Origin of the sequence: Rossellomorea sp. LjRoot5 (assembly GCF_964253455.1) — a bacterium.
Taxonomy (GTDB): domain Bacteria; phylum Bacillota; class Bacilli; order Bacillales; family Bacillaceae_B; genus Rossellomorea.
On sequence record NZ_CAXUQN020000001.1, the window covers coordinates 2066856 to 2124526 of the forward strand.

The 57671-nt window shown below is 41.4% G+C and carries 51 protein-coding genes, 1 pseudogene and 2 riboswitches (2 of these 54 cut by a window edge); of the genes and pseudogenes, 29 read left to right on the forward strand and 23 right to left on the reverse strand.

Translation table 11 applies throughout. The features are described 5' to 3' along the window. Positions 1-902, forward strand: partial view of a cation:proton antiporter gene (locus ACSQ2E_RS10660; protein WP_435990506.1) — the 3' portion only. The gene continues 673 nt to the left of window position 1, outside the view; the window shows 902 of its 1575 coding nt (coding positions 674-1575); its start codon lies beyond the left edge, outside the window; it ends in the stop codon at positions 900-902. A 152-nt stretch (positions 903-1054) separates the two neighbouring features. Here ACSQ2E_RS10660 and ACSQ2E_RS10665 read toward each other — a convergent pair whose 3' ends face one another. The 3 genes from ACSQ2E_RS10665 to ACSQ2E_RS10675 form a co-directional block, all read right to left on the reverse strand. Further along, a complete protein-coding gene (locus ACSQ2E_RS10665; RefSeq protein WP_435990507.1) occupies positions 1055-2350 on the reverse strand; it encodes an aldehyde dehydrogenase in 1296 nt (431 codons plus the stop codon). Between the two features lie 286 nt (positions 2351-2636). Continuing rightward, on the reverse strand, positions 2637-3779 hold the full coding sequence (locus tag ACSQ2E_RS10670) for a toxic anion resistance protein (RefSeq protein WP_435990508.1): 1143 nt from the start codon (positions 3777-3779) through the stop codon (positions 2637-2639). Positions 3780-3793: 14 nt separating this feature from the next. Then, complete coding sequence (locus ACSQ2E_RS10675) at positions 3794-4423, reverse strand: 5-bromo-4-chloroindolyl phosphate hydrolysis family protein (RefSeq protein WP_435990509.1); 630 nt, start codon at positions 4421-4423, stop codon at positions 3794-3796. A gap of 259 nt (positions 4424-4682) precedes the next feature. Between ACSQ2E_RS10675 and ACSQ2E_RS10680 the strand changes: the two genes are divergently transcribed. Next, the gene (locus ACSQ2E_RS10680; RefSeq protein ID WP_435990510.1) at positions 4683-5858 is read left to right on the forward strand and encodes a D-alanyl-D-alanine carboxypeptidase family protein; all 1176 of its coding nucleotides are present in this window, start codon (positions 4683-4685) and stop codon (positions 5856-5858) included. A 43-nt stretch (positions 5859-5901) separates the two neighbouring features. Here ACSQ2E_RS10680 and yidC read toward each other — a convergent pair whose 3' ends face one another. The 3 genes from yidC to ACSQ2E_RS10695 all read right to left on the reverse strand — a co-directional run bounded on the left by yidC (position 5902) and on the right by ACSQ2E_RS10695 (position 7655). Next, positions 5902-6663, reverse strand: a complete 762-nt coding sequence (gene yidC, locus ACSQ2E_RS10685) for a membrane protein insertase YidC (protein WP_435990511.1) — start codon at positions 6661-6663, stop codon at positions 5902-5904. A 33-nt stretch (positions 6664-6696) separates the two neighbouring features. Further along, complete coding sequence (locus tag ACSQ2E_RS10690) at positions 6697-6978, reverse strand: hypothetical protein (RefSeq protein WP_430339427.1); 282 nt, start codon at positions 6976-6978, stop codon at positions 6697-6699. 221 nt (positions 6979-7199) lie between these two features. Further along, positions 7200-7655 (reverse strand): cupredoxin domain-containing protein, encoded by a 456-nt coding sequence (locus ACSQ2E_RS10695; RefSeq protein ID WP_435990512.1) that lies wholly within the window; start codon positions 7653-7655, stop codon positions 7200-7202. 161 nt (positions 7656-7816) lie between these two features. On the opposite strand from ACSQ2E_RS10695, the gene ACSQ2E_RS10700 reads away from it, so the two are divergent. Beyond that, positions 7817-8164, forward strand: a complete 348-nt coding sequence (locus ACSQ2E_RS10700) for a DUF1033 family protein (protein ID WP_435990513.1) — start codon at positions 7817-7819, stop codon at positions 8162-8164. 33 nt (positions 8165-8197) lie between these two features. On the opposite strand, the gene ACSQ2E_RS10705 is transcribed toward ACSQ2E_RS10700, so the two are convergent. Genes ACSQ2E_RS10705 through ACSQ2E_RS10715 form a run of 3 tightly spaced genes read right to left on the reverse strand, consistent with a single transcriptional unit; the run spans position 8198 to position 11973 of the window. Continuing rightward, positions 8198-9337 carry a Ger(x)C family spore germination protein gene (locus ACSQ2E_RS10705; protein ID WP_435990514.1) on the reverse strand — a complete coding sequence of 380 codons (1140 nt, stop codon included), beginning with the start codon at positions 9335-9337 and terminating at the stop codon, positions 8198-8200. Further along, the gene (locus ACSQ2E_RS10710) at positions 9334-10446 is read right to left on the reverse strand and encodes a GerAB/ArcD/ProY family transporter (RefSeq protein ID WP_435990515.1); all 1113 of its coding nucleotides are present in this window, start codon (positions 10444-10446) and stop codon (positions 9334-9336) included. Before ACSQ2E_RS10710 ends, ACSQ2E_RS10705 begins: the two co-directional genes overlap by 4 nt. A 12-nt stretch (positions 10447-10458) precedes the next feature. Continuing rightward, entirely contained in the window at positions 10459-11973 is a 1515-nt protein-coding gene (locus ACSQ2E_RS10715; protein WP_435990516.1) for a spore germination protein, read from the reverse strand. Between the two features lie 146 nt (positions 11974-12119). On the opposite strand from ACSQ2E_RS10715, the gene ACSQ2E_RS10720 reads away from it, so the two are divergent. The 5 genes from ACSQ2E_RS10720 to recQ all read left to right on the forward strand — a co-directional run bounded on the left by ACSQ2E_RS10720 (position 12120) and on the right by recQ (position 16936). After that, positions 12120-12251, forward strand: a complete 132-nt coding sequence (locus ACSQ2E_RS10720; RefSeq protein WP_435990517.1) for a YuzL family protein — start codon at positions 12120-12122, stop codon at positions 12249-12251. A 217-nt stretch (positions 12252-12468) separates the two neighbouring features. After that, a complete protein-coding gene (locus ACSQ2E_RS10725; protein ID WP_435990518.1) occupies positions 12469-12684 on the forward strand; it encodes a cold-inducible protein YdjO-related protein in 216 nt (71 codons plus the stop codon). Between the two features lie 143 nt (positions 12685-12827). Beyond that, on the forward strand, positions 12828-12962 hold the full coding sequence (locus ACSQ2E_RS10730; RefSeq protein ID WP_435990519.1) for a hypothetical protein: 135 nt from the start codon (positions 12828-12830) through the stop codon (positions 12960-12962). A gap of 111 nt (positions 12963-13073) precedes the next feature. Beyond that, positions 13074-14675: an amidohydrolase gene (locus ACSQ2E_RS10735; protein WP_435990520.1), complete on the forward strand. Its 1602-nt coding sequence runs from the start codon at positions 13074-13076 to the stop codon at positions 14673-14675. 131 nt (positions 14676-14806) lie between these two features. Continuing rightward, positions 14807-16936 (forward strand): DNA helicase RecQ, encoded by a 2130-nt coding sequence (recQ, locus tag ACSQ2E_RS10740; RefSeq protein WP_435990521.1) that lies wholly within the window; start codon positions 14807-14809, stop codon positions 16934-16936. Between the two features lie 68 nt (positions 16937-17004). On the opposite strand, the gene ACSQ2E_RS10745 is transcribed toward recQ, so the two are convergent. Next, the gene (locus ACSQ2E_RS10745; protein WP_435990522.1) at positions 17005-18606 is read right to left on the reverse strand and encodes an ABC-F family ATP-binding cassette domain-containing protein; all 1602 of its coding nucleotides are present in this window, start codon (positions 18604-18606) and stop codon (positions 17005-17007) included. Positions 18607-18942: 336 nt separating this feature from the next. Between ACSQ2E_RS10745 and ACSQ2E_RS10750 the strand changes: the two genes are divergently transcribed. The 3 genes from ACSQ2E_RS10750 to ACSQ2E_RS10760 all read left to right on the forward strand — a co-directional run bounded on the left by ACSQ2E_RS10750 (position 18943) and on the right by ACSQ2E_RS10760 (position 22140). Continuing rightward, positions 18943-19221, forward strand: a complete 279-nt coding sequence (locus ACSQ2E_RS10750; RefSeq protein ID WP_435990523.1) for a YkvA family protein — start codon at positions 18943-18945, stop codon at positions 19219-19221. A 126-nt stretch (positions 19222-19347) separates the two neighbouring features. Beyond that, positions 19348-19776 (forward strand): DUF4395 domain-containing protein, encoded by a 429-nt coding sequence (locus ACSQ2E_RS10755; protein ID WP_435990524.1) that lies wholly within the window; start codon positions 19348-19350, stop codon positions 19774-19776. Between the two features lie 432 nt (positions 19777-20208). Next, positions 20209-22140, forward strand: coding sequence for an endonuclease MutS2 (locus ACSQ2E_RS10760; RefSeq protein WP_435990525.1), 1932 nt, complete (start codon positions 20209-20211; stop codon positions 22138-22140). Between the two features lie 63 nt (positions 22141-22203). On the opposite strand, the gene ACSQ2E_RS10765 is transcribed toward ACSQ2E_RS10760, so the two are convergent. After that, positions 22204-22932 carry a ZIP family metal transporter gene (locus ACSQ2E_RS10765; protein ID WP_435990526.1) on the reverse strand — a complete coding sequence of 243 codons (729 nt, stop codon included), beginning with the start codon at positions 22930-22932 and terminating at the stop codon, positions 22204-22206. 136 nt (positions 22933-23068) lie between these two features. Here ACSQ2E_RS10765 and ACSQ2E_RS10770 point away from each other — a divergent pair, with 136 nt between their 5' ends. Together ACSQ2E_RS10770 and ACSQ2E_RS10775 are read left to right on the forward strand one after the other, a co-directional pair. Continuing rightward, a complete protein-coding gene (locus ACSQ2E_RS10770; RefSeq protein WP_435990527.1) occupies positions 23069-23584 on the forward strand; it encodes a YhcN/YlaJ family sporulation lipoprotein in 516 nt (171 codons plus the stop codon). Positions 23585-23695: 111 nt separating this feature from the next. Further along, a complete protein-coding gene (locus ACSQ2E_RS10775) occupies positions 23696-24916 on the forward strand; it encodes an MFS transporter (protein WP_435990528.1) in 1221 nt (406 codons plus the stop codon). Positions 24917-24959: 43 nt separating this feature from the next. Here ACSQ2E_RS10775 and ACSQ2E_RS10780 read toward each other — a convergent pair whose 3' ends face one another. Then, complete coding sequence (locus ACSQ2E_RS10780; RefSeq protein ID WP_336198599.1) at positions 24960-26252, reverse strand: NCS2 family permease; 1293 nt, start codon at positions 26250-26252, stop codon at positions 24960-24962. Positions 26253-26333: 81 nt separating this feature from the next. Beyond that, positions 26334-26434: riboswitch (purine riboswitch) on the reverse strand. Positions 26435-26649: 215 nt separating this feature from the next. Here ACSQ2E_RS10780 and ACSQ2E_RS10785 point away from each other — a divergent pair. Next, the gene (locus ACSQ2E_RS10785) at positions 26650-27507 is read left to right on the forward strand and encodes a CvfB family protein (RefSeq protein WP_435990529.1); all 858 of its coding nucleotides are present in this window, start codon (positions 26650-26652) and stop codon (positions 27505-27507) included. Between the two features lie 54 nt (positions 27508-27561). Here ACSQ2E_RS10785 and ACSQ2E_RS10790 read toward each other — a convergent pair whose 3' ends face one another. Further along, a complete protein-coding gene (locus ACSQ2E_RS10790) occupies positions 27562-28785 on the reverse strand; it encodes an MFS transporter (protein WP_435990530.1) in 1224 nt (407 codons plus the stop codon). A 223-nt stretch (positions 28786-29008) separates the two neighbouring features. Here ACSQ2E_RS10790 and ACSQ2E_RS10795 point away from each other — a divergent pair, with 223 nt between their 5' ends. Then, on the forward strand, positions 29009-30070 hold the full coding sequence (locus tag ACSQ2E_RS10795; RefSeq protein ID WP_435990531.1) for a C45 family autoproteolytic acyltransferase/hydolase: 1062 nt from the start codon (positions 29009-29011) through the stop codon (positions 30068-30070). A gap of 163 nt (positions 30071-30233) precedes the next feature. Here the strand turns inward: ACSQ2E_RS10795 and msrA are convergent, their stop codons facing one another. Beyond that, a complete protein-coding gene (gene msrA / locus ACSQ2E_RS10800) occupies positions 30234-30764 on the reverse strand; it encodes a peptide-methionine (S)-S-oxide reductase MsrA (RefSeq protein WP_435990532.1) in 531 nt (176 codons plus the stop codon). A gap of 211 nt (positions 30765-30975) precedes the next feature. Continuing rightward, positions 30976-31175, forward strand: a riboswitch (cobalamin riboswitch). 137 nt (positions 31176-31312) lie between these two features. On the opposite strand from msrA, the gene ACSQ2E_RS10805 reads away from it, so the two are divergent. From ACSQ2E_RS10805 to ACSQ2E_RS10840, 8 genes are all read left to right on the forward strand, one after another. After that, on the forward strand, positions 31313-32278 hold the full coding sequence (locus ACSQ2E_RS10805) for an ABC transporter substrate-binding protein (RefSeq protein WP_435990533.1): 966 nt from the start codon (positions 31313-31315) through the stop codon (positions 32276-32278). Next, positions 32241-33299, forward strand: a complete 1059-nt coding sequence (locus tag ACSQ2E_RS10810; protein WP_435990534.1) for a FecCD family ABC transporter permease — start codon at positions 32241-32243, stop codon at positions 33297-33299. The genes ACSQ2E_RS10805 and ACSQ2E_RS10810 overlap by 38 nt, the downstream gene beginning before the upstream one ends. Beyond that, positions 33296-34765, forward strand: a complete 1470-nt coding sequence (locus ACSQ2E_RS10815; RefSeq protein ID WP_435990535.1) for an adenosylcobinamide amidohydrolase — start codon at positions 33296-33298, stop codon at positions 34763-34765. The genes ACSQ2E_RS10810 and ACSQ2E_RS10815 overlap by 4 nt, the downstream gene beginning before the upstream one ends. A gap of 53 nt (positions 34766-34818) precedes the next feature. Then, positions 34819-35409, forward strand: a complete 591-nt coding sequence (locus tag ACSQ2E_RS10820; protein WP_435990536.1) for a cob(I)yrinic acid a,c-diamide adenosyltransferase — start codon at positions 34819-34821, stop codon at positions 35407-35409. A 245-nt stretch (positions 35410-35654) separates the two neighbouring features. Continuing rightward, positions 35655-36608 (forward strand): LCP family protein, encoded by a 954-nt coding sequence (locus ACSQ2E_RS10825; protein ID WP_435990537.1) that lies wholly within the window; start codon positions 35655-35657, stop codon positions 36606-36608. 462 nt (positions 36609-37070) lie between these two features. Then, the gene (gene proC, locus ACSQ2E_RS10830; protein ID WP_435990538.1) at positions 37071-37916 is read left to right on the forward strand and encodes a pyrroline-5-carboxylate reductase; all 846 of its coding nucleotides are present in this window, start codon (positions 37071-37073) and stop codon (positions 37914-37916) included. 120 nt (positions 37917-38036) lie between these two features. After that, entirely contained in the window at positions 38037-39146 is a 1110-nt protein-coding gene (gene proB, locus ACSQ2E_RS10835; protein WP_435990539.1) for a glutamate 5-kinase, read from the forward strand. Positions 39147-39221: 75 nt separating this feature from the next. After that, a complete protein-coding gene (locus ACSQ2E_RS10840; protein WP_435990540.1) occupies positions 39222-40484 on the forward strand; it encodes a glutamate-5-semialdehyde dehydrogenase in 1263 nt (420 codons plus the stop codon). Positions 40485-40540: 56 nt separating this feature from the next. Here the strand turns inward: ACSQ2E_RS10840 and ACSQ2E_RS10845 are convergent, their stop codons facing one another. The 8 genes from ACSQ2E_RS10845 to ACSQ2E_RS10880 form a co-directional block, all read right to left on the reverse strand. Next, positions 40541-41287, reverse strand: coding sequence for a 3'-5' exonuclease (locus ACSQ2E_RS10845; protein ID WP_435990541.1), 747 nt, complete (start codon positions 41285-41287; stop codon positions 40541-40543). Next, the gene (locus tag ACSQ2E_RS10850) at positions 41287-43203 is read right to left on the reverse strand and encodes a DUF294 nucleotidyltransferase-like domain-containing protein (RefSeq protein WP_435990542.1); all 1917 of its coding nucleotides are present in this window, start codon (positions 43201-43203) and stop codon (positions 41287-41289) included. Before ACSQ2E_RS10850 ends, ACSQ2E_RS10845 begins: the two co-directional genes overlap by 1 nt. Positions 43204-43371: 168 nt before the next feature. Beyond that, positions 43372-45528, reverse strand: a complete 2157-nt coding sequence (locus ACSQ2E_RS10855; RefSeq protein WP_435990543.1) for an MMPL family transporter — start codon at positions 45526-45528, stop codon at positions 43372-43374. Between the two features lie 152 nt (positions 45529-45680). After that, positions 45681-46217 (reverse strand): D-glycero-alpha-D-manno-heptose-1,7-bisphosphate 7-phosphatase, encoded by a 537-nt coding sequence (locus ACSQ2E_RS10860; protein ID WP_435990544.1) that lies wholly within the window; start codon positions 46215-46217, stop codon positions 45681-45683. Between the two features lie 146 nt (positions 46218-46363). Next, a complete protein-coding gene (locus tag ACSQ2E_RS10865; protein ID WP_435990545.1) occupies positions 46364-47557 on the reverse strand; it encodes a class I SAM-dependent rRNA methyltransferase in 1194 nt (397 codons plus the stop codon). A 112-nt stretch (positions 47558-47669) separates the two neighbouring features. Further along, positions 47670-48506, reverse strand: coding sequence for an alpha/beta hydrolase (locus ACSQ2E_RS10870; RefSeq protein WP_435990546.1), 837 nt, complete (start codon positions 48504-48506; stop codon positions 47670-47672). A gap of 226 nt (positions 48507-48732) precedes the next feature. Next, positions 48733-49965: an aminopeptidase gene (locus ACSQ2E_RS10875; RefSeq protein ID WP_435990547.1), complete on the reverse strand. Its 1233-nt coding sequence runs from the start codon at positions 49963-49965 to the stop codon at positions 48733-48735. A gap of 595 nt (positions 49966-50560) precedes the next feature. Beyond that, the gene (locus tag ACSQ2E_RS10880; RefSeq protein ID WP_435990548.1) at positions 50561-51817 is read right to left on the reverse strand and encodes a helix-turn-helix domain-containing protein; all 1257 of its coding nucleotides are present in this window, start codon (positions 51815-51817) and stop codon (positions 50561-50563) included. Between the two features lie 229 nt (positions 51818-52046). Here ACSQ2E_RS10880 and ACSQ2E_RS10885 point away from each other — a divergent pair, with 229 nt between their 5' ends. Further along, on the forward strand, positions 52047-53066 hold the full coding sequence (locus ACSQ2E_RS10885) for a threonine aldolase family protein (RefSeq protein WP_435990549.1): 1020 nt from the start codon (positions 52047-52049) through the stop codon (positions 53064-53066). A gap of 65 nt (positions 53067-53131) precedes the next feature. Here the strand turns inward: ACSQ2E_RS10885 and ACSQ2E_RS10890 are convergent, their stop codons facing one another. Next, on the reverse strand, positions 53132-53473 hold the full coding sequence (locus ACSQ2E_RS10890) for a YckD family protein (RefSeq protein WP_435990550.1): 342 nt from the start codon (positions 53471-53473) through the stop codon (positions 53132-53134). Positions 53474-53605: 132 nt separating this feature from the next. On the opposite strand from ACSQ2E_RS10890, the gene ACSQ2E_RS10895 reads away from it, so the two are divergent. From ACSQ2E_RS10895 to ACSQ2E_RS10915, 5 genes and pseudogenes are all read left to right on the forward strand, one after another. Then, entirely contained in the window at positions 53606-54010 is a 405-nt protein-coding gene (locus ACSQ2E_RS10895; RefSeq protein WP_435990551.1) for a sporulation protein, read from the forward strand. 201 nt (positions 54011-54211) lie between these two features. Beyond that, positions 54212-55951, forward strand: a pseudogene (locus ACSQ2E_RS10900) (carbon starvation CstA family protein). 69 nt (positions 55952-56020) lie between these two features. Then, a complete protein-coding gene (locus tag ACSQ2E_RS10905) occupies positions 56021-56278 on the forward strand; it encodes a cory-CC-star protein (RefSeq protein WP_435994497.1) in 258 nt (85 codons plus the stop codon). Positions 56279-56297: 19 nt separating this feature from the next. Next, positions 56298-57257 (forward strand): ArsA family ATPase, encoded by a 960-nt coding sequence (locus tag ACSQ2E_RS10910; protein WP_435990552.1) that lies wholly within the window; start codon positions 56298-56300, stop codon positions 57255-57257. Between the two features lie 131 nt (positions 57258-57388). Then, positions 57389-57671: the start of a M24 family metallopeptidase gene (locus tag ACSQ2E_RS10915; RefSeq protein WP_435990553.1), read on the forward strand. The gene runs 968 nt beyond the window's last position; only the first 283 of its 1251 coding nucleotides appear in the window; it begins with the start codon at positions 57389-57391; its stop codon lies off the right edge, out of view.

Here is a 57671-nt window from a genome sequence, read left to right on the forward strand (position 1 = left end):
ACGATGACTATCCCCTTGAAATCATTTTTAGTGTCATCCTATTTTACGGTTCCTTCCTACTGGCGGAAAGTGTTCATGCTTCAGGGGTCATCGCCGTGGTCATTGCAGCACTGATATTCGGGAATTTCGGCGGGAAGATCGGGATGAGTCCCACTACCAAATTGAATATCAACAGTTTTTGGGATGTTGCTGCATTACTTGCGAATTCTCTGGTTTTCCTAATGGTCGGCCTCGAGATAACAAGGATCGACCTTCTCGAGAAGTGGCCATACATATTCGCAGCCATACTTATCGTATTAATGGCAAGGAGTATAGCCGTTTATACAAGCTTGTCCCTTATCGGAAACTTTCCGCATATGTGGAAGCACATATTGAATTGGGGAGGTTTGAAAGGATCTCTCTCGATTGCTCTTGTACTGAGTCTGCCACGGGACTTCCCAGGCAGGGAGGACGTGTTGATTCTCGGCTTTAGTGTTGTATTATTCAGTCTGGTTGTCCAGGGACTTACCATCAAACCGTTAATCAATGTACTGGGCATTAAGCCAAAAGAAGAAGGTCATGAGGAATTCGAGAAATTACTTAGTCAGCTTCATCGTTATGAAACGGCAATATCAGAAATTCATCGTGTGAAACAAAAGCTCTATATTACAGACCCAATTTCGAAGGAGCTCATTGATACATACCAAAAAAGAATTGATATGCTCAAAGCACAATTGGATGACTTATTTGACCGCAACCCGGTACTAAAAGAAAACCAGCTCGCCACCCTCAGGAAGCACGCCATGTATGCAGAATATGAGGCAGTTGCAAAGCTAGAAAAAGAAGAAATCATCAGCAGTGCTATTGCAGAGAATGAATATGACAGCATAACGGACAGCATCGTGCACAACGAGGAGAAATGAATGAAGTAATGTTGATGAAGAATCAGTAGTAATGGACCAAGGGCCCTTCATATATGAAGGGCCCTTGGTCCTGTTTTACCCATCGAAAGAATGAAATTCTTGTCTTATCAAGGTAAATCATAATGATAAAGGTAACATGATCATGTTAAATTCTAGCGTTTCAAGATACTCTTGAAATGGGAGAATGTATCGAAACTTGCTTTGCCATGATACGCGCCCATTCCGCTTGCGCCAACTCCCCCGAAAGGAAGATAGTGAGATGTCATGTGATTGATTGTATCATTGATAGCGCCACCTCCAAATGAGATATTCGTCAATATTTCATCCTGAAGGGGTTCATTTTCAGAGAATAGATAAAGTGCCAACGGCTTCGGACGCTTCTTAATTTGATCAATCACTTCAGAAGTGTCTTCATATTCAATGACCGGGAGGATCGGTCCGAAAATTTCATCCTGCATGATGGGATCTTCCCATGAAATAGAATCTAGAATCGTTGGTTCAATGACGAGATTATGACGGTCTGAATCTCCACCGGTAACAATGGTTCCATTGTCCAGAAAGCTTTTCAGGCGATCAAAATGCCTTTCGCTAACAATATGGCCAAAGTCTGGGTTATGAATGATCTTCTCCCCGTAACTAGCTTGGATGGCTCCTTTCATTTTCTCCAACAGCTCGTTCTTTACGTCGCGATGGACGAGAACATAATCCGGAGCGACACATGTTTGACCCGCATTTGCAAATTTTCCTCTTGCAATTCGTTTCGCCGCTTCATCAATGTCCGCATCCGTATGTACAATCGTCGGACTTTTACCACCAAGTTCAAGGGTGACTGGTGTTAAATGCTTGGCTGCAGCTTCTGCTACGATTTTCCCGACACCAGTGCTTCCTGTGAAGAAAATGTAATCGAAATTTTCCTCAAGCAATGCAGTGCTTGTCTCAACTTCTCCTTCAACGACATGGAGATACTCTTCCTGGAAGTGATCATTGATCATGCCTGCAAGCAGTCTTGAAGTGTTCGGGGTCAATTCCGATGGTTTCAGGACAGCGGTATTGCCGGCAGCGATCGCTCCAACAAGTGGTGCCACGGCAAGTTGGAATGGATAATTCCAAGGGGCGATGACAAGGATCGATCCATAGGGCTCTGGATAAATGAAGCTCTTTGCCCCTCGATGTGTATCAGGTGTATGAACTTTTTCAGGTGATGCCCATCCAGTAAGATTCTCTAAGGTAAAGTCAATCTCACTAAGGACAAGGCCGATTTCTGCTCGCTTAGCTTCTATTTCCGGTTTATTCAAATCTTTCTTTACAGCATTTATGATGTCGTTTTCATGCGTTTGGATAAGTTCCTTTAACTTTGTCAAAGCTTCTATCCTGAAGTTGATATCCTTTGTCATACCGGTACGAAAAAATGATTGCTGTTTATTGATAAGTTTTTGATAGTTTTCCATAGTAAAAACTCCTCTTCTTTTTGATGACAGGTAACACTTATGCTTTTCCCGTTTTGTTCCGCAGGTACTCTTGGGAACTATTTCTTGTGCTTCAATAAAATTGTGTGCAATTTATTGAGGTATCAATTATTTGCATGTGGAGAATGATAGTATAATCAAATCGGATATGCAAGACATATGATTCAGGAATCGAATGAGGGAGAAAGTAAATGTGGGTATAAAATCAAATGGCCATTCCACAATAAGATTCGCAGGAATGGCCAGAGCTCATATTTTATTACTCTCTTTACTTTCTGATTTCGATGAGTTTTTGTTTTAGATCATTTTCCATTGTGACCATTTCCTGTTCGGCCTGTTGTCGCTTTTGTCTGCCTTCTGCCTGGATGGCCAAAGTTTCTTCTATCGTGGAGATCAGGTTTTCCTGGGTTTTCTTCAGGGTGTCGATATCTATAATTCCCCGTTCGTTTTCTTTAGCGGTCTCGATGCTGTTTGTTTTGAGCATCTCGGAATTTTTTAATAGCAGCTCGTTCGTCGTGCGTGATACCTGCTTTTGAGCGGCTACAGCCTTCTGTTGATTCAGAAGGGTAAGAGCGATGGCAATTTGATTCTTCCAAAGAGGAATCGCAGTTAGGACAGAAGCTTGAATTTTTTCTGCCAATGCCTGATTCGTATTTTGTATCAAACGGATTTGAGGGGCGGATTGAATCGTCATTTGCCTGCTCAGTTTCAAATCATGAATTCGTTTATCCAATCGATCAAGGAACTGCATGGTATCATTGACTTCCTGGTAGATCAGCTCATCATCGGTTTCTTCTGCTTTCTTACGCAAAGAAGGAAGGAGATTGTGCTGGATTTCTTCCCGTTTGATTTCAGCAGCGGCAATATACATATTAAGGGCTTGAAAGTAGTCTTTATTTTTTTCATATAAGGTTTCCAATAATCGGTTATCATCGAGCAAGGTCTTTTTCGAATGCTCGAGTCTGACTGAAATCCGATCAATCTGAGATCCGATTTTTTGGTATTTAGAAAGCACTTCCTGTAAAGAAGATGAAACTTTCCGGAAGAGCTTTTTAAATACGCCTTTCTGCTTCGTGTTAAGCTCATCGGGATTCATTTGCTCGAGCTTTTTCATTAAATCGCCTAACACGTCACCGATCGGGCCGATATCCCGTTTTTGCACATGATCTAACATTGAATGGGAGAATGACGATAATTGAGTTTGGGCTGCTGTTCCATATTTAAGGATGGCTTCATAGTCCTTGTAGTCGATTTGTTCTGCTAATTGTTTGGCTTTTTCCTGCTGTTCTTTAGGCAAACGGTCAAGTAACAGGGGAGACTTTGTTTGTTCGTTCACAGCAGGCCTTTCTTCCCCGAACGGGTTTGAAAGCAATAGATCCAATTCTGATTGTTCATTTCGTTGTTCCATCATAAAACCTCCGACATTTATTTGAGATCTTTTTTGTGCGTTAAGTGCTGATTGGCGAAATTAAGTTCAAATTGCAGGTGATCCATGTCATCTGCCAACACTTTCTGTAAATCATTTTCCAAGGAACCTGTTAAATCATCCAGTGTCGTACGGGTTTGCTGGAGAGACAGGAAGGTTTCTTTATTTTTACCAGGCTGGGAAGCCAGGAACGTATACTTCTCCGTAATCTCAACGACAGAGTCTAAATGGTAGAAGAAGAAGGACTCAGCTGAAAAAAATCTCTTGGGCTCTTTTCTTACAAGTTGATAAATTCTTCTGCTTAATCGGTTGATCTCAAGGATCTGCTTAAAAGCTCCGAGCGATCTTACCCTTAACTGCTGACGTTGCAGCCGTTTTACCTTTTCTTTCGCTTCTTTTAAATTGCTGTTTATATATCGAAATTCCTGTCCGGAAAGACCATTTTTATTCAACCACCATTTTTTTTGAAGAGCCTTAACGATCATGAAAAAGAGTACCCCCGTACCTACACCCGATAAGAGTGTAAGAGGAAATCCCATGTCAAAGAGGAGTAAGTAAGCGATAAAACTGCTGGTCCCAACACTGAAAGAGATGACCGTCCTTAATAAAAATTGCAGAAATGTGTTCATTTCATCTACCCCTTAATAAAGATGCTTATCATACTTACGTTTCGTCGTGTAAAAGGTTTCATATTCATACTCTCATTTTAGTGGAAACGGAGGGAAAATGGAAATAAAGTATCAGTGGTGGAAGAAAAATCGGGGAAATATGTAAGGAATTAGCATCATTCTTTCAATTTCTTAACATTTTTATATTGAATGATTATAGGAAATCCATTTTTGGTAGAATGGGTAAGTGAGACCAATGACAAGACAGGTGTGTGGATATATGAAAAAGGTTATTGTGCTGATCTTACTTTGCTTCATTACCCCAAGTGTTTCAGCTCAACAAAATGCAGTAAAAAAACCAGGAAATATTTATAGTGATTCGGCTATTATAATAGATTCAAAAACCGGAAGCATCCTATACTCTAAAAATGGTACCAAACGAATGAACCCTGCAAGTATTACAAAAATTGCCACAGCGATTTATGCGATTCAGCATAGCAATCTCGGTGACCAGGTGGAAATCAGTGAGAAGGCAAGCCGTACCGAGGGTTCTACTGTTTATTTAGCTGCCGGTGAAACGCTGTCCATGGAGCAGCTGCTTCAAGGACTGATGGTGAACTCCGGGAATGATGCCGCCGTTGCCATCGCTGAACATACAGAAGGTTCTGTAGAACAGTTTGTCGATAAATTGAATCTCTTTCTTAAGGAGGAGGTGGGGGTCCGGGATACACATTTTGAAAATCCTCATGGACTTTATGGGAAAAATCATTATACAACCGCCTATGATATGGCTGAAATTACAAGCTATGCGTTACAGAATGAACAGTTTAGGAAGTTGTTTGATATAGACTCCCTGGACTGGAAGGCTGAAGGATGGAATACCACGCTTTATAATCATCACAAGATGGTGAAGGGGGAAATTCCCTATCCTGAAGTGACGGGAGGTAAGAATGGGTTTATAGACGAATCCCGTCACACCCTGGTGACGTCAGCTGAAAATGATAAACTCTCGCTCGTGGTGGTTACGATGAAAGCACAGTCCAAAAGAGCCATTTATTCGGATACGAAGAAACTGCTTGATTATGGGTTGAATCAGTTTGAAAGGAATTATATCCCTAAGGAGACCGTCTTTCAATTGGACGGCACTTCTTATGATTTGAAAAAGGATATTCCATTTACCCAGCCTGTAAACGGGAAGATCACACAGAAACTTGCCCCAAGTGGGGAGTTGACCCTTTATAACCAGGATCATGAAGAAATGCTGTCAACCACTTTGACACCGGTGAAAGGAACACCCGTAACCCACACCGAAGCAGTTGCTTCGAGTGAGCACAAGGGGCTGTTATTCGGGAAGGAGTGGAGCGGGAAACTTTTATTTTACCCATTTATCATTTACATGGCCCTTCTATTCATTGCAGGGACGACCGTGTTTCTGTCAGGGTCTTTCAATAAGTAAGGGTTGAATATAGTACAAAAGGGAGCCGGCCGGCTCCCTTTTGTTATTGACTTTCCTGTTTTTCTAATGCTGGTTGCTGATGGTAAAGGGTCTTGCCGATCAGGGTCTGCAAGATGAGGAATGCGCCTCCGACCGTCCAATATAATGGAAGTGCAGCAGGTGCGTTCAGTGAGAAGATGAAGATCATGACCGGGGACAGAAGCCCCATTATTTTCATCTGTGCCTGCTGCTCTGCAGGGATGTTCATCAAGGAAACGCGTGATTGGGCCAGGTACACAACCCCGGCAATAATCGCCATGATATGGTCCGGTTGTCCAAGGTTGAACCATAGGAAAGAGTGACTGGCAATTTCTGAAGATGAGCGGATCGCATAATAGAGTCCAATCAGGATGGGCGTCTGGATCAATAAAGGCAAACATCCCATGTTGAGAGGATTTACACCGTTTTTTTGATAGAGCATCATTAATTCCTGCTGAAGCTTTTTCTGTTCTTCTTTATCCTTCGTTTCTTTGATTTTTTTCTGAATCGCAGACATCTCAGGTTTGATCAAGGCCATTTTCCCTTTCATATCCTGTTGATTCTTATACGTTTTTAGCATAAAAGGCAGAAGAACAAGTCGAATAAGAAGGGTGATCACGATAATGGCCACGCCAAAATTCCCACCAAGAAAGGTTCCTATTTCATGAATGAGAAATGAAAATGGATTGACAAGATAATCATGAAAGAATGCTCCATCAGTGGTGGCAGACTGGCATCCAGTCAATGCGAATATTAGTAAAACGAAAATGAATAAAAATTTCTTCAATGTTTTTTCCTCCTCTATTTATATGCTTTTCTTTTACATATATACAGAAGAGGATTCTTCATCATTATCAGTATGATAGAATTGAAACTTCATACAAGTCGTAAACCAGACCCTGACAGGTAAGGCCTCATTTTCTGCGACCTGCCTGACAATGAGGTTGTTTCCTTCCAGTTTTTTATCATAATATTGTGTATAGAGATGGAATGGTGATGGACACCGATCCCAGATCAATGCCAATATGAATAAAAATACGATACTGACATGCAAAGGACTTAAGTAAAAATCCAATAAGTCTTGTACAATAATGAATGTCAATGGAGAAGACTCCTTTTCCTATTCTAGTTGCATCAATAATAAATGAATGATCATTTTATCACCTTTACAGTATACTGCGAAATGCGGTTAGAATCCATGGTAATTCTTTATACGATATTGTGAACAAGTAGTTTCAGTGAAAAAGATTATTTTGAGAGCATGTTAAAAAGGTCTCTATGTGGCAAACCACTTTAGAGACCTCTCATTTCTATAATATTGCGCTAATCGACAACGATATAAGCAATCATCGGACCATTATTCTCGATGGTTTCATGCATTTTACAAATAAGCCTGTATGTTCCTTCCTTTGAAAAGGTTACATCTACCACGGTCTCTTTCCCTTTTTTTACAGTACCTTTAACATCCGTGCCCTCGATGTAAAAAGGGTGTTCCATGCCGTTTACTCCGTAAATGCGCAGTTCGACCTCTCTGCCTTTTTCCACGACAATTGTTCCAGGGTCCCACCGATATGCTTCGATTTCCTTGCCGTCGGCTGTTTTCGATTTGAACTCGCCTGTCACAAGCTGAATGACTTGTTTTTCTCCCGTTTTCTCCGATAGTGAAACTGTCGGGTATGAGTTTTTTGAAGATAACGACCAAATCGTACCGACTGTAATCACCAGGATTGTCACTAAAATGGCAATGATGGAACCTTTCTTTAATACAATGAACTTCATATGATTTCCCTCCTCATCAGACAGCAGAGTACTTTTCTATTAAACCTATGCTTGTACTGTAGGGAACTTGTCAATAATTTTATAGGAGGGATAAGTTAAATATTTTTCTTTCTGGTCCATTTTATGTACAATTTGGACATGGTAGCAAGGAGGGTGAAGCATTGGATACTACATGGAGAGTTATAACGACCAAAAGTGATGCAGAGCCATGGTGGTTTTTTGAAGGCTGGGAAAAGGATATCAGAAGTGATTGGACGTTTGATAGCAGAGATGAAGCTATGGATACATTTCTAACGGAAATGAAACGATTCAGTGAACGTTATCCAAAGGCAAAAACGAAGAAATTTCACTCCATAGCATTTTGGGATCCGAAAGAAGTGTATTTTTGTGAAGCCTGTGATGATGATCTGCAGGTCTATTACGGATTGGTCATCTTTGAGAACGATCAGCCTATGGAGATCAAGGATGACTCGATCATCACGGAAATCTCCAATAGAATGGAACAATAGGTCTATCCAATATGGATAGACCTGTTCCCGTTATTAATCGATAACACCCGTACGGATGATTTTGTTATTCACTTTCACATCAAAGGTAGCCTCTTTATACAGTTTGTCCCACTGCTTCCTTGTCAAATCCTCGTGTCCCCTGACGCTCCTGTACTCCATTCCAAACCCAATCGGATCTGTTCCTTCTTCCTGAAGCATGAGGAGGGTATCCTTAATGTTTTTTTCAATATATTTCTCAACTTCCTCTTCAACCAATTGCATGGCCTTTGGTTTAGACAGCTTCAATTCTTCGGTCATTTCAAGTATTCGGGACTCAAGGTTCAATTCGACCTTGAATGAAGCCCGCTCTTTTTTTTCTGTCTGAATCGTATGGGAAGATTTAATGCTGTCGATCATCATATACACTTTGTTGCTATCGGGAGCTGCAGGTAGGCGCGATAAGTAAGGCTTGAACTTATCTAGAGGTAATTCAACCTCTACACTGCCTGCGTTGTAGTCTTCCATCAAAGAACGGATGAAGAAGATCCTGTCTTTATTAATTTCTTTAATGAACTTATCTCTTGTGAATAATGCGAAGCCATCTACCCCGACTTTTCCATTTGCCGCCTTCAATAATGGAAGGATGGGGTCTTTACCAACGCTTCCGTAATCAGTGATGAATTCCTGGAGGGTTGGGGAAACAATCATCTCTGTTTCTACGTTCTGCCTGACTAAATTGTAAAGGTAGGTCCCCCTATTTGAAGGTCTTTCATCCGTCTGAAACCTCAATACTTCTTCAGCCGTCTTATCGGCGATCGTTAAATACACCATATTACCGATTGCGGAATCTCTTTCAAGTGTATCCACGAGGTGAGAAATCCCTCTGGCTGCAAGCTCCCGGCCGTATACGACGATCCTCAACTGGCCGGACACAAGTTTGTGATCAGACTCTAGATTTTGTGATAGCCTGATTCCTTTACTGGTTTTAGACGTGGTGGAGAGGACCTTTTCAACATCCTCCATGCCAGGGTTGAACTGGTAGAGCACGAGCGTCCCCGTGATTTTGTCATCTTCAGCCTGGTCATACCCGACGGCTGTGATCAGACCGAGCTTTTCTAAATATTTCGTCTCCACACAGCTGCTCAAGAAAAAAGAAGGGAGACAGACCAAAATAAGTAACATGACTTTATTCATTTATCTACACCTATTTTCTTGTTCCCGATATGTTTTAATTTGACCAGGATAAAGAGGAGGACGGGATACATAAAAGACAGAAAAAAACTTGCAGTACCCACTTTATCCGTGATGGTATTCATCGTTACCCTTTCATGAACGAATAGTGATAATATCCATAAGAGGGCTGCAAAGAGATAGATGGCTTTTTTCTGAGAAAAATGAAATACTCTCTTCATTCCCCTGGTCGCTACCCAAAAGTACAAGCATATGTTCGGAAGGATGACTAACATCCAGAAGGATACGGCAATAAATTCAAAGCGCTCCAGGTTTGGAATCCTCAAGATTTTGAACATGGATAGAACTGGCCAGATTGTCTTTAACAAAGCGTCCTCTGAGAAAAAACCAATGCTAACAACGGTCACCACCGTGAATAAAAAGGTTGAATACCCGGTGCCGATGAGGGCATACTTTAACACTTTTTTCTTTTCCTTTATATAAGGATAGACAAATAATACTAAATCAAAGCCAATGATGGTAAAGCTCGTCTTATAGACACCCATCATGATTTCCTTGGGAGAGGAAGTCAAGACTGGCAGAAGGTGATTGAAGTCCATGAATTTAACCGGGGTATATATCATGAATAATAGCCAAAATGCCAGGATCAAACCTAAAAACGCAATTCCCACTACCACTCTGATCCCTCCAAGAACGCCATAAACGAGTAAGAATATGAGCAGTCCCATCAATAGCCAAGTCGGCATTCTCGGGAAGATCCAAGCTTGTACCATTTCGATGTAATTCATCAGGATGACATACGTCACGCTCAGGTAAAACAGGATATAAAGTACATTCATTCCTTTACTGATCCATTTTCCGAATATGTCCATATGGATCCCATATAAATCTGCACTATCATAGTTTTCTAGGGTTTTAATCATGAGAAATAACACAAATGAAACAAGAATGCCGGCAATAATCACCGAGATCCAAGCATCCCTATTCGCTTCCATATAGATGATCCTTGGTAATCCGGCAATACCGACCCCGGTTTGGGCGGTATGTAAAATAAACATAAGCAAAAATGCATTAAACATCAGCCGTTCTTTAGGATTCACATTAATTTCCATACACTTCACCCTCTACTCATCGACGTCTTTTTTCATTTTTGCTTTTTTAATCGGGATGCGTCCCTTGTCAATGGGATGGTTGGAAACGGGACGTTTGACTAAATACTGATATGGCATCCGGAATATACTGTACTTCAAATCAGAAAATCTGAAAGGATAGATGGGAGACAAATAGGGTCTTCCCAATGTGGTGATCTTCAGTAAATGAATCAATATAAAGCAAAAGCAAAACATGATTCCGACCCCGCCATATAATCCTGCCATGATGATGATTGGGAATCGTATGATCCGAACGGCGGTCCCAATGGCGTAGCTTGGAGCTGTAAAGGATCCCAGAGCGGAAATCGCAATGATGATGATCAGGATATTACTGGTGAATCCCGCCTGAACTGATGCCTGGCCGATGACAATACCACCCACGATCCCCATCGTCTGTCCTACCTTGGTTGGTAATCTGGCTCCGGCTTCTCTTAACAATTCAATGATAAATTCCAACAAAAGTGCTTCGAAGACCGGGGGGAAGGGCACATTTGACCGTGACTGTCCCAATGACACTAATAGAGCAGAAGGAATGACTTCGTAATGATACGTTAGGACCGCTACATATGCCGGAGTCAAAAGAATTGAAAAAAAGATCGCTACAAAGCGGATCATCCGTAGAAATGTACCCATATTCCATCTCATATAAATATCTTCGGTAGATTCAAAGAAATTTATGAACGTGGAAGGCCCGATGATCGCCGTGGGACTGCGATCCACAAGTAAGGCGATCTTGCCGTGAAGAAGGGAGATGGTGCACCGGTCAGGCAGCTCCGTCGTGATGAATTGCGGGAAGAAGGTAAAAGAATTATCTTCAATCAATTGAGCAAGTACAGTTGAATCCACAATGCTGTCAATTTCAATATCTGTAACCCGTTGTCTGAACGTATTGACGTTTTCTTCCTCGGCAATGTCCTTAATATAAACCATTTGAACTTTTTTCTTCGTTCTTGACCCCACCATAAAGGTCTCAACGCATAATTTAGGATCGTTGATGTTTGAGCGAATCAAATTGAGGTTCTTAGTTATGGATTCAGTGAATGAGATTTTCGGCCCGAACACCAATGATTCGGTTTCCGCCTTTTCAAGTGCCCGGGTGCCTTTATCCGCCACATCCGCTAATACCCCGTGGGTATCCCCCTCTACAAAGATATAAGCGGTCCCGTTCACAAGATTATCGACTACATCAGTAATGGAATTGGTTGTTGTAAGCTTTGCAATATTAATCGTGTCTTTAATCAGGCGATAGTTCAGCTCTTCATTGGATTCTTCGAGGGGTCTGACAATACTATCCTGCATGGAAGTAATGTTAATCAGATCGTCAAAATAAGCCACTGCGATTTTTTGATCCCCTTTTGTGATGACTCTGAATACTAAATCTTCACTATCGCTCACCAAACCAAGCAATTCCTTATGGAAGTCCTCAATATCAAAGCTGTGGGGAGAACCTTGATCTATACTCTTCTTAACTTCTCTTCGTTTGAACACACACTTCAACACCCTAAAACCTTAATTTAATGATTAGATTTCCCATGTAACCGTTTCTTACTCATTGAAAGGGCCTATTTGGATTTATAAAACGATATACATAAAATAAGATATTCATGGGAACGGTAGAACTGGAGGTGATTTCGATGAGTAACAGGAAGAAGGATGCTTCTAAAGCCACTTTGGGTTCTGCTCAAGTAGAAGGGCAGGGCACGACAAGTCAAGAAATGCCAGGCGGGGTGAAGGCGTCATCCTCAAGGAGCAAAAAGAAAAAATGATTCATTCTTTCCATCTTTACATAAGCCCATACTTAAGTGAGGGTATATTAAAATGGAGTCAAGTATGGTATAATGGAAATAATCGATGCATTTTATCCGATTATTTAACGTACAATTATTGACCACATACTATTTGCAGCATAAATTACCACAATCAATATTTTCCTGTTAGAAAGCTTAGCAAGGAAATCCTACTTATCTTAAAGGAGGACGTTCAATGGCTTTTGGTCGTAGAAATCAAGTTGAGGAAGAAATAAAAACAGAGGAAACAAAGATTTGGGCTTGTTCCGCTGAAGGTTGTAAGGGCTGGATGAGAGACAATTTCAAAAGTGAAGATACACCTAAGTGTCCGCTTTGTAAAGAAGATATGGTGACTTCCACTAAAGTACTCCAAGTGGTGGATAATCCCCATCCAACAATGAAATCATCCTGATTGAACGTAGAGAACCAATCCCCTGATTGGTTCTTTTTTCAGTCCTAATCGTAACTCTTTTTTTGAATTGCAAAAAATGATTAAACTCTTTTTTTACATTTGAATAGTATGTAATGTATTTATGTATTAAAGGAGGGAGCATCATGTCCAAGAAAGAGAAAGAAGAGAAAAGTACTTCCATTGAAAATGAGCGTAAAGAAACTGTGTGGGACGGTTTTTGGAAGCTGACCAAACCAGTTGACGAAAATAAGGAAGAAAAAACATTTAGATGGTTCTGATTCATTGAAGAGGCTGTACATGCGAATATGCATGTACAGCTTTTTTACGTTTAACCTAATCGGGTTGAGGTATAAACAAGAATATACCTAACAATAAGGAGGAAGTGTCTAATGAAGATATCGAATGTTCGATTATATGACGGCCATGAATATACAAACCCCACTAAGAAATATAGTGTAACGATCGAGGAGGGGAGAATAAGGGAGATCACAGAAGGGGAAAGGCAAAACGACACGAAGGAAGAAGTCGATGGGATGGAGAGAGTGCTGTCCCCGGCTTTTCATGATTCACATATGCACTTTTTACGATATGGTTTAATGAAGAGGGAACTGGACCTTAGACATGTGACGAGCTGGGATGAAATGAAAAAGGAAGTTCTTGAATATTATCCTGAGATGGAGAATGGGGATTGGATTGTAGGAAGAGGCCTGGATGATAGTGAGTTTAAGGATCGAAATGATCTTTTGACCGGTAAGGATCTGGATGAACTGCATTTACATACGTATATGTTTTTTCTTCATCAGGACGGCCATGAGTGCATTGTGAATCATAAGGTCATGGAATTATTAAAGGACGAAGAGGAATTTAACGAAATCCCAGATGCTTTTAAAGAAAAAGATGACAGTGGGGAATGGACAGGTCGTTTCAAGGATAGTGCCGTTCATTTCATCAAACATCATTTCCGGAGCAGAAGCAGTGAGGATGCCAAGGATGCAATCAAACATGGAATCCCTCATATGCTCAAGCATGGGATTACAACCATTCACACGGACGACCTGAATTTCATTGGTTCATATGCACGATTGTGGACGGCCTATACCGAGTTGGAAGAAGAAGGGGAATTACCTTTAAGAGTATATTTACATCATTACATCTTTAAAAAGGAACATCTGCAGGATTTTCTTGAGCAACATCCTCATCGCACAGGTGAAGGTACAGAGCATGTTAAGGTGGGGGCTGTGAAGATTTTCCTTGATGGGACTCAACGCCTTCATACCTCTGCCATGAGGATACCTTATAAGGACCGGCCTGAGACAAATGGCATCTTGATCTATTCCCAGGAAGAGTTGAATGAGCTGGTAAGGCTGGCAGGTAATAATGGCATGCAGGTGGCCATGCACGCCATCGGTGATCAAGCAGTTGAACAGGCGATAACTGCACTCGAACAGAAAGAAGCGCGAACCGATACGTATCATCACAGGATCATCCATGCTCAAACCTTGGGGGAGGACTTACTGTATCGCTTGGAAAAAATCAAACCCACCATTGAAACTCAGCCTTCTTTCTTGATGGGGGAATGGAACCAAAAAGTAAAATGGGTAGGAGAAGAGCTTGCTCCCTACTGCGATGCATTTAAAAGTATCGTAAACCGTGGAATCCCTTATACATTAAGCTCCGACTTGCCTATTGGTTCCATTGATCCCTTCGAGGGCATGTTTGCAGCGGTGAACAGGACAGATCTTTCCGGAAATCCAGCAGGCGGCTGGCAACCACAGGAAAAGCTGACAGTGAATGAAGCCTATCGGGGATATACGTCCATGCCTACGATCATCGAATTAGATGAACCACATAATTCAGGAACACTATCAGAAGGAGAACGTGCAGATTTCATCCTGCTGGATCGGCATCCCATGGAGGTTTCTAGTGATGAATTAAATAACATCAAGGTTATAGAAACGTGGCATAATGGTAAGAAGGTTTATTCGTTATAATTATATGGAATGGCCCCCCTCAAATCGGAGAGAAAGAGGGGGTTTTTTGTGTGAACTTTGGACTTCCTATTGGCACCTCCGCTTTTCTTTAATACAATATAGGGACAAGAATATCATTTGGAGGGAAGATTGTGATCTCAGAAGCAAAAAGAGTATTAAAGCAATACTTTGGTTATGATGAATTCAGGGATGGTCAAGCAAGGATCATTCAATACATATTAGACGGAAAAAACACAGTCGGCATTATGCCCACTGGCGGTGGGAAATCACTTTGTTACCAGATTCCCGCACTGATGCTCGATGGCGTGACCCTGGTGATCTCGCCCCTTATCTCCCTGATGAAAGACCAGGTGGATTCATTGATTCATCAAGGGATTCCCGCTACCTATATTAATAGTACCCTTTCAACCAGTGAAGTAGAGAATAGAATGGAAGAGATATCATCAGGGGAATACAAGCTAGTTTATATTGCTCCCGAGCGATTGGAATCTTATGGATTCATTCGTTTCCTCAATACATTGCCCATTCCCCTTGTAGCTGTTGACGAAGCCCATTGTTTATCCCAATGGGGCCATGATTTTAGACCAAGCTATTTAGGGATCTACAACGCAGTGAACCAACTACGTTCAAACCCGTCGATTCTTGCTCTTACAGCAACTGCCACTCCCCAGGTGCAATACGATATTCTTCATCACTTGCATATTCCGGAAAAATACAAAGTATTAACTGGATTCCAGAGGACGAACTTATTTTTTCAGGTGGTAAAAGGAGAAGATCGTAAACGTTGGGTAGAAAAATATGTAAAAAAGAATAATCAGCATTCAGGTATTATCTATTGTGCGACACGGAAAGAAGTTGAAAACCTTTATACGTTTTTTGAGAAAAAAGGAGTATCCGTCGGTAAATATCATGGCGGGCTTTCTGATACATTAAGGCAGGACCAGCAGGAGGCTTTCCTGAATGATTCCATTACAATCATGATAGCGACCAATGCGTTTGGCATGGGAATTAATAAGTCGAATGTCCGATTCGTGATTCATTATCAAATCCCGAAGAATATGGAGGGATACTATCAAGAGGCCGGCAGGGCAGGTCGTGATGGAGTAGATAGCGAATGTGTCTTATTGTTTTCTCCTCAGGATATCCAAACGCAGAGGTATATCATTGATCAAAATATCATCAATCCTGAATTGCATCAGAATGAGATGCAGAAATTACGTGACATGGTTGATTTTGTTCATACCGAATCATGTTTACAGAACTACATTCTGGCATATTTCGGGGAACTCGTAGAAGAAGCCTGCGGCCATTGCAGCAATTGCCTGGATGAGCGAGAATCCGAGGATGTTACAAAGGAAGCACAAATGGTATTATCTTGTATGATGAGGATGAATGAGAGGTTTGGAACCTCCCTAATCAGTGGTGTGCTGACGGGATCAAAGAATAAGAAAATCATTGAATGGGGATTTGACCGGCTATCTACCTATGGATTAATGAAGGATCAATCTCAGAAAGAAGTCGGACTGTTCATCGATTATTTGATTTCTGAAGGGATCATCCAGGTTGAAGGTGGCAGCTTTCCTGTTCTGAAAGTGTCATCCAAGGGAAAAGAGGTATTAATGGGAGAAAGAACCGTATCCAGAAAGGTACAGCCTACGGTTTCTGCCATTATCCCGAAAGAAGATGGTTTATTTCAGACCCTTAGAGCCCTCCGGAAATCAATTGCAGATTCAGAAGGGGTCCCGCCTTTTGTTATTTTCTCGGATAAGGCATTACAGGATATGTGTGTGAAGATGCCGAAAACCTCAGAAGAATTTCTTCAGGTTAGTGGAGTGGGGGAAAGTAAGAAGGAGCGCTATGGAGAAATGTTCATTGGGAAAATATCAGCTTTCTTAGAAGAGAATCCAACACATCAAGTGGAGACAGTCAAACCTGCACCTGCCCGTAAGGTAAACAAATCTGATACGGCATCCTATTTGATCAGTTATGCCTTATTTAAGGATCACAAAGGAATTAAAGAAATTGCGAAAGAGCGGGGTATGAGTACGGCTACGATTGAAAATCATATTATCCGTACTTATCAGGAAGGCATACTTGATGATTGGAGCATCCTATTTACAGAAGAAGAGGAAAGCCTGATAGAAGAAGCCGTTTCACAGGCAGGGACAGACTTGTTGAAACCAATAAAAGAAGAGCTACCGAAAGAAATCAGCTATTTTCAAATCAAAGGGTATTTAGTGAAGAGCGGACAAAGTTCATAGCTCTTGTCACATATCACAAAAAAGCAGATGCCGATTTATCGGCATCTGCTTTTTTAATTTATATCTTGTTACGCCTTCATGGCAGCCTTCATTTCCAGGAATTCATCGTAGGTTGTTTCTTTATCGATGACACCATCTTCGGTGATTTCGATGATCCGGTTCGCAATTGTGTGAATGAACTGATGGTCATGGGATGCGAAAATCATTGCCCCTTTGAAATTGATCAATCCGTTATTCAATGCCGTGATGGATTCCAAATCCAAGTGGTTGGTAGGTTCATCAAGTAGAAGAACGTTTGACCCGCTAAGCATCATCTTGGATAACATACAACGAACTTTTTCCCCTCCGGAAAGAACACTCGGCTTCTTCAATACTTCTTCCCCTGAGAAAAGCATGCGACCCAGGAATCCGCGAAGGAATGTTTCACTCTCATCTTCCGGTGAGTACTGGCGTAACCAGTCCACAAGGGAAGGTTCGTTTCCTTCAAAATACTTGGAGTTTTCATTCGGGAAGTAAGCTTGGGATGTCGTAACTCCCCACTTGAATGTTCCACTATCAGGTTCCATTTCCCCTGCAAGGATTTTGAAAAGAGTGGTCTTGGCAATTTCATTTGCTCCGACAAGAGCGATTTTGTCTTCTTTATTCAGGATAAAGGAAACATTGTTTAAGACCTTCACTCCATCAACCGTTTTTGTAAGACCTTCAACACGCAGAACATCGTTTCCGATTTCACGCTCCGGCTTGAATTGTACGTATGGATAACGACGTGAGCTTGGCTTGATGTCATCCAATGAAATTTTCTCCAACGATTTTTTACGTGAAGTGGCTTGTTTCGATTTAGATGCATTTGCACTGAACCGGGCAACGAATGCCTGAAGCTCTTTGATCTTTTCTTCCTTCTTCTTATTCTGATCCTGAGCCATTTTCAGTGCTAATTGACTGGACTCATACCAGAAATCATAGTTCCCGACATACACTTGGATTTTTCCAAAGTCCAGGTCGGCAATATGTGTACATACTTTATTTAAGAAGTGACGGTCATGTGATACAACGATGACTGTGTTCTCAAAATTGATCAAGAAGTCTTCTAACCACTGAATCGCTTGGATGTCCAAGTGGTTGGTAGGCTCATCGAGTAAAAGGACATCCGGCTTGCCGAATAGTGCTTGTGCTAATAATACTTTTACTTTTTCTCCACCGGTCAGTTCGGACATTTGTTTCGTGTGAAGGTCTTCGTTGATTCCTAATCCTTTTAGTAGGATAGCCGCTTCTGATTCAGCTTCCCAACCGTTAAGCTCGGCGAATTCACCTTCTAATTCTGCCGCTCTCATGCCGTCTTCATCAGAAAAATCTTCTTTCATGTAGATGGCGTCTTTTTCCTGCATGACTTCATATAAACGGGTATGCCCTATTATGACAACTTTCAGCACTTCATATTCTTCATATTCGAAGTGATCCTGCTTTAAGACAGCAAGTCGCTCGCCTGACCCCATTGAGACGTGGCCGGTCTGCGCTTCGATTTCTCCTGAAAGAATCTTTAAAAATGTTGATTTACCAGCACCGTTTGCTCCGATAAGTCCGTAGCAATTCCCTGGATTAAACTTTATATTCACGTCTTCGAATAACTTTCTATCACCAAAACGTAAGCTTACATCTGATACTTGAATCATATGTGAAATACCTCCTAATACTCAATCTAAAAGATTATAACACGCAAGTATGCTAAAAAGATAGAGTGTTAGCAGGAACAGTGATAAATTTACGGGGGTTTTACATAAGGATGGAGAGGATTTTAGAAAAAGAAAAGGGGCTCATGTGGGAATAGGTTATTATTTTATATGGGGGGATTTTTGGCTCATTTCCCCTGGGAACCTTTCAGCTCCTGCTGAAAGGCGAGGGAAACGTTCGTTTCCCTCGAATGAGCCAAAAATCAATGCTCTGTAGTAATTTATACTTTCTGTTGGTTTGTGTGCTATGATAACAAAAAACAAACAGGTGATGACGTAATGATAAGGTTTATGAAGCGGGTGCGGTTTCTTTTTAATGTTCGGAGATCGGTTCCGTTTTTGGTTGATTTTTTTCGTTCCAGTGATGTTTCACCGGTGAAGAAGGGTTTATCCGTGGGGTTGGTTGCTTTTTATATCTGGTTGCCGGTGGACGTGATCCCGGATGTGTTTCTATTACTGGGGATCGTCGATGATCTGGCGGTGTTTACCTTCATTCTTCAACTGATGGTAAAGATGGCTCCTGAGGAGTTACAAAAAAAATATGAGTTAAAGAAGTGACAGAAAAGAAAAAACCGAAACCGACCAAAAAATGGGCATCCGGATTCGGTTTTTTCTTTTGATTTTTTCATCTCTATCCCATACACTGTAATTACACTAATTCCAATCAGAAAGGTATGAATTAATATGAGTACAGCTCCAGCCAATTCAATACCAAGACCATTAGTTCAATTGAATCAATGGTTCATTGTATCAACTGTTGCTATTTCATGGTTGATCCAAATAGAATCTCTCTTACTGCTTCCGTTCTTTGTCGGAATGTCAGCTTTACTTTTTAAATATAATCCCGTCATGAAGGCAGGGAAGTTATTCTTAAAGAAAGAACCTTCTGCATATCCACCTGAAGATGCTGAGCAGCAACGGTTCAACAATATCATTGCTGTCAGCTGTCTAGGAGGCGCCATAATAAGTAGCCTGGCAGGATGGGATACGGGGGTTTATCTCTTCTCAGGATTGGTTTTCGTGGCTGCATCCGTCGCTCTTGCAGGCTTCTGCATAGGATGTTTCATTCGCTTTCAATGGAAAAAGTTCCAATATAAACGTTCATTACAGTAACCTATTGACAATAGATGGAATACGTCGTAAACTAATCTTGAATTTAAATAGTGTATACAAAGGGAGTATGTTATATGTTAGGTGTCGTTCTTAACTAACCGTGAAATGAATACGGACATTTTGCAGGCAGTGGTCTTTTTAATTCAGGCTACTGGATCAGCTTATTTAGCTGTGCCTTTAAAATGTAGTTAAGAACAATGGTCATAGCATACTCAAACCCTTAATCAGGAGAGCTGTGTCTTTGTGCACAGCTCTTTTTTTGTGCACATTTCCGCAAATGAGGACTTCTTTTCACATAGTTGTGTGGAAGACTTTTACTGTTTGCGTTTACACGTGAGCTATTATGATGGGGAGGATTGTATACGAGTGAAGGAAGACCACGATGGACATTGTTCGTTGTGGTCTATTTTTGTATATTCGGAGGGAAATGGAATGAATGAAAAAACGTTTCAAACACTTGAATTTAACTTAGTGAAAGAAGAACTTATGAGGTTTGCCCTGACGGAAGAAGGTAAAAAGGAATTATTGAACTTACGGCCATCCACAAATATCCGTCAAATTGAAATGCGCCTGGATGAGGTAACGGAAGCTGTCCACATTTTAAAGAAAAGTGCCAGTGTACCGATTCATGCTTTAGATGGGGTGGAAAGCATCATGGCGAATCTGAATAAAGGGGTGCCCCTGAGGCCGGATCAACTCACAAGTTTATATTATTTTCTCGATGCATGTAAAAAGCTGAAAAAATACATGGAGGATAAACAATGGCTCGCACCCAGAGTTTCATCCTATGTCTATTCAATTGAAGATATCCCCGATCTCGGGGAGGAAATCAACAGATGTATCAGGAACGGCAGAGTCGACGATTATGCGAGTAAAGAATTGTTGAGGATCCGAAAGCAATCGGGAATTCAGGAAGAACGGTTAAAGGATAAAATACAATCGATTGTTAAATCGTCTAAATACAAATCCTACCTTCAAGATGCGATCGTGAGTCAACGAAACGGTCGATATGTCATTCCAATCAAGAAAGAATTCAAGGGGAAGATGAAAGGTGCCGTTCTGGATTCCTCAGCATCGGGTTCAACCCTGTATATCGAGCCGGAGGAATTAAGCAAACAACAGGACCAGCTCCTCACTTTAAAACTCGAAGAAGATCATGAAATTGAAAATATTCTATGGACATTAACTGGGTTGGTGCAAACATACGAGCCACAATTAATGCTTGCGGTTGAAACGATGGTCCATTATGATGTGTTGTTTGCCAAAGCAAAATATAGCCGCTCATATGGTGGGTTGAAGGCTGTTGTAAATGAAGAACAGAGGATTCACTTGATCAATGCGGTTCATCCCCTATTGGGGAAACAGGCAGTCCCTCTATCCATCAAGATGGGGGAGGGATTTCATGCATTGGTCATCACTGGCCCCAACACCGGTGGGAAAACCGTAACCATAAAGACGGTTGGGCTCCTTACCCTCATGACCCAATGTGGTTTGCATATTCCTGCAGCCGAAGGCAGTGAGATCAGTATTTATCAGCAAATACTTCTGGACATCGGGGATGGGCAGAGTCTTCAACAAAACTTGAGCACATTCAGTTCACATATAAAAAATATTATCAACATATTAAAGGATACAAACGACCGGTCACTTGTTCTGTTGGATGAACTTGGCTCCGGTACAGATCCTATGGAGGGAATGGGTCTTGCCACGGCTATCCTGAATCAATTATATGAAAAGGACGCCACACTGATTGCCACTACTCATTATAGTGAAATCAAACATTTTGCAGAAGAGCATGAAGGCTTTATGAATGGCAGTATGGAATTTAATATCGACACTTTGCAGCCAACATATAAACTGATTGTTGGTCAAGGTGGGGACAGTCAGGCATTTTCTATAGCATTGAAGCTTGGGATGCACCCGGAGATCATTGAAAAAGCACATGAAATCACCTATAAGACGAAGAAAATCTATAGTCTGGGAGAAATCGACTACGGTGTGAAAAAGGAAATGGAGAAGCAGATCATCGTAAACAAACATAAAAAAAGGAATCACGTAAAAATCCAGAAAGAAAAAAGAAACATTATCTCCTTTACCAAAGGAGATAATGTCAAGATTTCCCCAGAAGGAGAATTTGGAATTGTATATGAAGGCCCTGATGGTGTAGGGAATTACACCGTACAGATCAAAGGGGAAAAGCGATCTGTAAGTCATAAACGGCTCCGTCTGTATGTATCTGCCCTGGAGTTGTATCCAGACGATTACGATTTCGATATTATCTTCAATAGCAAAGAAAATCGTAAAAAGGATAAACTCATGGGGAAACGTTTTGTAGAAGGCTTGACAATCGAACATGAGGAGTGATCGAAAAAACGTACTCAAGACTAAACTTGAGTACGTTTTTTTATCTAAGATTCTTCAAAAATTCTAAGACATATGTGTCAACACAAAGGAAAGAATGATTCCCAGGGAAGAAAGGAAACCGACAATGGGTCCGCCTTCCTCATATGCTTCCGGCATCATCGTTGAAGAGGCCATAGCGAGCAGCCCTCCAGCCCCGAACGCTCCGATTATATACGAAGTGCTTTCGGGGGCATCCTGCAGTAATACATATCCAAACAACGAACTGAGAGAAGAAAGAATGACAACACTTCCCCATAAGTAAAGGATTTTCTTCGTGCTGTAATGATCGAGCTTTAACCCTATACTGCTGGATAAAGATTCAGGCAAATTACTGATGAATATAGCGATGATGAAGACCCATTGCATGGATTGACTTCCAATAAAGCTCACACCGATGATGATGGATTCCGGTATGGCATCCATGATGGTACCCACATAAATGGCGAGCCCCGAGTGGCCGTGGGGATTCTTCTTCGACCGTTTTCTTTCGCTTCCACCTTTTTTAGAAATGAATATTTCAAATAGAGTAAAGATGAGGGCACCCAGAAGGAACATGGAAATGAGATAAATCGGATCCGCTTTTCCCTCTGCTTCACTTAAGAGATCAAAAGTGGCGGATCCAATGATCAAACCTGTACCTAATGCCATAATAAACGCTACAACTTTCTTTGGTATATGAAGATATAAGGCCATAAATGCCCCGATCAAGAGGGAGAGACTGGCTACCCCTCCCCATAAAGCTGCCTGGAACAATGATCCTACCTCCCTTAATCGTTTTCATATCGAGTTTTCCCTAATTGAGTAATGGATTAAACATTTTCTGATCTCGTGAATAGATCCAGAGAGCATTGGGGAAAGTAAGATTGAATAAATTTCAGGAGGCAAAGAAATGAAAAAATATCTATTGATTACAACGATTGGATTACTGTTCATGATCACTGCTGCCGGCTGCGGAACAAGCAATAACATGAATGAAGAAGGACAGCAAATGAACAACCGTAATCTGGAGAGAGTGAACTACAAGAATGATCAGGCGAACCGGGATTATGTGAACGAGGGGACGATGAGAGAAAATTACTCCCTTGCTGACAGAGAAGCGGGTAAAGTGGCAGAACTTAATGAAGTGAAAAGTGCTTATGTCCTGACGACTGAGCAAAATGCATACGTTGCTGCTGTATTAGAAGACCAGAAGAATGGGAACGTTTCAAAGGAATTGGAAAAGAAAATCTCAGATCAAGTGAAAAAAGAAAATGGCAGTATCAACAATGTGTACGTGTCAACAAATCCTGATTTCGTAGACCGAATGAGAGGGTATGCCGATAAAGCCAGAAATGGGAAACCGATTGAAGGATTTGGTGAAGAAATAACGGATATGGTAAAACGAGTATTCCCGAATAGAGGATAATGCTTCAGTAAAAAAAGTCGAACTCCGTTTCGGCTTTTTTTATTTATCCATAGGAAATGTTCGAATTATTCAGTATACTATTTAGAGTAACGAAATAGATTGAAGGGAGAGATGGACGTGGCCCAAACAGCTTCAAAAACGGTAGTGAATCCTACTATTTATGGAATTCTATTAGCCATCAGTTCGGGTCATTTTATCAATGACACACTCCAGGCGGTCGTACCAGCTATGTTCCCGATCATTGAGAAGTCATTGGAGCTGAGTTATATGCAAATCGGCTGGATTGCCTTCTCGCTCAATATGACATCTTCTTTATTACAGCCGGTCTTCGGATTTTATGCCGATATACGTTCGAAGCCGTACTTACTTCCATTGGGGATGTTGTCCAGCTTAGCAGGGTTGATCGGTTTTTCCCTATCCGGTCATTTCATTTGGATCATCGTTTCAGTATTATTTATCGGATTCGGCTCTGCCATTTTCCACCCTGAAGGCTCAAGAGTGGCTTATATGGCTGCCGGAAATCGAAGGGGACTGGCTCAGTCGATTTATCAGGTCGGTGGAAATACCGGCCAGGCGCTCGCCCCGTTGATTACTGCTTTTGTTTTTGTCCCTTTTGGTCAAAAAGGAGCCTTATGGTTTACTATTGTAGCCATTATTGGAGTCGTAGTCTTGTTCCGGGTATCTAATTGGTATTCAAATCAATTACGTTTCAATGAAATGAATATGAGGAAAAAGAGTGAAGATGGAAGAAAAACGCCTATAAACCCGAAAATTAAGTGGGCGATGGTGTTTGTTGTATTTCTCGTGTTTGCAAGGTCATGGTACGGAGCAGGGTTATCAAATTATTATCAATTTTATTTGATTGAGGACTACGGTCTTACCATTAAAAAAGCCCAGGCATACATATTTGCTTTTATGTTTGCAGGAGTCATGGGTACCTTCCTTGGGGGGCCTCTTGCCGATCGTTTTGGCAAGAGGAACATCATCTTCTTTTCTATGATCGGTGCTGCACCTTTGACACTTGCTTTACCTTATTTACCGCTCTCCATTGTCTTTCCATTTATTTTTTTCATTGGCTTTATTTTATCGTCTAGTTTCAGTGTTATCGTGGTGTATGCCCAAGAGCTGATGCCAAGAAAAATCGGGATGGTGTCCGGCTTGACCGTTGGTTTGGCATTCGGCATGGGTGCTGTCGGGGCAGTTATCTTTGGAGGATTGGCCGATCTTTACACCATCCGATTCGTGATGATCCTATGCAGCTTCCTTCCTCTACTCGGGATGATGACATTCTTCCTTCCTTCAGACGAAGAAGTAAGAAACTTTCATAAATAACAAAAGAGGTGATCCCGTCCAAACGGAATCACCTCTTCGGTTTTTAAGAAAATGCAAAGTATATAATGAATAACCCACAAAGGATGTACATGATTGGATGAACTTCTTTCCATTTTTTCAGCGAAATCATCGCAAATGGATAAAGAATGAATCCTAATGCGATTCCCGTTGCAACACTGAAGGTTAAAGGCATCATAATAATCGTTACAAAAGAAGGAATGACCACTTCAAGACGATTCCAATTGATATGCCTGACTTCCGTAGCCATCAATGCACCGACAATAATAAGTGCAGGGGCAGTCACTTCTGGAGTGATGACCGATAAGATGGGGGAAAAGAACAGGGCGACGGAGAAACAGATGGCAATCACGATAGACGTGAATCCGGTTCTTCCCCCGACGGCCACCCCGGCAGAGGACTCTACAAATGATGCTGTCGTTGAGGTCCCAAATATCGCTCCTGCCACTCCCGATGCAGAGTCAGCCAGGAGAGCGCGGCCTGCGTTCGGAATCTGATTATCCTTCATAATCCCTGCTTGACTGGCGACCGCAATCAAGGCACCTGCCGTATCAAAGAAAGCCACAAACAGAAAGGTAAAGATGACCGCCATGATTTCAAGAGTGAATATATCCCCTAAATGGTTGAATACCACTCCGAATGTCGGCTCGAGACTCGGAACACCACCAATAATGGAGTGAGGCACGGAGATTTGTCCCGCGACCATCCCAATGATGGTCGTTGCAACCATCCCATAGAATATCCCGCCTTTAATTCCCTTCACCAACATCATCAGGGTAATGATAAAACCAAACACAGCAAGTAGTGTCGGTGGGGAAGAAAGGTTCCCGATCGATACAAATGTTTCAGGGTTGGCAACGACGAGCCCTGCGTTTTTAAAACCAATGAATGCCACGAAAAAACCGATGCCGCCGGCAATGGCAAATTTTAAATCCTGCGGGATGACATTGATGATCTTTTCACGAATTTTCATGACACTTAAAATCATAAAGATGATGCCTGCAATAAATACTCCTGTCAGGGCAATTTCCCAGTCCACTCCCATTCCGATACATACCGAAAAGGTAAAGAACGAGTTGAGTCCCATGCTGGGGGCGATCCCGATCGGAAAGTTTGCCAGTAGACCGATTAACAGTGATCCAACTATCGCTGATAGAGCGGTCGCTGTAAATAATGCCCCTTTATCCATTCCGGCCTGACTCAGGATGATGGGGTTCACAACAAGAATATAAGCCATCGATAGGAAAGTCGTGACACCTGCTAACGTTTCTCTTCTATAATTTGTCCCTCTTTCAGCAAATTGAAAGAATGTTTTCATACATAACCCTCCGTGTAGATAAAATAAAAAAACTCCGGTGACTGAATCAACCAGAGTGTATCTACAGGATAAAATAATTCCATTGGTCATACTTTATCTTGTAGACAAGCCATTTAAGGTAGCTGGTAGAAACGTTCAAGCCATATTCTTGAACTTATACAAGGTGCATCTTTATTTGGTATAATTGAATTAGGAGAATCATAACAACTGACTATCTTCCGGTCAATGGAACCGGTAAAAGTTCGTGAATTCATTATTTTCTAAATTGATGATTTATTATTAAAAATAGCATACGCCCTATACATCATTCCTGAAAAAAGCTATATTTAGTGGATACAAACAATGAGTAGAGAAAACGTAAGTTAATACGTGAATAAATATTGGAGGAATAAATATAATGTCTTCTTTAAAACCAGGTACAGTAGAGGATTTATACGTTGATCACGAAGTGCCATACGGTTTCTTTCTAACGAATGATATCGATCGTGTACTTCTGCATCACTCTGAAATAACAGAAGAAATCCAAGAGGGAGATACGGTGAAAGTATTTCTTTATCATGATAAGGACGTACGCTTGACAGCGACCATGCGAATCCCTAAAGTGCAAGTCGGTGCATACGGTTGGGCAGAAGTAGTGGATAAGAGGGAAGATTTAGGCGTATTTGTGAATATTGGATTGCCTAAGGATATTTTGGTCTCATCAGATGATCTTCCAAAATTCCAGGAGCTTTGGCCGAACCCTGGCGATCAGCTGTTTCTTACCTTAAATCGCGATAAGCAAGACCGGTTATACGGAAGATTGGCCACTGAAAACATCATTGAACAGGTATCAAGAAGAGCATCCGCTGAAATGATGAATGCCAAAGTGCAGGGAAGGGTTTATCGACTTCTGAGAGTAGGGACTTTCTTTTTATCTGAACAAGGATATCGCTGCTTCGTTCACATGAATGAGCGAAAAGCGGAGCCAAGACTCGGGGAACTGGTTGAAGGAAGGGTCATCGACGTGAAGGATGACGGAAACCTGAATGTTTCGTTCTTACCATTGAAGCAGGATAAAATGCAGGATGATGCTGAAGTCATCCTTGAGTATCTGGCAGTTCGGAACGGTGCGATTCCATTTTGGGATAAGAGTCAGCCGGAAGAAATCAAAGATCGATTCAATATGAGTAAAGCATCCTTTAAACGGGCTCTTGGAAAACTGATGAAAGATAATAAGGTGTACCAGGAAGAAGGCTGGACGTATCTAAGGAAATAAATGATCTCAACATGAAGAAGAGTGCTGACAAATTGTCAGCACTCTCTTCTATATTCAGTATGATCCGCTTTGCTTGACCTGATGACGTTCCTTCTTTGTTTGGACCGGTCTAATCGGTAAAAGTGATCCGACAAGGGCGATAATGGCACACCCAATGAGTACGTGTGAATAGCCATTCAAAGCAATCGTAGACAGCACTCCGAACACAACAAGGTCCAAGCCTGAATCCACAATGGACAGAAGGGAGATGGTCGTCGCTCTGATCCCGGACGGAATTAAATCATTGCTTAATTGTGAATAAATCGGGTAACGGACTGCCCGGACAAGCCTTAATAAGAAAAATGAACCTAATACAATCCATAAAGAAGACCCGAACAAGCCGGATATGAGTAACCCCGCTGCCGCTGATAAACCAGATATATTCATGAGCATCACCCTGGAATAGCGTGCTGTCATCCAACCGATTGAATTCGATGCAATATAGCCAAGAATGGCAGAAACTGCATAAAAGACTCCAATCAAGTAGACGGGCACCCCAGCATCCTGTAAAAGCGGTTGATCAAAGTATTGGTAAACGGCACCAGCCGGAATGAAGACCAATGTTACGTTTAAAAACATCAACAATAACTGGGGTGCCTGGCGTATCACCCTGATACCACTCTTTATTTGGGAAAAAGGGTTTTCTTTCTGAAATGAATCAACAGACGGCTGCTTGACTGAAAGGATTAAGAATAGTTCTATTAAGTGAAAGACTAAACCCAGTAAGATGAGCAGAGTGAATTGACTCTCCGCCAGATCCCTCGCCAAATAGGAACCGAAAAGGACGGCAATCAGCATACTGATAAACGAGGCTGATTGAATCTTTCCCATGGCATGATCCATTCGATTTTCTTCATTTGACTCTTTGAGGGAATCATAGATTAATGCCTCATCGGCTCCGGAAAAAAAGGTTACGCTGAATCCATTGATGAAGCTGTATAAGAAGAACATCCAAGGTTCATAGGCGAATAAAAGCAGTGTGATACTAAGGAACTTAAGTAAAGAACCGAATAGAAAAGAATATTTGGCACCAAACCGATCTGCAAATATTCCAGTCGGTACCTCCCCGAGTAATACGGCACCGCTCCAGAACATGAGCACAATTAAAATATCAGAAGAGGTTAACCCTCTTTCGAAATAGAATAACGTTAGTACGGGTTGAAGAAAACTGATTGTGCCAAAAAAAGAAATCCAAAATAACACCCGAATGTTATGGGCTGCAAGTGTTTGTTTCGTCATAATTTGTCTCCTGCTTCCTGTGTTTTTATATTTCCCGGAAGAAGGAGCGTCGTTTCGTTAATCCAGAACGTTCACTCCTTCTTGAAATAGTGAAAGTGTTTTGAATGTTTTTTGCATGATATTTCCTCCTCGTATTTTATGAATCAAGTGTAGCATAAGCAGGAGAAAAAGAAGAAGTTTTTATTCGATATTATCCTTTATTCGCAGAAAGGGGCGTGGGTCAATGAAAGAGGTTGTTATAGACGTATTGCAGTCCAGAGGGACCTATTATGAGATTGGTGTTCAATTCGGTAAGGAACTCCGTCAGTCGCCACTCTATTCCCACCATCAAAAGAGACGAAAGAAGTCATTGAGAGATTATAATGTAAAGATGGATGAAGCAGAGAGACTACTCCGACATTTCGCACCCGGATTATGGGATGAATTAAATGGACTATCCTATGGTTTACAGTGGTCATTGGCTGATACCATACATGAATATTCGGGCTTTCAACAGGAGTGGGTGAATTCAGGTTGTTCGTCTTTGGCGAAGGATGGAATTTATGTGAGGAATTATGATTATCACCCGAAAACGTATGAAGGCAGGCTTTTACTTGTGAAGCCTGCGGGTGGATATGCATCTATCGGATTTTCAGGAAGGGGAATCGGACGAATAGACGGGTTGAACGAAAAAGGATTGGCAGTCGGTTTTCATTTCGTGAATCGAATAAAGCCGGGAGAAGGGTTCATTTGTACAACGATCGCCCGCATCCTTCTGGACACATGTAAAAATACAGACGAAGCCATCGAAGTATTGCGCAGGCTCCCACACAGACACAGTTTTAACTATTCTCTATACGACCAAAGTGGCAAAGCTGCCGTGGTAGAAGCTTCTCCGAGAGGTATAGGGGTGTATCACCATTCAACCTTAAGTTGTACCAACCATTTTCAGATGAATCATATGAAAAAGGATAACAGACATTATTTAAAGGACTCTCAAAAGAGGCTGGATATATTACGGACCGTGCAGGAAAAGGCATTAACTATGAAGGAGGCATTCAACCTGTTTAACCGAGGAGACAGCCCGATTTTCAAGAAAGCGTATGATGCTTGGGCAGGAACGATTCATACATGTGTCTTTCAATGTGAATCACTGCGATGCTTAATCGGATTTGGAGAAAGTTCCAATGGAGTGGTGGTGGACTTTCAAGATTGGATCAGGGGAAGTGATATTCCCATCCGGAAAATTTCAGGGGAGTTCGATACAAACGAGCCGTTCTTATTTATGGAAGAAGTGCAGGAATAAGGGGGGAACCGAGCAAATCAAGGGATTTACGGCTTAACATTGTGGAGGACTTCCTCGGTTCTTATTTTTAAAATGTGCCTATTCATAAAAATGTATGAGCGGTTCTAAATAAAAAAACTCCTTTCTATAGCCATTAGTTTGGCAAAAGGAGTTTTTCATGCTATTAATTGTTTTTCCAATTTCCATCTATGAATTCATCGCGCCCAGACTTTGCGCGATCTTGATTGTATTCCTCTGGATTCGTTTTATAGAATTTTTGATGGTAGTCTTCTGCCGGATAAAAGGTTGTGGCAGGAAGGATTTTGGTGACGATTGGCTTTTTGAATCGTCCGCTTTCTTCTATCGTGTTTTTGGACCCCGCAGCTAATTGTTTCTGGTGTTCATTGTGATAGAAGATAGCTGTTCGGTACTGTTCGCCGCGATCATGGAATTGACCACCATCATCAGTCGGGTCGATCTGGGGCCAGTATAGCTCCAATAGCCTTTCGTAAGGAAACAGAGCGGGATCAAAGGTGATCTGAACCACTTCATAATGCCCGCTGTCACCGGCTTTAATATCCTCATACGAAGGGTCTTTTAGATGACCGCCCGAATATCCCGATACGACATCAATGATCCCTGGCTGCTCATCGAACGGCTTTACCATGCACCAAAAACACCCTCCTGCAAAGGTAGCGACTTCTCTATCATTCATTTAATAAACCTCCTGTACCATATGTAAAGCAGTAAAGCGATAGCTTGAACAGATTCTACCACGAAAGCATCAAAGGAACAATCAAAATAGCTTGTCTAAAGGAGATGCTACTATTATTACGAACAGCCAATTCTACAATTTTCAACAATTTCATGAAAATACATTTCCTAACCAAGGGAATTTGTGTATAATTCTTTTGAACGGAACAATTAAATAAGTTACGAGATCAGGTGAAGCGGTAGATATGAACTCTTCTTAGCTTCTTAATAGGGAAGTTGGTGTAAATCCAACGCGGTCCCGCCACTGTAAATGGGAGTGAGCTGAAATTATACCACTGTGCAGACATGTACGGGAAGGTGTCAGCAAACTATGACCATGAGCCAGGAGACCTGCCTGATTTTAATCGCACCAAATCTACGCGGATAGAAAGGTGTAATATGCATGTTTCATGTAATGAAAACCTTTTTATGCATCTTACACAACATCTCTAGTCCACTGGAGATGTTTTTTTGTCTGTCAATATGTTGAGAAACAGGGGGAATAAGGAAATGAAACACACATTAAAGGCCTTTCTTGCATTGTTAGTAGCCATCGGATTCTTGACAGCATGCGGAACGAATGACGGCGATCAAACGAAGAAAAAAGAAACAGCAGAAGTTACTCAGGATGAATCCGGGTATCCTTTATCGTTGGATGACGCGCTTAATAATAAAGTCACGCTGGAAGAACAACCTAAACATATCGTTTCATTAATTCCGAGTAATACTGAGATTTTATTCGAGCTTGGGCTAAATAAGGAAATTGTCGGTGTCACAGATTTTGATAACTTTCCGAAAGAAGCCGCCGATAAAGAAAAAATCGGTGGAATTGAGTTTAACGTAGAGAAAATCGTCAGCTTAGATCCAGACCTGGTTCTTGCCCACGAATCTACTGCAAAATCAGCAGAGGAAGGTTTGAATCAGTTGAAAGATGCCGGAGTGAATGTATTCATCGTCCAAGACGCTAAAAGTTTTGAAGAAGTATATAATACAATTCAGGATATCGGGACACTTGTCGGTAAGGAAAATCAGGCGGATTCCGTTGTTTCTGAAATGAAGTCAGATTTGGATTCCATTCAGGAAAAAGCAAGTGAAGTATCCGAAAAGAAGAAGGTCTATGTGGAAGTTTCACCTTCACCTGACATTTATTCAACAGGTAAGAATACGTTCATAGATCAAATGCTTTCAATGGTCAATGCGGAAAACGTGATGAGCGATCAAGAAGGTTGGGTACAGGTGAACCAGGAAGCTGTCATTTCGTCAAACCCTGACGTAATCATCACTACATATGGTTATTACAGTGAAAATCCGAAAGAACAGATAATGGGAAGAGAAGGATGGGAAGATGTGACGGCAGTTAAGAATGGAGATGTTCACGATGTCCATTCAGATTTAGTCACCCGGACCGGTCCAAGATTGGTTGAAGGAGTAGAGGAAATTGCAAAATCGATCTATCCAGAGGTATTTGCAGAATAAAATAGGGATTACATACGGATTGGCAGGGCTATTCATACTCACAGCGATGCTTGCAGGCATTTCGATCGGTACGATATCGATTCCACCGATGGATATTGTATACATCGTAGGTTCGAAGTGTTTCGGTTTTCAATTACCTGATACGGTCGATCCCATGTTTGTGAACATCGTATATACCATCCGACTCCCGAGAGTATTGTTGGCTCTATTGGTCGGAAGCTCCTTAGCCATTGCAGGGGCGTCTTTTCAAGGGCTATTACGTAATCCTCTGGCTGATCCATATACACTGGGTGTGTCTTCAGGAGCTTCGGTAGGGGCAGTTATCACATTGTTTTTCCATTGGAGTATTCCGTTCATCGGGAAGTTTACGCTTCCCTTTTTCAGTATTGTTTGTTCAATCATCACCGTATTTCTCGTTTTATGGTTCGCCCAAAAGGTTGAAAAGACCATGAAGGTCGAAACCATTATATTGACAGGAATCATCTTCAGCTCGTTTCTTGGCTCGGTGATTTCATTGATGATCGCACTCACAGGTGAAGAACTAAGGCAGATCATCGGCTGGCTTCTTGGAAGTGTATCCATGAGAGGATGGGATTATGTTGCGATCATCTTGCCTTTTTTTCTCATTGGAGTGGGGTTACTCATTCTAAACGGCAAGGAATTGAACGGGATGAGCTTCGGGGAAGAACAGGCCCGTCATATCGGTATCTCGGTTCAAAAAAGGAAGCTGATCATTTTGATTGCCGGAAGCATCCTGACGGGGGCAGCAGTCGCCGTATCGGGAACGATCGGATTTGTTGGACTTGTGATTCCTCATTTTCTGCGAAGAATAGTAGGACATGATCATTTGCATTTACTTCCCCTATCAATCCTTGTGGGTGGAGGGTTCCTCGTTCTCGCAGACCTGCTTTCCAGAACGATCATCGCTCCGACCGAACTTCCGATTGGAGTGATTACCGCCTTGGTCGGCGCACCGATGTTTGCTTATATTCTTTTAAAGAAAAGGGGTCTTTCATCATGATCGATGTAAACGGGGTTTCAGTTGGGTACGACGGTCATAAGATCGTGGAAGACATAAATTTTCATATAGAAAAAGGAGAGTTCTTTGGAATACTTGGTCCGAATGGGAGTGGGAAGACGACCTTACTGAAAGCGATGACGGGTGTTCTTCCTTTGATGGATGGAGCAATCACATTGAAGGAAAAACCACTTCATCACTTTTCTTCGAGAGAATTGGCTACGCATGTAGCGGTATTACCACAGATATCGACTGAAACATTTTCATATGAAGTAAGGGAAACGGTGATGCTTGGGAGATATGCTCATCAGAAAGGTTTCTTTAAGGCTACGACTGACCGGGATGTTGAAATGGTCGACAAAGTGATGGAGCAGACAGGGATTTCTACGTTTCAGAACCGCTATCTTCATGAATTGTCAGGTGGCGAGCGACAACGGGTGTTCCTCGCCCAGGCTCTTGCCCAGGAACCTCAAATCTTACTACTGGATGAGCCTACTAATCATCTTGATCTTTCCTATCAGAAGTCCCTATTGGATTTGATTAAAACTCAAACAGATCAGGAAAAACTAACGGTGGTGGCCATTTTTCACGATTTGAATTTAGCGAGCCTATACTGTGATCGTTTACTGCTATTGGACCAGGGCAAAATGAAACTTCTTCACCACCCTGAGGAAGTGCTGAAAGAAGAACATATCGAAGAAGTATATCATACGAAGGTTCAGAAACACGCTCATCCATTGGTGGCCAAACCACAGATGGTGATCGTACCCGAAGGCCCCCTCACTGAGAACCTGATTTTGGATGAAAGGTATTTGACATTGACAGAAGAATACATCCTTTTCTCGGCACCATTTCCGTTGAAATGTATGTCTTCGGGTATTATTGGAGCAGGAATCGGTTGGTACGCTCATTTTATGAACCGTCGGGTACCCGTTGATTATGACTGCCGGGATTACAAACAAGATATGAATGAGTATCTCGTAACGAAAGAACTGGATCCGTCTTTATCTGTCGGTATGATGACGGCTCTGAATTTAACTAACATGACTTGCGAGCGGTTTGAAATGAAGGGGAAATCGATTTTCGTCGTCGTGACCGCAGGTGTTGGAAATGCCATGGATGTATCAGCGAGTTTTCAATATGATATTGAGTCTAAAACGGGTACGATCAATACCTGGGTCTTCATTAATGGGAATTTATCAGATGAAGCATATATCGAAGCCCTCGTCACATCCACGGAGGCAAAGGTGAAAGCACTGAATGATATGGATATAAGGGACAAAAGGAAAGGAAATGTAGCAACCGGAACACCTACAGACAGCATTCTGATTGCTTCCAGTCAAAAAGGGGAGCTTGAACCTTTTGCAGGACCGATTACTCCAATAGGAAAGTTGATTGGCAGAGGAGTTTATGAAGTAACTAAAAAAGCCATCCAACGTTATATGGGTAAAAACGGGGAAGGTCATTAAAAAGTGTGCAAAAAGCATGGCTACATAATTAACAGAAGGGGAGAGAAGTTTTGATGCAACTTTATACAAGAACCGGGGACAAAGGTCAGACAAGTTTAATCGGGGGAAGGGTCGATAAGGATCATATCCGGGTCGAAGCATACGGGACACTGGATGAAGTAAATTGCTTCGTTGGTCAGGCAATTTCTGAATTGGATCATGAGCGTTTTGACGATATAGTGATGGATTTAGTTACTATCCAGAACGAACTCTTTGACTGCGGTGGAGATTTATCCAATGTATCAAAAAAGAGAAGAAACAAGCTTCAAATTGATTCCGTACATGCTTTGGAAGAAAAGATAGACGATATGATCAAAGAAGCTCCACCTCTTGAAAAGTTCATACTCCCGGGTGGTACGAAGGCTTCTGCAAGTATTCATATTGCCCGTACCGTTGCAAGGAGGGCAGAGAGGTGTATCGTATCCCTTTCGAAGACAGACGGAGACTTTTCTGTGGTTACGTTACAATATATCAACCGACTATCAGACTACTTTTTTGCCTTGGCACGCGTGATCAATCATCGCAGTAACGTGAAAGACGTAGAATACTTACGCAGTGCCAACGTATTTTCTACCGGTAAAGTTAAGAAAAACATCGAAAAGTAGTTCGAATACTCTCTTTTTCTTCTTGTAATTAGAGGGGATTATAGAAAGTATGCAATTGTTTATTAATGAAGAGAACAACTAAATACTTTTAAAGATATTTATGGTAAACTATATTCTCGGGGTGGACCGGTATGGAGAAAAGTGTTAGTTTATCCAGTATTCAGTGATTGTCAATTTCAATTGTATAGAGTACTATTTCATATTATCATCGGTTCATCATGAATGTCATAAAAGTAGGTGAAGAAATGGAGTCACGACTAGATCGAAAGACCAAAAAGAAAAAACGTGGAAGAAAAGTGATTTTGGTATTATTAATCCTTATTTTCAGTTTGATCGGTTACGCTGCTTTTCAATTTTACAGTGGTTATAAAATGGCTGGTGAAGACCAGATGCAGAAAGATTATAAATTCAACGGAGTAAAAGATGAAAATGGGAAAGTTAACGTTTTGTTATTGGGAGTCGATAGCAGGGGCGAGGAGAAATCAAGGACAGACACCATGATGCTCGCACAGATTGATCCAAAAACAAATGAAACCAAACTCGTATCTTTTATGAGAGATATTTATGTAGAAATACCAGGTTATAAAAATTATAAACTGAATACGGCATTTTATTTAGGTGGTCCTGAATTGCTGCGCAAGACGATTAAACAGAACTTTGATTTGGATATTCAGTACTATATGATTGTCGATTTTAAAGGTTTTGAACAGTCAGTCGACATCCTTGCACCAAAAGGAATTGAAATGGATGTTGAAAAAGCCATGTCAGAAAACATCGGTGTTTCCCTCGAACCGGGTGTCCAAAACCTGAACGGAAAAGAATTACTCGGCTATGCCAGATTCCGTCATGATGGAAATGGTGACTTCGGAAGGGTTGAAAGACAGCAAAAAGTGATTGCTGCCCTTAAAGATGAAGCCTTATCCATCGGAGGCGTAACAAAGCTTCCGAAAATGGCAGGATCCATTCAGCCATATATTCAGACGAATATGAGTAAACTGGATCAAATCTCAATCGCGAAAGATATCCTCCTTACTAACAGTAGTGATATGGACAAGCTAACCTTGCCAGTAGAAGGTTCATATACAAATGGAAGTTACAGTGGAGTGGGCTCCGTTCTCGAAATTGACTTTGAAGAAAATATTCAAGCTTTAAAAGACTTCCTGAGTGGAAAAAGCTCAGACGATACAACAAACGAATAAATCTGAAAATCCCGTTAAGCATTCAAAGGCTTAACGGGATTTTTTTGCTTTAGAGTGGACTTGATGGAACGGACTCTGGAACTGCGCTAACAGGGATCAAGGTGAAAAATCAATCCATTACCAATCAAACCCTAAAAGTATAAATTCTGATTATACGCTCTCTCAGCCAATCTAGAGCCTTCAGAAGGAATCTGAATAAAATAAATGGTAATGATAACGCTTCCACTAGCTATTTCGGCTAATTCCTTACTACTTCCTTTAATGCTCTTGATATCATTCATCAGCATGTTACGATTATAAACGTTGTGAACAAAACACCCGCCAAACAAGGTTTTTGGCGACATGAAACAACCATGATCTTAAAAATTTTTTCTTAAAATTTACATTAAATGTTCGATTGAAAACGAAAAAAAGTGTTTTGAGAAGAACTTACCATAAAATAAGGAACGGGAGTGGATATGATTGTTAAATAATAAAACGATAGCATTTCTGGGTGCAGGTAATATGGCTGAAGCAATGATTTCAGGAACAGTACAGAGTGGAAAGATTCCAGCTGATCAAATCATTGTTTCCAATAGAAGCAATTACGGAAGACTTCAAGAAATGAAAGCTAAATATGATATCACTGCAATAACGAAAGACGATCTGCCCTTTAACGAAATAGATATCCTCATTCTTGCAATGAAGCCAAAGGATATCGATAAAGCATTAGATTCCATCAATCACCTGGTCAGAAATGATACGGTGATCATGTCGGTACTGGCAGGGATCACGACTTCCCATATGGAAGTACAGTTACCTGCAGGTCAGCCTGTCATCCGTGTCATGCCAAATACATCAAGTATGCTGAAGGAATCTGCAACGGCAATCAGTGCCGGAAGATTCACTTCAAGAGAAGATATGGAGAACGCAGAAGAATTATTATCAAGCATCGGAGAAGTATTCGTCATCGAGGAGAGCCAGATGGACATCTTCACCGGAATTGCCGGAAGCGGTCCAGCTTACTTCTACTATTTAATGGAACATATCGAAAAGACGGGTGCTGAAGCAGGATTAGACCCGAAATTGGCTCGTAAAATCGGAGCTCAAACCATTTTTGGAGCAGCCAAAATGATGTTGGAGCGAGAAGAATCACCAACTCAACTAAGAGAAAATGTAACATCCCCAAACGGTACTACGGCTGCAGGACTTGATGCATTAGCTCAGTTCGGTGGAGGTAAAGCCATCTCAGAAGCTGTTAAGGGAGCAGAAAAACGCTCGAAAGAAATCAGCTCATCCTTACAGTCTAAAGAATTAGTCACAAGCTAATAACCCAACTTATAACAAACACCTCATATATATTATTTACCAACCATACTCGAAATACAGGTCTGTCCCTGCATATAGAAAGAGGGGCAAGGGACGGACCTTATTACTAGGAGTGATTGAATGTCCCAAAATAAGAAACGTATCGTGATTAAGATTGGAAGTAGTTCATTGACAAGCTTACATGGAGAAATGAGCCGCAGGAAGCTTGAGCGACTTGTGGATGAGGTTGTCCGCTTAAAGGATGACGGTCATGAAGTCTTGCTTGTTTCGTCAGGAGCAGTTGCAGCAGGTTATCGGAAATTGGGTTGCTTGACACGTCCAAGTTCGTTGCCTGAGAAGCAGGCCGCAGCAGCTATTGGCCAAGGGCTATTAATTGAAGCGTATTCTGATCTGTTAATTTCAAATGGATATGTGGCTTCTCAAATTCTGATCACTCGTAGTGATTTTTCTGATGAAGATCGATATAACAATGCAAGAAACACGATTAATGTCCTACTCGAAAGAGGGATTATCCCGATTGTGAATGAAAATGATACTGTAACGATTGACCGTTTGAAATTCGGAGATAATGACACACTATCCGCCAAAGTCGCTGCACTAGTTGATGCTGATCAACTCATCATTCTATCAGATATTGATGGGCTATATGATTCGGATCCACGTAAAAATCCAGAAGCTGAACTGCTGGAGAGTGTGACTGAAATCACGGAAGATATTGAAGACATGGCAGGAGAGCCGGGAAGCTCAGTCGGTACTGGCGGCATGAGATCAAAGATCGATGCATTTAAGATTACAATGGCATCAGGCATACCTGCGTTCCTTGGTAAATCCGGACATACTAACATCATTTATGATGCTGTTCAGCATACGGCGAAAGGAACCTATTTTGAATCGACGGAAGATTCGGTCAATCTTGATTCCAAAAAGCAATGGATTGCGTTCAATTCGGGTCCAGAAGGTGAAATCACTATCGATGCAGATGCGAAAGACCGTATCTTGGAACAGAAAGAAAGCTTAACCATCGATGATATTTATACTGTGAAAGGCCGTTTTGATAAGGGTGCAGTCGTACGCATCCTGGATAACCGCAACGAAGAAGTCGGTCTTGGAATGGTCAACTATCGTTCCGGCCAACTGAAGAATCCTACAGACATAAAAGCCGATGAGATCGCAGTAGAAATTGATCAGCTCGTATGCCATGTGGAATTTCCCATTCCAGTAGGGGTTTAATTGATTACAAATATAATAATTATAAAATTGATTCATTTAAGTATATAGCTTTTTAAAATAATCAGGAGGTATTTGATGACTTTAACTGTAGAAAAAACCGATGTGAAAAAACAGGCTGTATTGGCTAAAAAAGCTTCTAAGACGCTAAGCATGCTGACAACGGAACAAAAAAATAAAGCCCTTCATATCCTTGCCGACCATTTAGAAGCAAACTACGGATCCATTCTAAAACAGAACGAAAAAGATCTTGAGAGAGGCAGGGAGAAAGGATTTGAAGCGGCCTTTATGGATCGTTTATCTCTCTCTAAAGAACGGGTTGAAGACTTTGCAAGCGGTCTTCGCCAAGTGGCTGACCTGGAAGACCCGACTGGTAAAGTGGTTTCAGATTGGAACTTGGAAAATCAGCTGCAAGTTCAAAAAATGACCGTTCCGCTCGGTGTCATCGGAATGATTTATGAGGCGCGGCCGAACGTGACGGTGGACGCTACAGGTCTTGCATTGAAATCAGGTAATGCCATCATCCTGAAAGGTGGATCGAATGCCATAACGTCTAATAAAGCCATTGTGGACGTTATGCATGAGGCATTGGAACAAACAGATATCCCAAAGGATGCCGTACAATTCATCAACACTACAGATCGCGAGGCAACAAGTGAATTATTTACAATGAAAGAACATATTGATGTGCTGATTCCCCGTGGAGGTGGTGCATTGATCAACGCCGTCGTCAATAATGCAACGGTCCCTGTCCTGGAGACAGGAGTAGGGAACTGTCACATATATATTGATAAGGAAGCTGAACTGGAAAAAGCATTGAACATCATCATTAATGCCAAAACGGATCGACCGGCGGTTTGTAATGCGGCTGAAACCGTCATTCTTCATGAGAAATGGTTCGATGAACATAAGGATGCCTTTGTTGAAAAATTGAAAGATCATCGTGTTGCCATTCATGGTGACGAAAAAGTGGTTGAAGTGATCAAAGATGCCAAACTTGCAGGCGAAGAAGATTGGGCAAACGAATATTTAAGTCTTGATATTGCCGTTAAAGTTGTGTCTTCACTAGATGAAGCCGTGGAACATATAGAGGAATACGGTACCAAACATTCAGAAGCGATTGTGACTGAAAACAATGAAACAGCAAAAAAATTCATGATGCTCGTTGATGCCGCTGCTATATATCATAATGCATCTACACGTTTCACAGATGGGGGAGCATTAGGATTCGGTGCTGAAATTGGTATTTCAACTCAGAAGTTGCATGCAAGAGGTCCGATGGGGCTTCCAGCGTTAACAACAGTGAAGTATATGATGCATGGAACTGGACAAATTCGATAATATAAAAAAACGCATGAGGTATTTTCCTCATGCGTTTTTTCATGTGCCATCGAATGTCAGCCCGATTCCTGAAGGAGGAATTCATGTAATCCACGGATCGTATGAACTTCTTGTTGATAACATAGTTTTAAAAGTCGTTCAAAGATCTCGGCCGTCATGATCGCATCATTTAAAGCATGGTGGCGGGTACGATCTTGAATATCGAATTTCTTTATGAGAACATCCAAATAGCAGTCATCCCTGCCAAGTAAGCTATTGGCAAGCGAAAAGGAATCGACAAATTCAGGATCGAAAAAAGGCAGCTCCCACTTATTGATCCTTTTTTGAAGAAAATTAATGTCGAAGCTCGCGGGATGGGCCACCAGGATCGTTCCTTTGCTGAACTCCAAAAAGCGTTCCAACCCTATGGGTAGCGTCACACCATTTAAAAAATCTTTACGTCTTAGACCCGTAAACCTCTTCGTTTCTCTGGACACCGTTTGAAGGGGGTCGATCACCTGATAGAATGTATCGTCCCTTTGAACTTCTCCTTCTTTCACCTTTACAGCTCCTATCGATATGATTTCATCTCCAACTTCAGGAAAAAAACCAGTGGTCTCAAGGTCGAAAATCGTAAAGGTGCAGTGGAAGAGATGTTTTTTTTGAAGGGTCGGTTTTTCTTCTTCAAATTGTTTAAGGCCACGGGAAAGTTTATGGTAGGAAAGCTTTTCTTTTTCCCGCCTGACTTGATGGCGGAAGATGAATTGCTGCCATAAATAATACTTTAGTATCCGGTAGCCTACGTTAATACCTAGATTATCCATTAAACCACCCGGTTCCTATTGAAACTGATTTCCATCACCTGCTGCAGTCGATTGGCAATCTGGATGGATTCTTTTAATTTTTGACGATCCTCTTTCGAAAGGGTGCGGACATCGATGTCATTACTTAAAGGCTTTCCCTCACTAAGTTCACGCAGATTCTGTTGTGTTCTCAAGGAAAGGAGGATATGCATGGCCGTTTTTACATTTTCCGCATCCCTGGGGTGAAAGGCTTGTAACTTCTTCAATGCCTGTACCCTTTTGATTGTGTTCACTTCTTTTATCCCATACTTTACAGAATGAATCCGGATCATATTAACGATTTGTAAGAGCCCTGACTTTTTGATATTGAATAGATGATTTTTCGGCTTCAGGTTCACCCGGCCCAATGGACCAACGGGGAGTTTGAATCGAAGGGCATCTTTTCGTAAGAGTTGCTGCATATTAAGGGATCGTTTCGATTTTTCAGTCAGGTAATTCCGAATTTCTTCTGCGATGGAATAGTCTCCGAAAATCGGACGGAAGTCATAAAACATCGTGATGTTCTGGATTTCCTGTGCATCCATCTCATGGAGCCACTCATCAATCGCCTTTTTCCAGTCCGTATAAGACCTTTTCCATTTTTGTTCCTTCGCCATGATCCCACCTGTACATTCAGGAAAGCCACATGCAGCAAGCTTTAAATTCAGCTTCTCGGTGAAGGCCTGAAAATAGAAATCAACTTTTTTAAGGTCGGATAAGTGATTATAATCATCAAGGATGATCCCATTATCCTGGTCAGTATGGAATCCCTGCTCACTTCGTCCCTGACTGCCCATGACAATAAAACAATAATTGATTGGGGCCGAACCGAACCCTTCCTGTCTCATTTCTTTTTCACTCAATTGAATGATTTTCCGGTGAAGCCGATCATTGTAATTGGATATCACTTCACAAATATCGAATCCAAAGCTGTCTTGTGCAAGAAGATCTTGAATGAACTGTTGGAACGTTTCGCTCTTCACCGTAGCCAGTTCGACCAGTTCCTCATTCGTCAAGGCCTTTTGAATTTTATAAGAAAGGTCCAGGTAATTCGAATCCTGTATATTGAGAAATGATGTACTGGTTAGAATCCCAACCACTACATCATTATGAATGATGGGGACGAAATCCACTTCTTCATGTTTAAAGTAAGATAGGGCCTCATATGCGAAGGACTCATCCCTGATCCAGAAAGGCTTTTCCTTCATCCAGTCTTTCACCTTATCAGAGATACTTGGATTGGTAATATAAGATAGGATTTCCCGTTGTGTAAGGATACCAAGCATCTTTTTATCCTGATCCACCACGACTAACCCATACGTGTCCTGTTCTTTCATCTTTGTGGCTGCATCAATGATGGTAGCATTTCTATCAATGAAAGTAGGGCTGTCCATGAGAGTATGGACTTTTGTGCGAAATAGATTGATGTTTTCATCATCGGTTTCAGTGGCAGACTTTACTTTAATTTCATCGTAGAGGGTTTTCATCCGATTGCCGATACTTTCAAATATGATTTTTGAAAAATCATTGTTTTTAGTCATGATGTCCAAAATCCGGTCTTTCTGAATTCGGAAAACCTTACAATCTTCTATTGCCTGGACTGAAAAAGTCATTTGCCCGCTCGTGAGCATGATCATGATGCCAATCAAGTCACCAGGGTAATAGAAGCGGAGTGAATATTGCTTTCCACTGGAACGATGGAGGACATTCTTGGCAAGTCCGGAGACAAGGAAGTAAATATCCAGTTCTTCCACCGTTTCATCTTCATGAAAGAGAAATTCCCCTTTCTTGAAAGTTGTGTATGTAGAACCGGAAATAATGTAATCCAGCTGTTCTGCTGATAGCACATCAAATGGATAGTGATCCCGAATAATTTGTAGTAATTCCTGCTGGTTCATCAAATACCTCCCGTTCGTGCTGGTTCCATAGTACTTTACCATAGAATCCCCTAATTTGAAAACGATAAAACGGGCCGGCAATCATAAAAAAACACCCTGATATCAGGGTGTCTTGTCGATCATTCCGTTTGGTTCTCAATCAGCAGGAAAACTTTCACAAGTCGCAGTTTAAGAGGCTTTATGTGCTTTTTCTACCTGCTTTTCCTTTTTCATGAAAGGCATCCACCAGTTCCAGTCACCAAGTAGCTTCATTAACGAAGGGACTAATATCATTCTGACGATGGTTGCATCAATGAAAATGGCGATGGCAATCCCTACTCCGATCTGTTTGACGGGCATTACACCTGTGAAGGCGAAAGCTCCCGTTATGACAATCATGATAAGAGCGGCTGAGGTGATGATTTTACTTGTTGAAGTAAGTCCCTCAATGGTAGAACGTGTGTTATCACCGGTTTCTTGATAAATTTCATGAATCCTTGAAATAAGGAATACCTCATAATCCATGCTAAGTCCGAAAACTAGACTGAATACCAAGACTGGAAGCACAAGGGCAATATCCGTTTCCGGGATTCCGAAGTGTCCACCCTGGAAAATCCATACTAAGATTCCGAATGTCGATGTAAGACTGATGATATTCATCAAAATGGCCTTCAATGGAATGATGATGGAGCGGAATGCGATCATCAGAATCAGGTAAGTCGAACCTAAAATGATGAACAGGCACAATCCTACTTTTTGATAAATCTCATCAAAGATTTCCTGATTGAATTTCACCTGTCCTCCAAACTGGAGGGGATGTGACCATTCTTTGTTACTCCATTCATTCACCAGTTCCTGAGCAGCGGATGATGATGAATCCAATGACAAGTGCACGGGAATCAATGCTTTGTCTCCCTGGATAAAACGATTCAATGCAGGATCAATCTTCTCCTTAGATTCGGGCTGCTGAATGGCCCCGAATAACTTTTCAGGAGAGTCGATATTCGTAGCTTTAAAGATAGAGTCCACTGAAGTCACAGCTGCTTCCTGGGTGAAATCTGAAAGGAGTTCATTCAAATCCTCCAATCCGTCTTTATTGGTCCAGCCATTCTCCCGTTTGGCGATCACATAAACCGTACTGCCTTCATCTGTCTTGAACTTTTCCTTAATAGTATCCATCGCCTGACGGGATTCAAATGTAGCAGGTAATGCCTCCGTATCAGGAATGGCAAGTTTCATAGACCGAACAGGCAAAATGCCGATCACTAAGACAAACAGAGCAAGCAGGGCAAGGAACACAGGTCTTTTCATGACAAACCCGGCAAACGCCCTCCATTTCCCGTGGGCATTTTTCTTCTGTTTGATCAGCATCCATTTATTTATGGACGTTCCGAGGAGCAGAAGAACGGAAGGGAGGAGTGATAATGCAGATACCACTGCTAGCATGACGACTACCATGCCCCCGATGGCGATAGTCTGGAATATATCGATTTCAATGAGCAGCATAGCTCCTAAACCGATGAATACACATAATGCAGAGAAAATGATCGATTTTCCAGCAGTTTGAATAGTGGTAAGGATCGCTTCCGGTATTGACCTCGTGGCCAGTTCTTCACGGTAGCGGTTAATGAACAGTAGAGAGAAGTCAATGCTCAGGGCAAGCCCGATCATTGGAACTACATTCAGCAGGAAAACGGATAATTCCATGCTGACGCCAATCAGAGCGAGAATCCCGAATGCCGTAACGACCGTTACCACTCCAATGATGATGGGAACAATGGAAGCAACAACCGAGCCGAATGCAAATAACAGGACAAGAAGAGCGAAAGGTAATCCTATCAATTCTGCCCGTTTCAGATCATCCTGACTTGCCTTATTAATATCTGAACTAATAATGGATGCCCCGGTCAATGATTGGCCTGGATTTTCTTTTACTAGTGCTTTGATTTGATTTATTTCGTCGGTGATATCAGACTCATCGAAGGATAAAACGGCGTACGCCACGTCGTTTTTCACTAATTTTTCATCTTGTAGTGGTGACTGTATAGAAGAGGTGACACCCAAGTGTTCTATGCTCTCGATTGTTTTCTTAATGGATGCCTGAAACCCTTCTGCAGATTGGAAATCCTGCTTTTCCATAAGCAACAAAATGGATGATTCGGGAAAATCAAACGAATCGGTCAATTCGTCGTTCACTTTTTCAAACTGTCCGTCAGTCCTAAAACCATCTCCGCCTAATATGGTGGGTAAGTCTGTTGCAAAATAAGCGAATATCCCCGCGATCATTACCCAGAGTACAATGATCCATTTATACAAACGGGTGATCCCTTTACCGAGCAGGTCCATCTCATCACACTCCTAAATTGAAAATCTTACATCCTGATTTATTGATATTTACATTACTTCTTTCAATAAAAAAGAATCACTCATTCAGTTTAATAGGTGGAGTAATCAGGTGCAATAACTAAATGCTCGAATAGATGATAATTGAACGAGCATTAAGATTTCTTCATGTTGAGAACGAAAGTGGAAGCGCTCAATAAATCAGGAAATATGTAATCAGCGTTATATGTTGGAGAAGAGTTTCCATTTAGTAAAATGGTGGTGCATCCAGCTTTGTTGCCTGCTTCTATATCTACATTACGATCCCCAATCATGAAAGATCCAGTAAGATCAATGCCGTATTTTTCTGCCAGTTCAAGAAGCATACCGGGTTCGGGCTTTCTGCATGAACAACCCGCATGGGGTTTGTGAATGCAGCAGGAAACTTCCTGAATGAAACCGCCTGCTTGTTTGATTTCATTTACCATATATTCATGGATGGAGTCCAGCTCATCATGGGAAAGATAGCCTAACCCAACGCCACCTTGATTTGTAACGACAAAAAGAAGGAATCCGGATTGAGATAAGACCTTTATAGCTTCGGGGACTCCTTCCAGGAAATAAAATTGATCTGGCCGGTTCACGAAGCCGACTCTATTGGTTTTCACCTCATTGATTACGCCATCTCGGTCAAGAAAAACAGCTTTATTCATCATAAATCCTCCTTATTCGATAATTTTCATCAGTAAACACCGTGTATATGTCGCTTCTTGCGGTTTCCGAGGAAATAATGACAGAGTATTCTGTCATTATTTCTTAATCGATAGGGCCGGAGCTTAAGAAAGTCCGGCCCTATCCTTTATAGTTTGCGGATAAAAGCGACTTTTAAGTAGTCGCTCTGCTTGTATTGACTGAGGGTTTTAAAATCTTCAGGAAGAGTGTATTCTTCGAGTATTTTATATTTCCCATTGCTTTCCTTGAATGCTGTATCTATAAACCCTTTGAATTTTTTCATATTGAACGTGCTGCAGTTTGTGGAAGCCACGATGGTACCGTTCTTTTCAGTGATGGCAATTGCTTCTTTCAACAAATCCTTATAATCTTTAGCTGCACTGAATGTGTGTTTTTTGGAACGGGCAAAGCTTGGTGGATCTAATATCACCACATCGAATGAAAGCTGTTTTTTAACAGCATATTTGAAGTACTTAAAGACATCTTCGACAATGATGTCTTGAGCTTCGTAATCGATTCCGTTTATGCTGAATTGTTCAATCGTTTTACTTAAACTGCGATTTGCAAGATCCACACTGGTGGTGAGGGAGGCACCGCCGAGAGCCGCACATACAGAGAATGCACCGGTGTAAGAGAAGGTATTTAATACCCTTTTGCGTTCTGAGTATGAGTCACGGATCCTTTTCCTCACTTCGCGTTGATCGAGAAATACCCCCACCATCGCTCCGTCATTTAAATAGATGGCAAATTGTACGCCGTTTTCTTTCACGAGAAGAGGGAAGGAAGGGCGTATGCCTTCGACAAAATCGTCTTCTTCAACGTATTTCCCTTCCTGTGCGAACCTTTTCTTCTGGTAAATACCTTTATATTCGGTTAATTCCCGTATCGATTCCATCACTTGTTCATGAAAAGAATAGGCACCCTTTGAATACCACTGAATGAGATAATATCCATCAAAGTAGTCAATGGTTACACCCCCGAAACCGTCGCCTTCCCCATTAAACACCCTGAATGCCGTCGTATCCTCACTATAGTAGAAGTGTAGACGTTGATTAATGGCAGCCTGGATCTTTTTATAAATGAACTCCTTGTCTATATCCTCATGTTCTTTCCAGCTCAGAAGCCAGCCGATTCCTTTATTCTGGAGTCCGTAGTACCCTTTTGCAATAAAGCGACCATCGGAATCTACCAGTTTGAGGATATCACCGTCTTTTGCATCTTCAATCGATGTAGTGACATTTTCTTTATTTAAAAGAGGAAACCCCTTTAGAAATGGTTGTATGTATTTTGGGCTTGCTTTGACGATTTTTTCTTTAGTCATTCCACTCATCCTAACCTATTGGTTTAGTCTTGTGTAGTATAGAACGTTACGGGCGTTTACGCAACTGCATAAAAAAACCCCCTCAGGTCCGAAGAGGGGAAAGGTTTTTGAATTATTTACTCCAAAGGTAATCTCCTACAAGACGGTCCACTTTCATCGTCTCATGTAATCCGCTATGAGAAATCGTTGGATCATATACTATTTTGGACTGAAAAGGATTTTTTTCGAAAAATGTTCGACTCTCCAGTGCACTCTGTACATTTACCACGTCATCACCTGAACCAGCGATGGATAACACATTTATTTCAGGAGGAATCAAATGACGATTGAGATACATTTTCGTCAGTGCGCGAGATCCAGGCTTTAAATCAATCACAGCTGCACCGGTATTGATTTGACCATAAGACTCTTTCGTGACTCCCTGAAAAGGAGTAGCAATCGTAATGAATTTATGAGGTTTTGGTACAAACGATTCATTACTGGTATTTTCTAAATATTGGGTTGAAGCAAGGCCACCCATAGAGTGGGCGACAATATTAACAGTAGATACATTGAATTGGTGATGCAGCAGCTTCATGGCATTTTCAAGCCATATGGCCTGTTTATCCAAGGAAGCACGATTGTCTTCAAAAATGACTTGAACAAGTGGGGGAGAACTAGGGTTTTTAGGGAGAGTCCCTTTGTATCTTATACTGCCGGAATCTGATACCGAAATTTCCAGCGTTTTTTGACCCCACCCATGCCGGTTTTCAAAACGGTCCAACATGGTCCTGAAAGAATTATATGTACCTTTGTATCCGTGCACGAAGACTGTTGGATATTTCTCTTCGGCGGTTAAAGGTTTTTCACTGGATTGGACATTCGTCGTCCGGAAAATAGTATATAAAGTGAAGAAGACAATGATAATGAACCCGCTCCAGAAAAATGATTGTTTTGACTTTACTGACAAGAAAATCGCTCCTTTAAAAAGGTATACTTCTATTGTAAGGGATTCGTGAAGTATTGAATATGTTAAAAAAGAAATTTATTTGTCATATTATATGTAATTTTTGCCTTATTTGGTACTATGTTTCTGTTTCTTCACTTCCCCTAGTCAGTAAAAGCAAGGACCATAAGAAAAAGGCTTAAATGAATTATTTAAGCCTCCAACTTTATTCTGCCATTAATAAAGAAAATTAAACCCAATCTCCAGCTTTGAAAATCGGTTCTATCGTACCATCCGCCTTTTCACCGTCAATATCCAATTGTGATGAGCCAATCATGAAGTCCACATGAATCATGCTTTCGTTAAAGCCTATTTGCTGTAACTGTTCAGGCGTCATCGTCTTACCATCTTCTACACATACAGACAGAGCCCTGCCCAATGCAATATGACACGAAGCATTTTCATCAAAAAGGGTGTTGTTGAAAACGATATTTGTATTGGAAATGGGGGAATCGTGAGGTACCAATGCAACCTCACCCAAATACGATGCACCTTCATCCGTTTCGAGTAAGTTCTTTAGCGTTTCATAGCCTTCTTCAGCCGTGTAATCAATCACTTTCCCTTCCTTGAAGGTCAATGAGAAATTCTTGATGAGGGTACCGCTATAATTAAGAGGCTTTGTACTCGATACAACACCGTTCACCCCATATTTATCTGGAATCGAAAACACTTCTTCCGTTGGTAGATTCGGGACGAAAGGAACCCCTTTATCATTCGTGAATTGGGCACTGATCCATTTTGTTTTTGGATGGAATTCGATGGTCAGGTCTGTTCCCGGTCCTTTATAATGAAGCTTTTTGTATTTCCCTTCATTTAAACGGAGGGCGTTTTTATTAAGGTTATCTATATGTTCTTCCCATAATTCGACGGTATTCTCCCGATCCGTTCTAGTTGTATAAAAGATGTTTTCCCACAGTTTTGTGAAAGCATCTTCTTGAGAAAGATCAGGAAAAACGGTTTGAGCCCATTCCACTGTTGGTATCGCAGCGATCAACCAGCTGATCTTTCCGCCTCCGATATAAGCTGAAAAGTCTTTCATCGCTTCTGCAGAGGTTTTGTTCAACATAGCGACACGCGTAGGATCTGAATTCCTTAAAAGAGAAGGATTCGGGGCAGCTAAATTCAATAATGCAACATTGTCCTCTGCCATTTCAATATATCCTTTAGCTTTCCATTTAGGGAACGCTTTCAATCCATCCTCAGCAGATTTCTCTAAGCGGATTTTTTTTAGTTCATCATCATAGAAATCCGTTAACACATTCAGTGCTCCTGCTTCGTATGCTTTCTCTGTAATCAGGCGAACAAATTCGTATGATGTAATAGGTGCTGATATCATCAGTTCCTGTCCCTTTTGCAGATTCAATCCGACTTCTACGATCAGGTCTGCATATCTTCCTAAGTTTCTCTCAAATGCTTGATTCATTTGTGAATCCCCCTTATATATGTAGTCAATCATAACTATATCTCTTTTTTCAGAAAATTTCATTGAATAAGATCATTTAATATAAAAAAGACCGAGGCTGGGACAAAAGTGTTTAGTTAAAAGAAAATCCGAACGATCATTCGAGATTCTTTTTTGAAAATCGAGATCGTCCGGATTTATCATTTGGCTGTTTAGATAAATACTGTTGCTTTTGGCCCAGTGAGTAGTGGTTGATTTCCGCTACAGGTGCTCGCTTTCCGCGGGGTGTGAGTTGAGCCTCCTCGGGCTTTGCCCTGTGGGGTCTCAACTTTCCCGCTATTCCCGTCGGAGTCGAGCACCTTCCGCCCGAGGAAAGCGAAGTCTTGCACGGAAATCAACAGCGGTGTAACATGTGATACTATTTATTTGATTGTTCGTCATTAAAGGAAATGAATTCAGTTATGTCCCAGCCTCCTGAAAATGTTTATAGTTTAGTTGAGAACGGAGGGAATTCTTCTTCATTGGAGTTAACAACTACCACGCCGGCAAGGGCCATGGCTGTGAGGCTGGTGATGATCAATATTTTTCTCAGCTTTTTCATTTTTTAACCACCTCCTTATAAAGGCAGCATTTCTTCATAAATGATATTGGCTTCATTTAGATGGAATGCAGCAAGTTTGTATTTTCTAATTCTTTGATAATATTGGCCAAGGAATTTGGAATACTCAGCATATAATAGAAGGGAGCCGTTTTTCTTAAAGTAAGCCAGTGCATACTCCTTCATGAAATTCTCAAAACCATTAGGGAATTCATTCAGTGCAAATTGATAATAAGATAATTGATAGAATTTATCGGGATATCTTTCTTTTGAACAAAGCTCCAATCCTTTAGGCAACCAGAATTGAACTTTTGAACGTTGATTCAGTTTATAATGCTCTTTGACAAGGGAAAGAATCGAATAGAGTCTTCCTTCTTCGTCCGAATCTTTTAATTCAATGCTTTTCACAAAATGCTGGATGGCTTCATCGCTTTTATTCATAAAAGATTTAAGGTATCCGAAGTTTTGCTCGATCTTGGAATGTAAAGACGTATACTGAATGGACTGAGAAATGAAGTTAGCCCATTCATAATGCTTTACGGCGTCCTCACTATTCCGAATTCTCCGATAGCAGATTCCCAACAGTAAATGGACCTCTGCACACCTTTTCTGGTAATAGACACCCTGAAATATGGAGAGGGCTTTTTCACCGTAGTAAATGGCTAAACGATACATGTGTAATCGTGTCAGGACTAAACTGAATAGATAAAATAAATCTGCCCTTTCTTCTTCATTTACAACATTTCCAAGTACAAAGTACGTTTCTGCTTCTTTCAACTCACCTTTGGCTTTTTCGTATTCTTTCCTTAAATAATAGTAATTCCCTTTATACTTGTGAAAGTAAAATTTAAGCTTGTCGTTAAGTTCCTTATAATTTGACTGAATATGGACCATATGACTGAAAGCTTCCGTTGGATTGCCCCTTATTAATTGGACCCGGAAGCAGAGAATTTTATAAAAGAAATGGGTCGTTAGATCATCGGTTTGATCGAGATCCCTTTGGATGACCTCGTGAGTGGATCGTGCTTCATCCTCCTTATTCCAAAGTAATGCATGATTCCACTTTTCGAGAAGCTCATTCAAGTGGTTAGGGCGATTAACTGGATTATTTAAACCCAGGCGCTCGCATAGCAAATGGACGATATCATCTGAAGGTGTCACTTGGTTATTTTCCAGTTTCGAAAGATAAGATATTGAAATGATCCCTTTAGATAAATTTTCTTGTGTTAGCTTTTGTTTGAGTCTGTGAAAACGGATCTTAGAACCAATCTTCATATGATTCTTCTCCTCTTAATGGATATAAAATTGCAACCTATGGAACAGAATATTTAACATAATAACATAAATAAAGCTGAAAAATTTAGAATATTCCTATAATTATATTTTTTAATGGGTATTTTGGAGGTATTTTGGTTACCTGAATGGTTTTGTGTCACAATGATTCTCCGATTAATATCCTTTGTTATAATGAATCTAGTGATAGTTATAGAGGAGGATGGACATTGTGATTGATTTACGAAGTGATACGGTAACAAAACCAACGGAGGAAATGAGAAGGGCAGCTTATGAGGCTGAAGTGGGGGATGATGTGTATGGGGAAGATCCTACTATCCTGCAGCTTGAAAAGGAAGCAGCGCGCATTCTTGGGAAAGAGGAAGCATTATTCGTCACAAGTGGTACACAGGGGAACCAGATTGCCGTCTTGACCCATACCAGACCGGGAAATGAAATTCTATTAGAAACGAATTCGCATATTTTTTATTACGAATCAGGGGCAGTTGCGGCTTTGGCAGGTGTTCAAACCCGGACGATTACAGGGACTAATGGAGAAATGGATCCTGGTGAAATAAAAGATGCCATTCGTACGGAGGATCAGCATTTTCCTGAAACGGGATTGATTTGTCTGGAAAATACACATAACCGTGCGGGAGGGGCAATCGTTTCACCGGAAAACATGCAAGCCATCCATACCATTGCCAAGAAGCACTCCATTCCGGTACATGTTGACGGAGCCAGGCTCTTTAATGCCGTTGCCGCAAGTGGTCGGGACGTAAAGGAGTTTACGGATCATTGTGATACCGTTCAAATATGTTTATCAAAAGGCTTGGGCGCACCGGTAGGATCAATCATTGCAGGTGATAAGAACTTTATTAAGAAGGCTCGAAAGTGGAGAAAACGCTTGGGCGGTGGACTGAGACAAGCCGGGGTGATTGCGGCTCCAGGATTGGTCGCCTTAAAGAAGATGAGAGGACGCTTGTCAGAAGACCATGAGAAAGCAAGAATCCTCAAAGAAACCTTTCAAACATGTAACGGGATTGAAATCATCAATGGAGTGGATACTAATATTGTAGTGGCTGAGGTATCAGGCACTGGAATGACAGCAACTCAATTTGTAGAAGATTTAGAGAGAAAAGGAATATTGGCCGTGACGTTTGGGCCGACCCTGGTCCGTTTCACGACTCATTATAACGTGTCAATGGAGGACATAGGGGAAGTTTCCCGGATACTTAAGGCTCAATTTTAGCCAATCTGTTCTCAAGGGAAGGTCCATAAAAACAGAATAGGGCAAGATTTGCCCTATTTCCACCTTTATTCTTTGTGATCAAGTTGCTTTCCATGATGAGGATGTGGGTGCCATCTCATCATATAACCATTTTCTTTCAGCTTTTGATGCTTTGCTTCCATCATGGTCAGTACTTTGTCACCTTGTTCTTTGGTAAAGACACCGTACTCGACGTATTTTTTTACAAGTTCTTTTTTCGTTGAATACATTTGATCGTGCAATTTACCAAGCTCTGCTTTTTGGTCTTCTGTCAGATTCACCTTTTGCCCAGGCGTCTGGCCTTGACTTTGACCTTCTGCAGAGACGATGGAACTGAATCCAAAGCTGATGATGAGGGCAGCTGCAATTGAAACCACTATTTTTTTCATATTAATTTCCTCCTTCCTGAAGATTCTCTTGTATTCTTTGCAGAGTATTAGAAGAATATGTAAGAGTGGACGAATTGGCGATGGAATTGCTAGTATAACAAGGAGTAGAAACAGAATGAGGGGGCTTAATCAATGTTAAATAAGTTTTTGTCAAGTATCGGTATAGGTCATGTGAAGGTGGATACCATCGTGCACACGACAGAGATTTCACCGGGAGATCACATCAAGGGGGATGTCGTCTTAAAGGGGGGGATGGCCGATCAGCCGGTAAATGAAGTACAACTATTACTTCTCCTAAAGTATGAAGAAGATAAACAGGATAGTGATTTTTCTTATCATGAAAAGGATTTAAATACGATCACACTAGACAGTATAGGGACGATTAAGGCTGGGGAGGAAAAAAGGATTCCATTTGAATTTCCTACAAATGCCCAACACCCTAAAACGACTGATACGGAACAAACCATTTTAAGGACAACGGTGGATATACCCCAAGCCGTGGATCCCACAGATGAGGACAGCATATTTATCCGATGATCTTAGAAAAGGGCCGATTCCCCAAGTGAATCGGCCCTTTTTTGAATGTTTTATAGATACAGGAGTGATGAATGGAGAAACAAAGAGTACTAAGTTCTTATTGAAATCCATAAAAACCCAAGTTAAAATGTAGGAAGCGCATACATTCAAAAAATTCAGAAATTTAATGTATGTAAAAATCATTGATAAGGGAGGAATTTGATGGGAGGAATATGGTTAGCGGTCATAGGGGGTATCGTGTTTCTAGTAGGGTATAAATATTATTCAACACTTATTGCGGAAAGAGTGTACAGGCTCGATCCGAATTATGTTACACCCTCTCACCAGTATAAAGACGGAGTCGACTTCGTACCCACGAATAAATTTGTCCTATGGGGTCATCATTTCACATCCGTTGCAGGTGCCGCTCCTATCGTAGGGCCGGCTATAGCTGTGTATTGGGGATGGCTTCCAGCTTTTCTTTGGGTTATTTTCGGTACTGTGTTTGCAGCGGGAGTCCATGATTTCGGGACCCTTGTGCTGTCAGTTCGAAATAAAGGACAGTCTGTTGGCTCATTAGCCAATAAGTTGATAGGAAAGAGGGCTAAGGTACTTTTTTTATTCATTATTTTAATTCTTGTATTAATGGTCAATGCGGTATTTGCCTGGGTCATTGCGAATTTATTCATAACGTTCCCAGCAAGTGTATTATCTGTATTCATTCAAATTCCGTTGGCTGTGTGGATCGGATATTCCGTCTACAAACGTAACGGGAGCATGTTATTACCTTCCATCGTGGCTCTCGGTGTCATGTACGCATCAGCGGTCATCGCAAGCCGGGTAGACTTTCTGCAAATTGATCTGGTCCGATATTTCGGTGGACAGGAAGCAACTTCATTATTTGGTTTAAGTTCCACGAGCATGGCTTTCCTTGTGTGGATCGTTATTCTGATGATTTATGTGTACATAGCTTCCATTCTTCCCGTATGGAAACTATTATAGCCTCGAGATTATATCAATTCACACCAATTAATCGTGGGTCTTGGATTACTATATCTCGGTCTACTATTTACTAACCCTGAGATCACTGCACCGATGACAAATGGATCGGCAGATGTCTCTTGGTTCCCATTATTATTTATTACGATTGCATGCGGTGCGATTTCAGGTTTCCACGGCCTGGTGTCATCAGGGACCTCTTCAAAGCAATTGAACAAGGAAACAGATGCCCGCTTCGTCGGTTATTTAGGAGCGGTAGGGGAGGGGGCACTTGCCCTTATTGCCATCATTGCCTGTATTACATTTTTCCCTAACGTGGAAGAATTCCAAGCGACCTACAGTGGATTTGCAGCAGCCAGCGGAGCAGGATTGGGCGTGTTCATTCAAGGGGCTGGACAACTTGCCACAGGAGTAGGTATTCCGGCGGATATTGCTGCAACGATCGTTTCCGTCATCATTGTAAGCTTCGCGGCCACAACCCTGGATTCATCTGTTCGTCTAATGAGATATATCATTTCTGAATTGGGAGAGGAGTATAAAGTACTTTCATTAACTAACGCACATGTTGCGACTACGATTGCAGTGGTATCAAGTGCGGCTTTGACACTATTGCCTCAGGGCCCTAAAGGATTCGGATCAGGTGGATATCTCCTTTGGCCTTTGTTTGGTACATCGAATCAGTTGCTTGCTGGGATCAGTCTACTCCTGATTACCATATGGCTCAAGCGACAAGGGAGAAATTACCTGGCTACATTGATCCCGATGCTGTTTCTCATGTTTATGACACTTTGGGCAATGATCAATCAGGTTGTCTTTGAATGGTCAGGAGCCGGGGATTCGGAAGGGAATATGCTTCTTTTCATTTTTGGAAGCATCATCTTGATCTTTACCCTGTGGATTCTCATCACAGCAGCTTCTTCCCTGTCTAAAAAAGGTGATGACCCTTCTCAATTTTCGGTGTAAGTATAAAAGTAGGGGGACTCACATCGGGTCCCCTTTTTAGTAGGAAGGAGTGATCACTTGGATACAACCATGGTGGAAAAATTCAAAAGGGCAATGAAATTATATGATGATATGATCCGTCTTCCTCATAAAACAGAAATAGCCAGGGAGTTGAGGGACGAAGAGGATTTATTCTTATTGCTGCTCTATTCGGATATGCTTGGAATACCTAACCCTGTATTTTATTACACGTTGGAACTCTATCCATATATGATAGAAAAATTTCATGATTGGCACTTAAGAATGGGGATGGAACACTCGCCACTAGATGGAATCAGATGTTGTTAAAGAGAAAGGTAGTGAATTCATGGATGATTTACTGAATCAGTCTATTATCTTTGTGGGGGGGAAAGGAGGAGTTGGAAAATCGACTACGGCATCTGCACTGGCCGTCATGTTTGCAAAAATGAGTAAGAAGACGCTGATTGTCTCAACAGATCCGGCTCATAATCTTGGAGATATATTCCATCAGGAAATAAGTGGGCATCCAACCCCGCTAACGAAACATCTATGGGGGATCGAAATTGATCCAGAAGCAGAAACACGTCAATACATCAATGGAGTGAAAAGGAATCTCAAAGGGATGGTAAAATCCAATATGGTGAGTGAAGTCCATCGGCAAATCGATATGGCTGCTTCAGCACCAGGGGCGGAAGAGGCTGCCTTGTTTGACCGGATCGTTTCGATCATCCTGGAAGAAGGAAATGGATATGACAAAATCATTTTTGACACAGCTCCAACAGGACACACAATTCGACTATTGTCTCTTCCGGAATTAATGGGAGTTTGGATGGATGGAATGCTTGAGAGAAGGAAGAAAACAAATAAGAATTATTCCCAGCTTTTGAATGATGGTGAACCTGTTGAGGATCCCATATTCGATGTCCTTCAACAACGCCGTGAAAAGTTTTCAAAAGTCAGAGATATACTGCTTAATCAGCAAATGACAGGTTTTATTTTCGTACTGATCCCCGAAAGACTACCGATTCTCGAAACGGAGAAAGCGATTGAATTGATGTCCTCGCATTCACTGAATGTTGGAGGGCTGGTTGTGAATAAAATCCTGCCGAATCAGGCGGATGGGGAGTTTTTGGAGAAAAGAAGGGAACAAGAAAAAGTATACTTGCGTATGATGCAAGAAAGATTCACCGAACAATCGTTATATGAAGTTCCTCTATTAGAAGAAGATATCTGCACCCTTTCTCATCTGGAAGGATTTGCATCCCATCTTCAGAAAGCCATTTACAAAGAAGAGGGAATCTACTAATTCGGGAGGTATACATAATTAGTGAAAGTGACCATTGGGGAAGTTCTTCAATGGTCATTTTTGCGTTGGGAAGGGGAAATAGATAATTTTGTCGAAAGTGTAAATATCAATAAAGCAAGGGAGTCGTTCAAATGGAAAGTGAGAATAAATATCTATCAGCCATTCTCCCCTTAAAAAAGAGGGAAGAAACCCAAAACCGCTGGCTGTTTCATCGCCTTAATACCCTGTTACCTGCTTTAATGAAAAAACACAAGGTAGACATGTGGATCACAGCAGGGAGGGAATATAATGAAGATCCTGTCCTGAAGAGCCTTTACCCAACATCAGTTGACGGTTCGAGAAGATTGACCATCCTTGTATTTTATTTGGATCAGGAGCATCTGAAAAAATGGGTTTTGCATCCCAATCCGAATT

Coding starts and splice junctions, on each gene's coding strand:
- ACSQ2E_RS10725 (WP_435990518.1), top strand. CDS start 12,469: ATGGCTTTTGGTCGTAGAAATCAAGTTGAGGAAGAAATAAAAACAGAG.
- ACSQ2E_RS10730 (WP_435990519.1), top strand. CDS start 12,828: ATGTCCAAGAAAGAGAAAGAAGAGAAAAGTACTTCCATTGAAAATGAG.
- ACSQ2E_RS10855 (WP_435990543.1), bottom strand. CDS start 45,528: ATGGACCTGCTCGGTAAAGGGATCACCCGTTTGTATAAATGGATCATT.
- ACSQ2E_RS10780 (WP_336198599.1), bottom strand. CDS start 26,252: ATGAAAACATTCTTTCAATTTGCTGAAAGAGGGACAAATTATAGAAGA.
- ACSQ2E_RS10910 (WP_435990552.1), top strand. CDS start 56,298: ATGGATGATTTACTGAATCAGTCTATTATCTTTGTGGGGGGGAAAGGA.
- ACSQ2E_RS10755 (WP_435990524.1), top strand. CDS start 19,348: ATGAGTACAGCTCCAGCCAATTCAATACCAAGACCATTAGTTCAATTG.
- ACSQ2E_RS10820 (WP_435990536.1), top strand. CDS start 34,819: ATGCAACTTTATACAAGAACCGGGGACAAAGGTCAGACAAGTTTAATC.
- ACSQ2E_RS10895 (WP_435990551.1), top strand. CDS start 53,606: ATGTTAAATAAGTTTTTGTCAAGTATCGGTATAGGTCATGTGAAGGTG.
- proB (WP_435990539.1), top strand. CDS start 38,037: ATGTCCCAAAATAAGAAACGTATCGTGATTAAGATTGGAAGTAGTTCA.
- ACSQ2E_RS10665 (WP_435990507.1), bottom strand. CDS start 2,350: ATGGAAAACTATCAAAAACTTATCAATAAACAGCAATCATTTTTTCGT.
- ACSQ2E_RS10750 (WP_435990523.1), top strand. CDS start 18,943: ATGATAAGGTTTATGAAGCGGGTGCGGTTTCTTTTTAATGTTCGGAGA.
- ACSQ2E_RS10770 (WP_435990527.1), top strand. CDS start 23,069: ATGAAAAAATATCTATTGATTACAACGATTGGATTACTGTTCATGATC.
- ACSQ2E_RS10865 (WP_435990545.1), bottom strand. CDS start 47,557: ATGACTAAAGAAAAAATCGTCAAAGCAAGCCCAAAATACATACAACCA.
- ACSQ2E_RS10670 (WP_435990508.1), bottom strand. CDS start 3,779: ATGATGGAACAACGAAATGAACAATCAGAATTGGATCTATTGCTTTCA.
- ACSQ2E_RS10775 (WP_435990528.1), top strand. CDS start 23,696: ATGGACGTGGCCCAAACAGCTTCAAAAACGGTAGTGAATCCTACTATT.
- ACSQ2E_RS10905 (WP_435994497.1), top strand. CDS start 56,021: ATGGTGGAAAAATTCAAAAGGGCAATGAAATTATATGATGATATGATC.
- ACSQ2E_RS10825 (WP_435990537.1), top strand. CDS start 35,655: ATGGAGTCACGACTAGATCGAAAGACCAAAAAGAAAAAACGTGGAAGA.
- ACSQ2E_RS10815 (WP_435990535.1), top strand. CDS start 33,296: ATGATCGATGTAAACGGGGTTTCAGTTGGGTACGACGGTCATAAGATC.
- ACSQ2E_RS10795 (WP_435990531.1), top strand. CDS start 29,009: ATGAAAGAGGTTGTTATAGACGTATTGCAGTCCAGAGGGACCTATTAT.
- ACSQ2E_RS10850 (WP_435990542.1), bottom strand. CDS start 43,203: ATGAACCAGCAGGAATTACTACAAATTATTCGGGATCACTATCCATTT.
- ACSQ2E_RS10675 (WP_435990509.1), bottom strand. CDS start 4,423: ATGAACACATTTCTGCAATTTTTATTAAGGACGGTCATCTCTTTCAGT.
- ACSQ2E_RS10705 (WP_435990514.1), bottom strand. CDS start 9,337: ATGAATAAAGTCATGTTACTTATTTTGGTCTGTCTCCCTTCTTTTTTC.
- ACSQ2E_RS10890 (WP_435990550.1), bottom strand. CDS start 53,473: ATGAAAAAAATAGTGGTTTCAATTGCAGCTGCCCTCATCATCAGCTTT.
- ACSQ2E_RS10880 (WP_435990548.1), bottom strand. CDS start 51,817: ATGAAGATTGGTTCTAAGATCCGTTTTCACAGACTCAAACAAAAGCTA.
- ACSQ2E_RS10805 (WP_435990533.1), top strand. CDS start 31,313: ATGAAACACACATTAAAGGCCTTTCTTGCATTGTTAGTAGCCATCGGA.
- ACSQ2E_RS10785 (WP_435990529.1), top strand. CDS start 26,650: ATGTCTTCTTTAAAACCAGGTACAGTAGAGGATTTATACGTTGATCAC.
- ACSQ2E_RS10735 (WP_435990520.1), top strand. CDS start 13,074: ATGAAGATATCGAATGTTCGATTATATGACGGCCATGAATATACAAAC.
- ACSQ2E_RS10710 (WP_435990515.1), bottom strand. CDS start 10,446: ATGGAAATTAATGTGAATCCTAAAGAACGGCTGATGTTTAATGCATTT.
- ACSQ2E_RS10680 (WP_435990510.1), top strand. CDS start 4,683: ATGAAAAAGGTTATTGTGCTGATCTTACTTTGCTTCATTACCCCAAGT.
- ACSQ2E_RS10760 (WP_435990525.1), top strand. CDS start 20,209: ATGAATGAAAAAACGTTTCAAACACTTGAATTTAACTTAGTGAAAGAA.
- ACSQ2E_RS10695 (WP_435990512.1), bottom strand. CDS start 7,655: ATGAAGTTCATTGTATTAAAGAAAGGTTCCATCATTGCCATTTTAGTG.
- ACSQ2E_RS10790 (WP_435990530.1), bottom strand. CDS start 28,785: ATGACGAAACAAACACTTGCAGCCCATAACATTCGGGTGTTATTTTGG.
- ACSQ2E_RS10720 (WP_435990517.1), top strand. CDS start 12,120: ATGAGTAACAGGAAGAAGGATGCTTCTAAAGCCACTTTGGGTTCTGCT.
- ACSQ2E_RS10840 (WP_435990540.1), top strand. CDS start 39,222: ATGACTTTAACTGTAGAAAAAACCGATGTGAAAAAACAGGCTGTATTG.
- msrA (WP_435990532.1), bottom strand. CDS start 30,764: ATGAATGATAGAGAAGTCGCTACCTTTGCAGGAGGGTGTTTTTGGTGC.
- ACSQ2E_RS10845 (WP_435990541.1), bottom strand. CDS start 41,287: ATGGATAATCTAGGTATTAACGTAGGCTACCGGATACTAAAGTATTAT.
- ACSQ2E_RS10745 (WP_435990522.1), bottom strand. CDS start 18,606: ATGATTCAAGTATCAGATGTAAGCTTACGTTTTGGTGATAGAAAGTTA.
- ACSQ2E_RS10875 (WP_435990547.1), bottom strand. CDS start 49,965: ATGAATCAAGCATTTGAGAGAAACTTAGGAAGATATGCAGACCTGATC.
- ACSQ2E_RS10860 (WP_435990544.1), bottom strand. CDS start 46,217: ATGAATAAAGCTGTTTTTCTTGACCGAGATGGCGTAATCAATGAGGTG.